The sequence below is a fragment of the Streptomyces cupreus genome (genome assembly GCF_014257025.1).
GTDB classification, from domain to species: domain Bacteria; phylum Actinomycetota; class Actinomycetes; order Streptomycetales; family Streptomycetaceae; genus Streptomyces; species Streptomyces cupreus.
Genome location: NZ_JACMSF010000005.1, coordinates 1 through 54,101, shown reverse-complemented (window position 1 = coordinate 54,101; position 54,101 = coordinate 1). Strand labels below are relative to the sequence as shown.

Sequence of the window (54,101 nt, the reverse complement as noted above, 5' to 3'; positions counted from 1 at the left end):
ACGCAGCTTGCGGTAGATGTCGAGCAGCGCGTCGTCCTGGCCCTGGGTGTGGTCCTTCTCCAGGGTGGCGCGCATCGACTCGTACTCGCCGAACTCCTCAAGAATCTGCTCGGTCGTCCAACCGAGAGCCTTGAGCAGGACGGTGACGGACTGCTTGCGCTTGCGGTCGATGCGGACACCGACCATGTCGCGCTTGTCGATCTCCATCTCCAGCCAGGCACCCCGGGACGGAATGATCTTGGCCGAGAAGATGTCCTTGTCGGACGTCTTGTCGATGGAGGAGTCGAAGTAGACACCGGGCGAGCGGACCAGCTGCGACACCACGACACGCTCGGTGCCGTTGATGACGAAGGTGCCCTTGTTCGTCATGAGCGGGAAGTCGCCCATGAAGACCGTCTGGGACTTGATCTCGCCGGTCTCGTTGTTGGTGAACTCAGCCGTCACGAAGAGCGGGGCGGCGTACGTGAAGTCGCGCTCCTTGCACTCGTCGATGCTGTTCTTCGGCGGCTCGAAGCGGTGGTCGCGGAAAGTCAGCGACATCGACCCGGAGAAGTCCTCGATCGGGGAGATCTCCTCGAAGATCTCCTCCAGACCGGACTTGGTGGGGACGTCCTGACCGGACTCCAGAGCCGCCTCGACCCGACTCTGCCAAGCGGTGTTCCCGAGCAGCCAGTCAAAGCTCTCGGTCTGCAGCGCGAGCAGGTTGGGAACCTCAAGGGGCTCCTTGATCTTTGCAAAGGAGATGCGCAGCGGGGCGGTGCTGGCGCCGTTGTTCGTATTCGCGGTCGAGGCAGTGCGCGAGGCGGCCAAGAGGGGGTCCTTCCGAGGGCTCGGACTCACTACGCGCGTACCGGCCCCTCTCCGGGGCGCAGAGACAGATTCCCCATTTTGGCTGTTTGGCCAGGTCAGGGGTGGTCCGGTCGTCTGTGCTCAAGTGAGGGCATGCCCCTGGTGACGGGCAGGGGACAGCTAACAGGCAGCGCAAAGGGTCAGTGTAGCCACTTGGCACACTGATGTCCAGTGCGGGTTTTTCGCGACCCTCGTTGTTCTCAACGCCCTCGGCATGCACGCCCTCGATGCACGTTGATACTGCCCTCTTCGTCGCCGATCCATGCCTCGGATTCGGACCGTTGTGACGACGCGTCCTGAGAATTGCGCGCTGCGTGCGGTTCGTCAAGGCCCCCTTGGCAGAACCGGGGGCTGCCGGAGACACGACGAAGATCACCATACCCCCCGTCACCTGAGGCGCAAGGCAACCGCGGCCGCCCCTCCGAGAACGCCGAAGAGCGACCACCCGGATGGATGATCGCTCTTCGGTGCGCTCGCGTTACAGCCCTACGGGGCGGCAATCAGCTCGCAGGCCGCATCGATATGCGCCTACCGGCGCGCGGCCGTGCGGACCCGTGAGGTGTTACTTGACCTCGACGGAGGCGCCGGCGCCCTTGAGGGACTCGGCGGCCTTCTCGGCGGCGTCCTTGGCAACCTTCTCGAGAACGGGCTTCGGGGCGCCGTCCACGAGGTCCTTGGCCTCCTTCAGACCCAGCGAGGTCAGCTCACGCACGACCTTGATGACCTGGATCTTCTTGTCGCCGGCGCCGGTGAGGATGACGTCGAACTCGTCCTTCTCCTCGGCAGCCTCGGCCGGGGCGGCCGGACCGGCCGGGCCGGCAACGGCGACCGCGGCGGCGGCGGTGACGTCGAACTTCTCCTCGAACGCCTTCACGAACTCGGAGAGCTGGATGAGGGTCATGCCCTCGAACTCGGCGAGCAGTTCGTCCTGGGTGAGAGCCACGATGGCTTTCCTTCCACTAATTCGGCTGGTGCCGGATGTACATGTCTGGCGGGCGTACGTTCGGCCCGCTGTGACCGTCGCCTCAGGCGGCGGTCAATGTGCGAGCCGAATTACTCGGCACCGCCCTGCTCGTCCTGCTTGGCACGAAGCGCGTCCACGGTGCGGACGAGCTTCGACGGGAGCGCCTGGAAGACCTGAGCAGCCTGGGTCTGCTTGCCCTTCAGAGCGCCCGCCAGCTTGGCGAGCAGAACCTCGCGGGACTCAAGGTCCGCAAGCTTCTTGATCTCATCGGCGGACAGCGCCTTGCCGTCAAGGACACCGCCCTTGATGATGAGATTCGGGTTGTCCTTGGCGAAGTCACGAAGACCCTTCGCCGACTCCACCGGGTCACCGGTGACGAAGGCGACGGCAGTCGGACCAGCGAAGAGCTGGTCGTCCAGCGTGATCCCGGCCTCGTTGGCCGCAATCTTGGTCAGCGTGTTCTTCACCACGGCGTACTGGGCGTTCTCACCGAGCGAACGACGCAGCGTCTTGAGCTGCGCCACGGTGAGACCGCGGTACTCGGTCAGCACGGCGGCGTTGGAGCTGCGGAACTTGTCCGTCAGCTCGGCAACCGCGGCAGCCTTGTCGGGCCTCGCCATAGAGCCTCGGCCTCCTTCCGGGTGATTCGGACCGCGCGGACCCGAAGGAGGACTGGGGAAAACGAAACGCCCCGGCGCAGGCGCACGGGGCGTAGCTCGACCGGATGGATTCCGTGTGAACGGAACCGGACCGGGAGCACTTCCACAGTCACCTGCGCGGGTCGTCCGCAGTTCAGCGGATCCTTCGGCCACCGCACCCTCGAACGAGCGCACGGCAACGACCAGCGGTCTTTGGCTTCTGGAAGAGAGTACGTGACCGGATCGCCGTCAAGCAAATCCGGTCATACGGCGCTCAGCTCTCGCCGAGTTCGCCCATCATCTCGGCCAGGTCGACGGTGTCCTCGGCGGGCGGGGCCTTCACGGTCACCGGCTTGTTGTAGTCGAGGAAGGTGACGGTCAGGTCGAGCGGGCCGCTCTCGGTGTCGCCCTTCATGCGGAACTGCTTGGTGTGGTCGTCGCCGTCGACCCACATGTCCATGGTGAGCTCGTCGACGCCCATCTTCTCGTACTGTTCGATGCTCTTCTCGCGCTTCTCGCGCGTGGCCTTGTCCTCGTCCTTGAAGGAGTCGCGGAGTGTGTCGAGGGTGACGGTGCCCTGGTAGTGGGTCGTCTCGACGCCGTCGACCTTCTCGGTGCCGATCTTCTTCACGTCCTTCGCTCCGGTGAGGAACGTGGACTCGGTCGCCGGGTTCTGCTCGGCCTGGCCGGCGGAGGTCCCCGCCCCGCCGAGCGCGTCCTCCCCGAGCGCGGACAGGTCGAACTTCATCCAGCTCTTGCCGTCCATCTCCTTGGCCATCTCGGCGTTCCCGCCGATGTACATGGCCTTGTCGACGAGCCGGATCTCGGCGGAGCCGTCCGCCCCCTGGTCGAGGGCCGTCATCTTCATGCTCATGGCCACGGTGGGCTTCATGCGCATGGAGGCCTCGGCCTTGATCCGCCCCTGCTCCGGGTACTCACCCGTCATCCGGTACCGCAGGGACGTGATGTCCTCGGTGTTCTTCGCCGCCTCGGCCACGGCCGCCGCGGGCGTCATCTTCGGGGACTCCTCGGCCTCCCCCTTGGAACAGCTCACCGCGCCGGCGGCGAGGGCCAAGGCGGCGAGCCCGGCGCCTATCGTCCGAGTGCGCGCGGAACGTCGTACAGAAAGCCCCATCGATTCCCCCCAAGGAACACATGAGCGATTCACAGCAGAGCCGCGAGCCTAACCGATCACCGTGCAAGCGGTCTCTTTGAATTCCGGGGGACTGTCCAAAACGCCGGCCGGGGGCACTGACAGCCGCCCGGAAATGGGAAACGGGCCCCGCACCTGGAAAGGTGCGGGGCCCGTAGCCGACTTCAGTGAGCCTCGATGGCTCAGACCGCGGCCGGGTCCTCCTCGACGAGGAGGTTGCGGGTGCGGTTCGGGTCGAGCTGGATGCCGGGGCCCATCGTGGTGCTGATGGCGGCCTTCTTGATGTAGCGACCCTTGGCGGCGGACGGCTTCAGACGGAGGATCTCCTCCAGGGCCGCGCCGTAGTTCTCCACCAGCTTGGTGTCGTCGAACGACGTCTTGCCGATGATGAAGTGCAGGTTCGAGTGCTTGTCGACGCGGAACTCGATCTTGCCGCCCTTGATGTCGTTGACAGCCTTGGCGACGTCCGGCGTGACGGTGCCGGTCTTCGGGTTCGGCATCAGACCACGCGGACCGAGCACGCGGCCGAGGCGGCCGACCTTGCCCATGAGGTCCGGGGTGGCGACGACGGCGTCGAAGTCCAGACGGCCCTTCGACACCTCGTCGATGAGTTCGTCGGCGCCGACGATGTCGGCGCCCGCGGCACGAGCGGCCTCGGCACGGTCACCGGTCGCGAAGACCAGGACCCGGGCGGTCTTACCGGTGCCGTGCGGGAGGTTCACGGTGCCACGGACCATCTGGTCGGCCTTGCGCGGGTCGACACCCAGACGGAAGGCGACCTCGACGGTGCCGTCGAACTTGGTCGTGGAGGTCTCCTTGGCGAGACGGACGGCCTCGAGCGGGGCGTAGAGCTTCTCCCGGTCGATCTTGGCGTCCGCAGCGCGGAGAGACTTGCTGCGCTTGCTCACTACTGCTCCTGGGGTTTCTTAGGAGTCGTGGTCCGGGCCGAGCAGGCCCTGCCACTACTGCTGGGAGGTTGGGGTTCAGCCCTCGACCGTGATGCCCATGGAACGGGCGGTGCCGGCGATGATCTTCGCGGCGGCGTCCAGGTCGTTGGCGTTGAGGTCGGGCATCTTGGTGGTGGCGATCTCGCGGACCTGCGCCTCGGTGATCTTGGCGACCTTGGTCTTGTGCGGCTCGCCGGAGCCCTTCTCCACGCCCGCGGCCTTGAGGATCATCTTGGCGGCCGGCGGAGTCTTGGTCACGAAGGTGAAGGAGCGGTCCTCGTAGACCGTGATCTCCACCGGGATGACCCAACCGCGCTGCGACTCGGTCGCGGCGTTGTAGGCCTTGCAGAACTCCATGATGTTGACGCCGTGCTGACCCAGCGCGGGGCCGACCGGCGGGGCCGGGTTGGCGGCACCGGCCTGGATCTGGAGCTTGATGAGCCCCGTGACCTTCTTCTTCTTGGGAGGCATAGCTCTCCGGGTCCTTTCGATTCGGGTCCTGCCCGCACCCGGGGACCACCCGAACGCAGGCATACCGCACAACGATAACGGGTATAGATGCGCGGTCAAAAACCGAGCAGGTCAGGCGGACGCTCGCACGCCCCGCCTGACCTGCTCGGAAGCAGTTGAGATCTAGTTCTTCTGGATCTGGTCGAAGGACAGCTCGACCGGCGTCTCCCGGCCGAAGATCTCGACGAGACCCTTGACCTTCTTGGAGTCGGGGTTGATCTCGTTGATCGTGGCCTGGAGGGTGGCGAAGGGACCGTCGGTGACGGTGACCGAGTCGCCGACCTCGAAGTCCAGCACCTGGACCTCGACCTTGCGCTGCGGCGCCGGCTTGCCCTCGGCCTCGGCGGCTTCGCGGGCGGCCTTCTCCTCGGCCTCCGGGGCGAGCATCTTGACGATCTCGTCCAGGGTCAGCGGGTACGGGTCGTAGGCGTTGCCCACGAAGCCGGTGACGCCGGGGGTGTTGCGGACGACGCCCCAGGACTCGTTCGTCAGGTCCATGCGCACCAGGACATAGCCGGGGAGCTTGTTCTGGCGGATGGTCTTGCGGTCGCCGTTCTTGATCTGGACGACCTCTTCCTGCGGCACCTCGGCCTGGAAGATGTAGTCCTCGACGTTGAGCGAGACGGCGCGCTGCTCCAGGTTGGTCTTCACGCGGTTCTCGTAACCGGCGTACGTGTGGATGACATACCACTCGCCGGGCAGGGTGCGCAGTTCCTCGCGCAGGGCGGCGACGGGGTCGACCGGCTCGGCCGGCTCTTCCTCGGCCTCTTCAGCCTCGTCCTCGACGTGTACGGCCGCTTCCTCCGCGGGCTCGCCCGCGTCGGCGTCGGCAGCCTCGACCTCGTCCAGGTCCTCGTCCGCGCCCTCGACGATGTCGAGCTCGTCTTCCACGGACACGGTCTCGTCCGGCTCGACGGCGTCGTTCAGGTTCTGGTCAGACACGGTGGCTGCTTCTTCCTGGTACATAGGGGTGGAACATGCGAAAAGGGGCGCCGGTAACCGCGGCGCCCTTCGCTCTTGGCTCAGCCGAAGACGTACTTGGCGGCGTGGTCGAGCCCATAGTCAATCACGGTCACCAGGCCGATCATGATGACGACGAAGACAATCACCACGGTCGTATAGGTCGTCAGCTGGCTGCGCGTCGGCCAGACGACCTTGCGGAGCTCGGCGACGATCTGGCGGTAGAAGAGGGCAAGACGCTTCAGCGGGCCTTTCTTGGCACGCTTGCCGCCCTTGCGGGTCTTCTTCTTGGAATCCGGCGCCTCGTCCTGGGCATCAGGCATGTCGATGGAGCCCACGGCGTCCGTCACTCGTCCTCACCTGATTCCGGGTCGTGGCCGTGCCGCGCCCGGTCTGAGCCGCACGGCGGTGCATTGCTGTACGTACATGCGCACACATCCTGGCGAAGGTGTGTGTAGCAGGGCCGGAGGGACTTGAACCCCCAACCGCTGGTTTTGGAGACCAGTGCTCTACCAATTGAGCTACGACCCTTTGTGTGTCCACCAACGTACCGCATCCGGACGGGTGCTCGGTGTGCACCGTACGAGTGCGGGCTGCTGAAGGCCAACGAGGTGAGAGTGTACGTGTTCCGAGGCGCCCCGTCGAACAGAAAGTGCCCGTAGGAGCGTTGGAGATGGAAGATCGCCCAGCGTGGCGGGCGAATCCGGACGGTTGTTCAGCTCTTGTTCAGTCTGTGAAACCCGCGTGCCGGGGGAGTTTCCGGTCTGAAACGATGGGCCCCATGAGCGCTGCAACCCCTCCCACCGAGCGCCGGGTCTCCGCCCGAGTCGGCGCGATCTCCGAGTCCGCCACCCTCGCCGTGGACGCCAAGGCCAAGGCCCTCAAGGCCGCCGGGCGTCCGGTGATCGGCTTCGGCGCCGGTGAGCCCGACTTCCCGACTCCGGACTACATCGTCGAGGCCGCGATCGAGGCCTGCAAGAACCCGAAGTACCACCGCTACACCCCGGCCGGCGGCCTGCCCGAGCTGAAGGCCGCGATCGCCGCGAAGACGCTGCGCGACTCCGGTTACGAGCCCGACGTCTCCCAGATCCTGGTCACCAACGGCGGCAAGCAGGCGATCTACGAGGCCTTCGCCGCGATCCTGGACCCGGGCGACGAGGTCATCGTCCCGGCCCCGTACTGGACGACGTACCCCGAGTCGATCCGGCTGGCGGGCGGCGTCCCGGTCGAGGTCGTCGCCGACGAGACGACCGGATACCGCGTGTCGGTCGAGCAGCTGGAGGCCGCCCGTACGGAGAAGACGAAGGTCGTCCTGTTCGTCTCCCCGTCGAACCCGACCGGCGCGGTCTACAGCGAGGCCGAGACCGAGGCGATCGGCCGCTGGGCCGTCGAGCACGGCCTGTGGGTGATGACGGACGAGATCTACGAGCACCTGGTCTACGGCGACGCGGTCTCCGTGTCGCTGCCCGCGCTCCTGCCGGAGCTGCGCGACAAGTGCGTCGTGGTCAACGGTGTCGCCAAGACGTACGCGATGACGGGCTGGCGGGTCGGCTGGATCATCGGCCCGAAGGACGTGGTGAAGGCCGCGACCAACCTCCAGTCGCATGCCACGTCGAACGTCTCGAACGTGGCCCAGGTGGCCGCGCTGGCCGCCGTCTCCGGTGACCTGGACGCCGTCGCGAAGATGCGCGAGGCCTTCGACCGCCGCCGCAAGACGATCGTGCGGATGCTCAACGAGATCGACGGCGTGGTCTGCCCGGAGCCCGAGGGCGCCTTCTACGCGTACCCGTCGGTGAAGGCCCTGCTGGGCAAGGAGATCCGCGGCAAGCGCCCGCAGAGCAGTGTGGAGCTGGCCGAGCTGATCCTGGAGGAGGCCGAGGTCGCGGTCGTCCCGGGCGAGGCCTTCGGCACGCCGGGCTATCTGCGGCTGTCGTACGCGCTCGGCGACGAGGACCTCGTCGAGGGCGTGAGCCGGATCCAGAAGCTGCTGGCCGAGGCGAAGTAGCCGAAGCTCCGGCCCAGGGCACCTAGGAATGTTCCTAGGTGCCCTGTTCCTTTGTGCGAGCAAGTGTGCGAGCAAGACCACTAACGGGGAAAGCGCTACCGGGACGGCGGGGACGTACGGCAGGATCCTGGGATGGAGCGTGTACGTGATGTCTCTGAGCTGCCGAAGGCCCATCTGCACCTGCACTTCACCGGGTCGATGCGCGCCGCCACCGTTCTGGAACTGGCCGACAAGTACGGCGTGCGCCTGCCCGAGGCGCTGACGGAAGCCCTGACGAGCGGGGAGCCGCCGAGACTGCGGGCGACGGACGAGCGGGGCTGGTTCCGCTTCCAGCGGTTGTACGACGCGGCGCGCTCGTGCCTGAGGGAGCCCGAGGACATCCAGCGGCTGGTGCGCGAGGCCGCCGAGGAGGATCTGAAGGACGGCTCGGGCTGGCTGGAGATCCAGGTGGACCCGACGTCGTACGCGCCTCGGCTGGGCGGTCTGATCCCGGCGCTGGAGGTCATCCTGGACGCGGTGGAGACGACGTCGCGGGAGACGGGCCTGGGGATGCGGGTCCTGGTGGCGGCGAACCGGATGAAGCACCCCTTGGACGCGCGGACGCTGGCGCGGCTTGCGGTGCGGTACGCGGACCGGGGTGTGGTCGGCTTCGGTCTGTCGAACGACGAGCGGCGGGGCATGGCGAGGGACTTCGACCGCGCGTTCGCCATCGCCCGCGACGGCGGCCTGCTCTCCGCTCCGCACGGCGGCGAACTGACCGGGCCGACCTCGGTCCGCGACTGCCTGGACGACCTGGACGCCAACCGGATCGGCCACGGGGTGCGCGCGGCGGAGGACCCGCGGCTGCTGAAACGCCTGGCCGACCGGGGCGTGACCTGCGAGGTGTGCCCGGCGTCGAACGTGGCCCTGGGCGTCTACGAGAAGCCGGCGGACGTTCCGCTGCGCACGCTGTTCGAGGCCGGGGTCCCGTTGGCGCTGGGCGCGGACGACCCACTGCTGTTCGGCTCCCGTCTGGCGGACCAGTACGACATCGCCCGCCAGCATCACGCCTTCACGGACGCGGAACTGGCGGAACTGGCACGGCAGTCGGTACGGGCGTCGGCGGCGCCGGAGGACGTCAGGGCGCGGCTGCTGGCCGGCGTGGACGACTGGCTGACTCGCCCGGCCGTCTGAAGTGGGCGTACGGCGGATAGGGCTTGAAGCAGATCAGGACCTCGAAGGGGTGCCCCCCGCTGGGCGGCTGGACCAGCGGCAGCCCTGTCATCAGCGCCGAGCGGCCTTGGGCGACGCCCTTCTGGCGGGGCCCGAAGCCTGCCGCGTGGGCGAAGCCGGTGGCGGTGTCGGCGAACACGTCCCGGCTGCCGAACAGGAAGAGCGTGCGGGCGTGGGTGGTGTGCCGTAGCTCGTCGCGATCCCGCCGCGCCTGCCAGGTCCTCGCGTCCCGTGCGGTGCGCGCCTCGTCGGTGCGGGCGGTCAGCGGGGTGCCCGCGCGCAGCTTGCGGCGCAGTTCGGGCCACTGGCCGGGGCGCAGGCCGAGGCTGTGGTGGGCCAGCACGAGGTCGACCCGTTCGCCCCAGCCCTCGTCGGGCGGGACGCCGTCGCGCAGGGGGACGTGGACGACCGTGTGCCGGGAGTAGGCGGCGAAGGAGAACAGGCCCGCCAGCCGGTTCAGGCCGTCATGGTCACCGAGGAGCAGGCCGATGGGGTCGGGGGCCGTGAGCGAGGTGTCGCGCAGAGGGGTGCGGGGCTGGACCACCCGGTGTTCGTACGGCCCTGTCCGGGGCCTGAACTCGTTCAGCCTCAGCCGCATGTGCGTTCCCTCATGGCCTCAGGGTCGGGGGTGCCCGCTGTCCCGCGCAACGGAGATTCCGCCCAGCAAGGTGTGGACGAGCCGGGCGGCGAAGGCGTCCGCGGGCGGGCGGGCGCCGCTCTCGGTGGCGTCGTAGGCGAAGGCGCGGTGGGCGCAGGCGCCGAGGAGGAGGGAGGCGGCCGCGAAGGTGTCGGCGTCGGCGCGGACGCGGCCCGCGCTCTGCTCGGCGCGCAGGTAGCCGTCGAGGGCCTCGATCGGCAGGTGCGGACCGGCACCGATCTTGCGCAGCGCGTCGTCGTGCCGCCGCTTGAGCTGTGCCTCGGCGTACAGGGAGGCGGCGATCGGGAAGCTCTGCTCGAAGAAGAGGGCCGCCTCGTGGGCGATCCGGGTCAGGTTGCCCTCCAGGGTGCCCACCCCCGGCTCGGCCGTGAGGCTGCCGAGCAGCGGGGTGAGTCGGGGCAGCCGCTCGGCGAGAACGCGGACGAACAGCTCTTCCTTGCTGTCGAAGTACTTGTAGAGCGCGGCCTCGGAGCAGCCTGCCGCCTTGGCGATCTCCTTGGTGGTGGCGCGGGCCAGACCGACGGTGAGCATCAGTTCATGGGCGGCGTCGAGGATGCGGACGCGGGCGGGCTTCTGCACGGATTCCACGAGGGCGGACCTTACCGGTCTTGACGGGTGGGTGAATACTCACCCACTCTAGGACGCAGAGGGGTGAGTGAACACTCACCCACCCACCCGGACGGGAGAGTGGCCATGAACATCACGGTTTTCGGTGCCACCGGAGGCATCGGTCAGGAGATCGTCCGGCAGGCGCTGACCGCCGGGCACCGGGTGACGGCGGTCGTACGGGATCCCGCGCGGCTGCCGGTGACGGGCGCGGGCCTGGAGGTGTTCCGCGCGGACGTGACCGACCCGGAGGCGGTCCGCCCCGCGGTGACCGGCCGGGACGCGGTGCTCTCGGGCCTCGGCGCCCGCAGCCGTAAGGACGCCGGTGTCGCCGCCCGCCTGACCCGTACGGTGCTGCGGGCCATGGAGGCGGAGGGCACGCGCCGGCTGCTCGTGGTGAGCGCGGCGCCGCTCGGGCCGGCCCCGGCGAACGACGGCGCCCTCGACCGGACCGTGCGCGGTCTGGTCTCGGCGATCCTCAAGGACGTCTACGACGACCTCAGGGAGATGGAGGCGGAGCTCGCCCGCAGCGCGGTCGACTGGACCTCGGTACGACCGCCCCGGCTCCAGGACAAGCCGCTGACCGGCGTGTACCGCACGGTCGTCGGCGGCACTCCGGCCAAGGGCCGCTTCATCGGCCGCGCGGACGTGGCCCACGCGATGCTGGCGATGACGGACGACCCCGGGACGGTGAAGCAGGGGGTGGGTGTCGCCTACTGACGCCCACTGACTAATCGTTCAGAGGCTGACGCCGACTGTCACCGGCTCGTTGACCAGCGTGATCCCGAAGGCCTCGCGGACGCCGGAGACGACCTCGCGGGCGAGCGCGAGGAGGTCCTCGGTGGTCGCCGCGCCGCGGTTGGTGAGCGCGAGGGTGTGCTTGGTGGAGATGCGCGCGGGCCCGTTGCCGTAGCCCTTGGTGAAGCCCGCCTTGTCGATCAGCCAGGCGGCGGAGGTCTTGGTGTGCCCCGCTCCCGCCGGGTAGGCCGGGGGCTCCGCGCCGTCGCCGAGCCGGTCGCGTACGCGCGCGTGGAAGGCCGCGAACTGTTCGTCGGTGAGGATCGGGTTGGTGAAGAAGGATCCGGCGGACCAGGTGTCGTGGTCCTCGGGGTCGAGGACCATGCCCTTCCCGGCACGCAGCTTCAGGACGGTCTCGCGGGCGTCGGCGAGCGGCACGCGGTCGCCGGGCTCGACGCCGAGGGCGCGGGCGGTCTCGGCGTACTTGATGGGCCCGGACAGCCCGTCCGCGTCCTGCAGTTCGAAGCGGACGCGCAGGACGACATACCGCTCGGGGTGGGCCTTGAAGCGGCTGTGGCGGTAGGAGAAGGCGCACTCCTCGTTCGCCAGCGTGACGGTCTCGCCGTTCTCACGGTCGTAGGCGATGACCTCGGTGATCGTGGCGGAGACCTCCTGGCCGTACGCGCCGACGTTCTGGATCGGGGTGGCGCCCGCCGAGCCGGGGATTCCGGCCAGGCATTCGACGCCGGCGAGTCCGGCCTCGACGGTGCGGGCGACGGCGTCGGTCCAGACCTCGCCGGCGGCGAGTTCCAGGCGGGTGCCGTCGAGCTCGAAGCCCTTGGTGGCGATGACGAGGGCGGTGCCCGCGAAGCCCTTGTCGCCGATGACCAGGTTGGAGCCACCGCCGATGATCAGCAGGGGCGTGCCGGTGACGTCGGCCTCGCGGACGGCGGCGATCACCTCGGCGTCGGTGGTGGCGGTGACCAGCCGGGTGGCCGGTCCGCCCAGGCGGAAGGTGGTCAGCGGGGCGAGCGGCGCGTCGTGGAGTTCCTGCACGCGCTCAAGGGTACGAGAACGGCCCCACGGGTCCGGGCGGGGCCGCTCTGGTACGTCGTCCATGGCTCAGGTGAGGCGGCGGACGGCCTCGGACCAGTCGAGCGGGAGTTCGTCGCTCTTCGCCGTCCAGGTGACGAATTTCGCGTCCCGCATCAGGGGGGCCAGGCCCCGGGAGGTCGGTGCGTGCGTGCCGGAGCGGGCGAAGGTCTTGAGCGCCTGGGGGGACTCCCAGGCCGACAGGGTCCAGAAGGTCCGCCGCAGTGGCTGCGCCTTGAGGGTGGCCCCGTAGGCGCCGGGTGCGCGGCTGACCTGGCGCCACACGCCCGGGGTCCTGAGGAAGAACTTCAGCGCGCCCCAGAGGGTGCGGGTCTCGAAGCGGGATGCGAAGACATGGACCTCGATGCCCTGCGCGGGGGTGTTCGGGACGGTCCAGGGAAGGGTGGGCATGACGTCCTCCTCAGCGGCCGGCGGTCTCAAGTACGGGGGCGGGGGTCTGCGGGGTGTCGGTGGGCTCGGTGTGCCGTCGGCCCGGGATGCACAGGGCCGCGACTCCGGCGAGGGCCACCAGCGCGGCGCCGGTCACCAGGGCGGGCTTCAGCCCGTCGACGAAGGTCTGTCCGGTCTCGTAGCCGCCCTGGGCCGCGAAGATCGACGACATGATGGCGATGCCGAGCGCGCCGCCGACCTCGCGCAGGGCGTTGTTGGCGCCGGAGGCGATGCCCTGCTCGGTGGCCCGGACGCTGGACATCACCAAAGCGGAGGCCGACGCGAAGAACAGGGCCATGCCGATACCGCTGATGATCAGGCCGGGCAGCTGGACGCCGTAGGAGGCGTCCGCGGTGATGACGTAGGCCAGGTAGCCGAGGCCCGCGGCCTGGAAGAAGAGGCCGGTGGCGACGACCGGGCGGCCGCCGATCCGGTCGGAGAGGAGGCCGGCGATCGGCGCGACCAGCATCGGCATACCGGTCCAGGGCAGCATCCGCAGGCCTGCCTCGGTGGGCGAGTAGCCGAGCACGCCCTGCATGTACTGGCTGAGCAGGAAGATCGAGCCGAACATGCCGAGGAACATCAGCATGCTGGCGGCGTTGATCCCGGAGAAGGCGCGGGAGCGGAACAGCCGCATCGGGAGCATGGGGTTCTTGGCGCGGGTGCTGTAGAGGACGAACCCGGCGAGCAGCGCGCCTCCGGCGAACAGGCCGGTCAGCACCAGGGGGGCGGTCCAGCCGTCGGCGGGGCCGCGGACCAGGCCGTAGACGATGCCGAAGAGGCCGCCGCTGGCGAGGAGGGTGCCGGGGAGGTCGAGGGGGGCGCCGGTGCCGTGGGACTCGGCGAGGCGGAGACGGGCGAGCGGCAGCAGGATCAGGCCCAGTGGAACGTTCAGCCAGAAGATCCACTGCCAGGAGATGTGTTCGGTGAGGGTGCCGCCGATGAGCGGCCCGGAGGCCACGGCGAGCCCGTTGACGGCGCCCCAGATCCCGAACGCCATCCCGCGCTTGGCGGCCGGCACGGCGGCCGTCAGCAGGGTCAGCGTCAGCGGCATCATGATCGCCGCGCCGACGCCCTGCACCGCGCGGGCGGCGATCAGGGAGTCGATGCCGGGGGCCATGGCCGCGGCGGCGGAGGCGCCGGTGAAGATCGTGATCCCGACGAGGAAGAGCCGGCGGCGCCCGAAGCGGTCGCCGAGCGCCGCGCCGAACATCAGCAGGACGGCGAAGGTGAGCGTGTACGCGCTCACCGTCCACTCCAGGTCGTGCAGCGCCCCGCCGAGGTCCTCGCGGATGGAGGGCAGGGCGGTGGTGACGACGAGGTTGTCGAGGGCCGCCATGAATCCGGCGACGCTGGTGATGACGAGGGCCCAGACGGGTCCTCCACGAGGTGCGGTCTGCTGTGACATCTCTCCCCCAGAGGGTGATCACGTGGACTCGGTTAGTTATTGATGACTAACTTTTGCGATCATGAAAAGGCGCCGGACAGGCCTTTCCGCTTTCAGTGTTCGAGTCGCCCCTTGATACGGGCTGACGGGTAGAGCCCTTCCCACACCCGGTGTTCGGGCGGAAATCCCATGGCGATCAGACAGTTGATGAGCATTCCGTACGCCATGAAGGTCGTCGTCTCGCCGATGTCGGCCCCGAGCGGCAGATGAACGGTGTCCCACAGTCGCATCCAGCCGTCGCGGACGGCGGCGCCGAACTCGCGGTCGCCCTCCTCCTCGGCGGCCGCCACGGCGGCGTACATCTGCATCTGCATGAGCAGCCGCTCCGGGTGCTCCGCGATGACCTTGGTGTACGCGTCCGCCATGGCATGCAGGGCTTCTTCGCCCTCCAGCCCCTCGGAAGCCTGCTCGAAGGTGCGGATGGAATCCTCAAGGCACCGCTCTGCCGCCGCCAGGAAGATCGCCTTCTTGCCAGGGAAGAGCCGGAAGAGATACGGCTGCGAGACACCGACCCGCTTGGCGATCACCTCGGTCGACGTGCCGTGATAGCCACCACGGGCGAACTCGCTCATCGCCGCACGGACGACACTCTCGCGCCGCTCCTCTGCGCTCATCCTGACCATGCGAGTAAGTTAGTACTCAATCACTAACTACGTCAAGGGGTTGCCAAGTGTGGCGCCTGGCCGTGGAACTCGCCCACCGCGGCCTCCCACGGAACTCCGCTCCACCCCCGACCCGTTGGGGCCGGTAGGGGGCCTCAACGCCGTAAGGGGCGCCCCACCATGGAGAACGCCCCTTACGCCCCTACGTCTCAGGCCAGCCGCACGACTGCCCGCGACATCCCCAGCACTTTCTGGCCGGCACTGGTCGCCGTCAGGTCGACGCGGACCGTGTTGTCGTCGAGCTTGGCCGCGACCTTGCCGCTGACCTCGATCGTGGCGCCCTGGTCGTCGTTCGGGACGACGACGGGCTTGGTGAAGCGGACGCCGTACTCGACGACCGCGCCCGGGTCGCCGGTCCAGTCGGTCACCACGCGGATCGCCTCGGCCATGGTGAACATGCCGTGCGCGATGACGTCCGGCAGTCCGACCTCCTTGGCGAACTTCTCGTTCCAGTGGATCGGGTTGAAGTCGCCCGAGGCGCCCGCGTACTGCACGAGCGTGGCACGGGTCACGGGGAACGTCTGCGCGGGCAGCTCGGTGCCGACCTCGACGTCGGCGTACGAAATCTTCGCCGTCATGGGGTTGCTCACGCCTCCTCGGCCGCACGGGCGACCAGCTTCGTCCAGGCGGTCACGACATGCTCCCCCGCCTCGTCGTAGACCTCACCGCGGATGTCCAGGATGTCGTTGCCCGCGAGGGACTTGATCGCCTCGATGGTCGAGGTGACCGTGAGCCGGTCGCCGGCGCGCACCGGGCGGGTGTACGCGAACTTCTGGTCGCCGTGTACCACTCGGCTGTAGTCGAGGCCGAGCTGGGGGTCGGCGACGACCTCTCCGGCCGCCTTGAAGGTGATCGCGAACACAAAGGTCGGCGGAGCGATCACATCGGGGTGACCGAGCGCCTTGGCGGCCTCCGGGTCCGTGTACGCCGGGTTGGCGTCCCCCACCGCCTCCGCGAACTCACGGATCTTCTCCCGGCCGACCTCGTAGGGGTCGGTGGGCGGATAGGTCCGCCCGACGAAGGACTGGTCGAGCGCCATGGGCTCGGCACCTCCTGGTGTCTGCGTGTGGTTTTCCCGGGCCGCCCGGCGATGTCCGCTGCGGTATCCCCGGCCACCCGGTGATGTCCACTGCGGTCTCCCGGAGCCGGCCGGCCATGCCGGCCGCGATATCCCGGGTCGGCCGGGGCGGCGATCTGCGAACCGGCCGGTAACCGGCCGACCGAAACGACGCGAGGCCGCCCCCTGACTGCGGGGGCGGCCTCGTGTACGAGCCTGATTTATCGCGTCTCGCGGTGCGCGGTGTGCGCGTTGCAACGCGGGCAGTGCTTCTTCATCTCAAGACGGTCCGGGTTGTTACGCCGGTTCTTCTTGGTGATGTAGTTCCGCTCCTTGCACTCCACGCAGGCCAGCGTGATCTTCGGGCGGACGTCGGTGGCAGCCACGTGAGTGCTCCTTGACGAACGGATAGGACATTTAACGCAAGAAAGAGTAGCCGATCGAAGGACCGACCCCGCAATCGGCTACTGTCAGTAGCGGTGACCGGACTTGAACCGGTGACACAGCGATTATGAGCCGCTTGCTCTACCGACTGAGCTACACCGCTGTGATGCGATCAGTTCCCGCCTTGCGACGGGAACCTCCCACACCAGAGCCCCAAAACGGAATCGAACCGTTGACCTTCTCCTTACCATGGAGACGCTCTGCCGACTGAGCTATTGGGGCGAGCGATGAAGACATTACACGCTCGGCCGCCGTTCACCCAAATCCGTTTCGAGGCACCCTCGGCACCCCGATCCGGCGGGCTTCCCAGGCTCCTCGGCCGCCACCTCAGTACGCCATCCACGCAGCTCCCGCACGGCGGACCACACCGGTACGACTATTGCGCTCCTCCCGGCCGCGAGCGGATCACCACCCTAGGCTCGACTCACTCTGCGTGATCTTGCGTTCCCGGCGCAGTCCCCGCGCAGCCTCCGAGCACCGAGCACCTGGAGCGCGATGCCCGACAGCCAGCCCCAGCCGCCCCGCTCGTCGTCCTCCCCAGGGGCGGCCGGGCCGTCCGACCCGGCCGCTCTGCTGTTGTGCGGAGCACGGCTGACCGACGGGCGCACGGTGGACGTCCGGCTGGGCGGCGGTCGCATCGAGGCGGTGGGCACGGCGGGGAGCCTGGCGAGCGGCACGCGCGCGTGCGGCGCGCGCGTGGACCTCACCGGCTATCTCCTCCTGCCGGCCCCCGCCGAGCCCCACGCCCACGGCGACACCGCCCTCTCCGCCGACGCCGACGGTCCGGTCTCGTACGACCCCCAGGACGTCCAGCGCCGGGCCACGGAGGCGGCTCTGCTCCAGCTCGGCCACGGGACGACCGCACTGCGGGCACACGTGCGCGTGGGCGATGTCCAGGGGCTCGGCGCGCTGGCCGCCGTGCTGCGCGCCCGGCGTTCGCTGGGCGGGCTCGCCGAGCTGACCGCGGTGGCGATGCCGCGGCTGCTGACCGGCGTGGCCGGGGCGGACGGGCTCGCGATGTTGCGGGACGCGCTGAAGATGGGCGCCTCGGTGGTGGGCGGCTGTCCGGATCTGGACCCCGATCCGACGGGATACGTGGAAGCGGTCCTGGACCTGGCCTCGGAGCACGGCTGCCCCGTCGACCTGCACACCGACGCCGACGACCCGGCCCGGCTGTCCCGGCTGGCGGCCATGGCGGGCGGGTTGCGCCCCGGCGTGACGCTGGGCCCGTGCGGCGGCCTGGGGCGGCTCCCGGCCGACGCGGCGTCCCGGACGGCGGACCAACTCGCCGCGGCCGGCGTGACGGTGGTGTGCCTGCCGCAGGGCGGCTGCGGGGGCGTGGAGCGGCGAGGGACGGCGCCGGTACGACTGCTGCGCGCGGCCGGGGTGCGGGTGGCCGCGGGGAGCGGGGCGTTGCGGGACGTGTCCAACCCGGTGGGCCGCGGTGACCCCTTGGAGGCGGCGTATCTGCTGGCCTCCCGCTGTGGGCTGGGCCCCGAGGACGCCTACGACACGGTGAGTTCGGCGGCGCGAACGGTACTGGGCCTGCCCGAGGTCCGCGTCGAAGCGGGCTTTCCGGCGGACCTGTTGGCGGTGCGGGGAGACCGGCTGGCGGGGGCGTTGTCGCTGGCGTACAGCCGGATCGTGGTGCACCGGGGGCGTGTGGTTGCGCGGACGAGCGCGGTACGGGAGTACTGCAACTCCGCGGCGGCGGTGGAGTTGGGGTTGCCTCAGCAGGGGCGGGGCGAGGTGTCTTGAGGGGCGCGGGGCGCGGGGTGCGGGCCGGGCGCGAGGTGCGGCGTGTGCGCTGTCGAGGGCACCGTCGGTAAGGCCTCGGGCCGTGGGACGGGCCGTGGGAACTCGTGCGGCGGATGCGGCCGTCCGGGCGTACGGTCGAAGACATGCGCATTGTCATCGCTGGAGGTCATGGTCAGATCGCGCTGCGGCTGGAGCGGCTGCTCTCCGCGCGCGGGGACGAGGTAGCGGGGATCATCCGCCGCGCCGAACAGGGCGACGATCTGCGGGAGGCGGGTGCCGAACCGGTGCTGCTGGACCTGGAGTCGGCGTCGGTGGAGGAGGTCGCGGCGCATCTGCAGGGGGCGGACGCGGCGGTCTTCGCGGCGGGCGCCGGGCCGGGCAGCGGGGCGGCCCGCAAGGAGACGGTGGACAAGGACGCGGCGATCCTGTTCGCGGACGCGGCGGTGCGGGCGGGCGTACGCCGGTACGTGATCGTGTCGTCGATGGGCGCGAACCACAGGCACGAGGGCAGTGAGGTCTTCGACGTGTACCTGCGGGCGAAGGGCGAGGCGGACGAATACGTGCGCGGCCTGGCCGCCCTGGACTGGACGGTCCTGCGCCCCGGCATGCTGACGAACGACGCCGGCACGGGCCTGGTCCGCCTGGAGGCCCACACCGGCCGCGGCCCGATCCCACGCGACGACGTGGCCGCGGTGCTGGCAGAGCTGATCGACACTCCGGCCACGACAGGACTGACCCTGGAGCTGGTCAGCGGTTCGGCGCCGGTGACGGTCGCGGTGAAGTCGGTGGCGGGAAACTGAGGATGCCGGCCGAAGGGGCACCTCAGAACAGCGGCAACTGACCAGGAAACTCAGGCACGACGTACCCGTCCAACGAGGGCTGCGCGGCCCCGAGTTCTGCCGGCCGCCGCGACCCGGCACACGAGACGAGTTCCCCGCTCCCCCGAGCACCGGGCGGATCGTGCCGCGCGAACCGCCCGGCAACCACGGCGATCTCCCGACGACACTCGGGGCAGCTTCTGCGTCGAGTGGTCATGGGGTCAGTGTGCCCGGGAGACGGCCGTACACGAAGAGACCCCCTCAGCTCTGTGTTTCCACAGTGCTGAGGGGGTCTTCCCCGAAGTGGCGGCGCCAGGATTCGAACCTGGGAAGGCTGAGCCGGCAGATTTACAGTCTGCTCCCTTTGGCCGCTCGGGCACACCGCCGGGTTTGTTGTCCTTCGAACGGCCTCTCGGCTGCGTTCCCCGGCAACGACGTAAACAATACCTGATGCCGGGGGGTGCTTCGCCACACGATTGATCTCCGCCCCGGGGACCTGGGATGGCTAGGCTTATCCGGATGCGGCCCGGGACCTACGCCGGGCTCGGCGGTCGCCCCCACGTACGCCGATACGCACCCGACAGGACCCCGATACAAGGAGCCACAGCACATGGCCGACTCCAGTTTCGACATCGTCTCGAAGGTCGAGCGGCAGGAGGTCGACAACGCCCTCAACCAGACCGCCAAGGAGATCTCGCAGCGCTACGACTTCAAGGGCGTGGGCGCCTCGATCTCGTGGTCCGGTGACAAGATCCTCATGGAGGCGAACTCCGAGGACCGGGTGAACGCTGTCCTCGACGTCTTCCAGTCCAAGCTGATCAAGCGCGGCATCTCGCTGAAGGCGCTGGACGCGGGCGAGCCGCAGCTCTCCGGCAAGGAGTACAAGATCTTCGCTTCGATCCAGGAGGGCATCTCCCAGGAGAACGCCAAGAAGGTCGCGAAGATCATCCGTGACGAGGGCCCGAAGGGCGTGAAGGCCCAGGTCCAGGGCGACGAGCTCCGCGTCAGCTCCAAGAGCCGCGACGACCTGCAGGCCATCATCGCCCTGCTGAAGGGCAAGGACTTCGACTTCGCGCTGCAGTTCGTCAACTACCGGTGATCACCCCTCCGCGAGAAAGGGCGGGCACCTGGCGGGTGTCCGCCCTTCCCGCCTGCTGGCTGCGGTTCGGGGGATGTGCTCAGTCGCGCGAGTTGCCGAACAGGATGCGGTAGGCGACCAAGAGGACCAGTGAGCCGCCTATCGCGGCCGCCCAGGTGGCGCCCTCGTAGAAGTCCTTGGTGATGGGGTGGTCCAGCCAGCGGGCCGAGATCCAGCCGCCGATGAACGCGCCCGTTATGCCGATCACGGTCGTGCCGATGAAGCCGCCCGGGTCCCGGCCCGGCAGCAGGAGCTTGGCGATGGCTCCGGCCAACAGCCCCAGGATGATCCAGCTGATGATACCCATGCCGTGAACCTGCCCTTCCGTGTTGTGCCCGCACTGTCCGGACGCTGTGATCTTCGTCCCGACAGGGTGTGCTCGTCGGTCGTGCGCTGTGCGCACTCACGCTCGTGCCCGAGGTCGCCCTCTCGTTCGCCGTCTGTTGAGGACGAGGACGTCACCGCTGCACTCGGCGGTTCCTACGACGCCCGCGTCGTCCGTATGCGGAAGTCGGTCCACGGGGCCATGTCCATGTCGTCGTTGGTCTCCTCGTACCAGCCGGTGCCCTCGACCCAGGTGCGCAGCCAGTGTTCGAGGCTGGGCGCGTCCACGTACCAGGCGTGGTCGCTGGTGTCGGCGTTCGGCTCGAAGAGCAGGACGGTGGCCTCGGGGTCGTGGCAGTCCACGCACGCGTACATCGCGCAGCCCCAGTGGGATATCGGCAGGACGCCCTCGGGCCAGGGCCAGTCAGGGTCCTTGCGGCCGCTCTCACGATTGGCGAGGTACTGCACGACGGCCGCGGGTTCGCCGGACGGAGGACTGTCGAGCAGGGGCAACAGGCCGTACTCCGGGCCGAATCCGCCGTCTCCTATGCGCAGGTAGAGCTCGGCGAGCAGCGGGGGCAGAGGGAAGCCCAGCGCGGCCTCGGCGCGGGCCGGGGCGGCCGCGTCCACGGGCTCGGGGAGGGAAGTCCAGCCCCACGGGCGGGTGTTGTGGGCCTTGGCCGCCACCCTTGCCAGCAACTGCTCGATCTCGGTCATGCGTTCATGATGCAAGCCGGCACTGACAATCGAGCGGGGCCTGTGGACAACCTCCGGGTTGTGGACAACCCGCCGGCTACCAGCGCGTCGATGCGAACGCCTGGTCCGTCCGTACGATTTCGCGTCCCAGCGGCAGCAGTGACACCGGGATCAGCTTGAAGTTGGCGAGGCCGAGCGGGATGCCGATGATCGTGACGCACAGCAGGAGGCCAGTGACGACATGGCCGAGCGCCAGCCACCAGCCCGCCAGGATCAGCCACAGGACGTTGCCGATGCAGGACGGCGCGCCCGCGTCACGGCGTTCGACCGTGGTGTACCCGAAGGGCCACAGGGCATAGACGCCGATGCGGAACGCGGCGATACCGAACGGGATGCCGATGATCGTGATGCAGAGCAGCACGCCCGCGACCAGGTAGGCGAGGAACAGCCAGAAGCCGCTGAGGACGAGCCAGATGACGTTCAGGATTGTCTTCACTGGTGGGGACCTGCCATCTTCTGAAGTCGCGCGATCCGCTCGGCCATCGGCGGGTGTGTGGAGAACATCTTGGACAAGCCCTGTCCCGGCCGGAAGGGGTTCGCAATCATCATGTGGCTCGCCGTCTCGATACGGGGCTCCGGAGGCAGCGGAAGCTGCTTGGTGCCCGCTTCGAGTTTGCGCAGGGCGCTGGCGAGGGCGAGCGGGTCGCCGGTGAGCTGGGCGCCGGAGGCATCCGCCTCGTACTCCCTGGAGCGGCTGATGGCGAGTTGGATGAGGCCGGCGGCGAGCGGGCCCAGGATCATGATCAGCAGCATGCCGAGCAGGCCGGGGCCGTCATCGTCGTCCGAGCGGCCGATCGGGATCAGCCAGGCGAAGTTGACCAGGAACATGATCACGGAGGCGAGGGCGCCGGCGACCGACGAGATCAAGATGTCTCGGTTGTAGACATGGCTGAGCTCGTGGCCGATGACTCCGCGCAGTTCCCGCTCGTCGAGGAGGCGCAGGATGCCCTCGGTGCAGCACACGGCGGCGTTGCGCGGGTTGCGGCCGGTCGCGAAAGCGTTCGGTGCCTCCGTCGGGGAGATGTACAGGCGTGGCATGGGCTGGCGGGCCTGGTTGGAGAGCTCGCGGACCATGCGGTACAGCGCCGGGGCCTCGAACTCGCTGACCGGGCGGGCGCGCATCGCGCGTAGCGCGAGTTTGTCGCTGTTCCAGTACGCGTATGCGTTCGTGCCCAGCGCGATGACGACAGCCACGACGAGCCCCATGCGGCCGAAGAAGCTGCCGATGACGATGATGAGTGCGGACAGTCCCCCGAGGAGTACTGCGGTCCTGAGCCCGTTGTGCCGGCGGTGCACGGTACGCCCTCCAAGTGGTGCGGCAGGGGAACCCTTTGCTTGGTCGATCTCCGATGCCACTGGTGCCGTGGTGACACGTCCAGTGGACCCTCCCGTACTGGTCAACGCCAGGCGAGGGTCTGGGGTTCCCTTGTGCGCGCGGCCCCGCCGATGGGCCGTACGAGTGAGGCCGCCGTTGCCTAGAAGAGGCCGGTGTCGGCGAAGCGCAGGACCAGCTGGGGGGCTCCGGACAGGACGACGGCCAGGACGGCGGTGAGGGAGAGGGCGGCCGTGACGGGGACGGGGACGATGTGCCGGACGGGCTCGCCCTCGGGGGCGCGGAACAGCAGGGCCGTCCACTGGAGGTAGTAGAACAGCGCGATCACGACGTTGACGGCCATGACCACGGCCAGCCAGCCCAGGCCCGCGTCGACGGCCGCCGAGAACACGGTGACCTTGGCGAAGAGGCCGATGATGCCCGGCGGCAGTCCGGCAAGGCAGAGCAGGAAGAAGGCCAGGACCAGGGCGGAGATCGGGTTCCGCGCGTACAGGCCGCGGTAGTCGGTGAGGCGGTTGAGGGATCGCGTACGGCCCACCAGGGCGGCCACCGCGAAAGCGCCGAGGTTCACGGCGCCGTACATGAGGGCGTAGGCGACTGTGGAGCCGATGGAGCGCTCGGCGTCGTCGGAGTACGCGGCGGCGGCGATCGGTACGAGAAGGTAGCCGGCCTGGCCGACCGACGACCAGGCGAGCAGGCGTACCGCGCTGTACGCGCGCGTGGCCTGCTGGCGCAGGGCGCCGACGTTGCCGACGGTCATGGTGAGGGCGGCCAGGGCGGCGAGCGCCGGGCCCCAGACGTCGGCGTACGAGGGAAGCGCGATGACGGTAATGAGGATCAGGCCGGAGAAGCCGACGGCCTTGCCGACGACCGAGAGGTAGGCGGCGACGGGGAGCGGGGCTCCCACGTAGGTGTCCGGGACCCAGAAGTGGAAGGGGACGGCTGCCGTCTTGAAGGCGAAGCCGACCAGGGTGAGGACGACTCCGGTCTGGGCGAGGGTGTGGAGCTGGCCGTCGACGTTCTGGATCCGGTCGGCGATCTGGGTGAGGTAGAGGGTGCCCGTGGTGGCGTACACGAAGCTGATGCCCATGAGGCTGACCGCGGTCGCGGTGACCGAGGACAGGAAGAACTTCAGGGCGGCTTCGGAGGACTTGCGGTCGCCGTGGCGCAGGCCGACGAGCGCGAAGGCGGGCAGGGAGGCGACTTCCAGGGCGACGATGAGCGTCGCGAGGTCGCGGGAGGCGGGCAGGAGGGCGGCGCCCGCGGCGGAGGAGAGCAGCAGGAACCAGAACTCCCCTTCGGGGAGTTGTTTGGCGTCGTCCTTCAGCGCGGTGACCGACAGCAGCGCGGCCAGCAGGGCGCCGCCGAGGACCAGGAGCTGCAGGACGAGCGTGAAGCGGTCGGCGGTGTAGCTGCATGTGTCGGGGGCGCCGGTCAGGCAGAAGGTGGAGCGGTCGCCGTCCACCAGGGGCAGCAGCATCAGTGTCGAGGCGGCGAGGCCCGCGACCGACGCCCAGCCGAGGAGCGCCTTCCGGTCCTGCCCGACGAAGAGGTCGGCGACGAGGACGACGAGTCCGACGACGGCGGCGATGGTGGGCGGCGCGATGGCGAGCCAGTCGACGTCCTGGACGAGGGACGCGGCCAGCGGCTGGGCCGGGGAGCTCATCGGGTGCCTCCTGCGAGAAGCTGCTGGACGGCCGGGTCGGTCAGGCCGAGGAGGGTTTTCGGCCACAGGCCGGCGACGACGGTGAGGGCGACGAGCGGGGTCCAGGCCGCGAATTCGTACGTCCGTACGTCCGCGAGCTTCGGGGCCTGTTGCGGTACGGCGCCCATGCAGACCCGGCGGACCACGATCAGCAGGTAGGCAGCGGTGAGCAGGGTGCCGAACGCGCCGATGGTCATGAAGGTGAGGAAGGCCGGGCGGCTGAGCTGGTCGGCGGGTTCGAAGGCCCCGAACAGGGCGAGCATCTCGCCCCAGAATCCGGCGAGGCCGGGCAGGCCGAGCGAGGCGACCGCGGCGAAGGCGAGCAGGCCGCCGAGGCGTGGGGCCTTGCCGTACAACGCCGCTCCGGTCTCCTTGGCGAGGCTGTCGAGGTCGGTGGTGCCGGTGCGGTCCTTCAGCGCGCCGACCAGGAAGAAGAGCAGGCCGGTGATGAGGCCGTGGGCGATGTTGGCGAACAGGGCGCCGTTCACGCCGGTCGGGGTCATCGTCGCGATGCCGAGCAGGACGAAGCCCATGTGGCCGACGGAGGAGTAGGCGATGAGGCGCTTGAGGTCGCCCTTCGCGCCCTGCTTGGCCAGGGCCAGACAGGCCAGGGATCCGTAGATGATGCCGACCACGGCGAAGGCGGCGAGGTAGGGCGCGAAGTCGGCGAAGCCGTCGGGCGTGATCGGCAGGAGGATCCGGACGAACCCGTACGTACCCATCTTCAGCAGGACGCCGGCCAGCAGGACCGAGCCGACCGTCGGCGCGGCGGTGTGGGCGTCGGGCAGCCAGCTGTGCAGCGGCCACATAGGCGTCTTGACCGCGAGCCCGAGACCGATCGCCAAAACGGCGATGACCTGCACGGATGTGGTGAGTGACCGGCCGTTGTCAGTGGCGAGTGCCACCATGTCGAATGTGCCCGCCTTGATCCCGATCAGGAGCAGGCCCAGCAGCATGACGACCGAACCGAGCAGCGTGTAGAGGATGAACTTCCAGGCGGCCTGGGTCCGCCCCTCGCCGCCCCAGCGGGCGATGAGGAAGTACATCGGGATCAGGACCATCTCGAAAGCGAGGAAGAACAGCAGCAGGTCGAGGACGGCGAAGGTGGCGAGGGTGCCGGACTCCAGGACGAGCAGCAGTGCGACGAACGCCTTCGGGGTCGGGCCCGGGGGCATCTGGAAGTACGAGTAGAGCGCGCACAGGAAGGTCAGCAGCGCGGTCAGGACCAGAAGGGGGAGGGAGATGCCGTCGATGCCGAGGTGGATGCGCACATCGAGTGCGGGGATCCAGCTGATGTCGGTCGTGGCCTGCATCTTCGACGGCTGGTCGTGGTCGAAGCCGAGCGCGAGGACGATCGCGGCGATGAGGACCGCGCCGGCGACCGTCACGCCGTGCCGGAGCACGGCCTGCTCGGGGGACTTCCCCTTCAGCCCGGGCGGGGCCGGCAGGAGAGCGGCGGCGGCGCCGAGGAGCGGGCCGACGACGACGAACGCCAGAAGGAACTGCATCACGGACTCGTTGATATCGATCACGCCTGCTCACGCTCCCGTGGCGACGAGGACGGCGGCGACCGCCAGGACGACGGTTCCGGCGAGCAGCGCGCTCACATAGGTCTGCACATTGCCGGTCTGGGCGCGCCGTACGGCGATGCCGAGCCAGCGAGGCAGCGCGCCCGCGCCGCGTACGTAGGTGTCGACGACCTCGCGGTCGAGGAACCGGACGAGACTCGCGCCGGCCTGGACCGGGCGGACGAAGAGGGCCCCGTACACGGCGTCCAGGTGGAAGCCGACGGCCGCGTGACGGTGCAGCGGGCCGAGCAGGAGACGGCCCGGGTCCGCCGGATCTGGCGCCGAGGCCACGTCTCCGTACGCGGGCGCGTGGCTGGCGATGGCCTCTGCCTCGACCAGACCGGCGTCGCCCTCGGGGTGGGCCGCGACCGCACCCAGCGGGACGCGGACCGCGAGGGCGGTGGTGTGCCGCCAGGCCGCGTAGGTGACGATGCCGCCGACCAGGGCCACGCCGGTGCCGAGGACCGAGGTGGTCAGCGTCGGGGCGAGGTCACGGCCGTCGAACCAGTCGGGCAGCGTGCCGTAGGCGAACCCGCCGAAGGCGAGCGACGGCACGGCCAGCACCCACAGCACCACGGTCATGGTGAGGGGCTGCCGTCCGTGGTCGGGGGCCTCGATTCCGTGGCCGCGGAAGGCGAGCAGCCACAGGCGCGTCGCGTAGGCGGCGGTGAGCAGGGCCGTGAGCAGGGCGGCGACCAGGACGATCCAGCCCGCCGCACCGGGGGCGTGCTCGGTGTGGCCCGTGGAGACGTGCTCGGCGGCGCCGAGGACGGACTCCTTGGAGAAGAAACCGCTGAACGGCGGGATCGCGGCGAGCGCGAGGAGCGCCACGCTCATCGTCCAGTAGGCGTCCGGGACACGGTCACGCAGGTTCCGCATGCGGGACATGCCGGCCAGCGAGTTGGTGCCGGCGGCGTGGATGATCACGCCGGCCGCGAGGAACAGCAGCGCCTTGAAGGCGCCGTGCGACAGGAGGTGGAAGACGGCGGCACCGCGGTCGCCGACGGCGAGGGCACCGGTCATGTAGCCGAGCTGGCCGATCGTCGAGTAGGCGAGGACGCGCTTGATGTCGTCCTGGGCGAGGGCGGCGAGACCCGAGCCGATCATCGTGACGGCCGCCATGGCGGCGAGGACCACCATCGCGGCCTGGGAGGCCTCGAAGACCGGGAGGAGACGGGCGACGAAGTAGACACCGGCGGCGACCATCGTCGCGGCGTGGATCAGCGCGGAGACGGGGGTCGGGCCCGCCATCGCGTCGGGGAGCCAGGTGTGCAGCGGGAACTGCGCCGACTTGCCGGCCACGCCCGCGAGGAGCAGCAGGGCGATCAGCGTGGGGTGGTCGAGGCCGCCGCTCGCGACGGTGCCGAGGATCTTCGTGATCCGGAAGGACCCGGCGTCGGTGGCCAGCGCGAACAGACCGATGAGGAAGGGGACGTCACCGAGCTTGGTCACCAGGAAGGCCTTGAGGGAGGCGGCGCGGGCCTCCGGGGTCTCCCAGTAGTGGCCGACCAGGAAGTACGAGCAGATGCCCATGATCTCCCAGCCGACCAGCAGCACGATCAGGTCGCCGGAGTAGACGACGAGCAGCATCGCGGAGGTGAACAGGGAGACGAGCGCGGCGTACGAGGGGTAGCGCGGGTCGTCGCGCAGGTAGCCGGTCGAGTAGATCTGCACGCAGGAGGCGACGAGGCCGACCAGGACGGCGACGAGGGCGGCGAAGCCGTCGATGTGCAGGGCGAGTTCGATGGGGACCGAGCCGGTGGGTGTGAGCTCGGTGGCGGCGTTCACGGCCTGGTCGCCGCCCTGGTCGACGGCGACCAGTACGGCGAGGACGAGGGAGGTGAGCGTCGGCAGGACGGCGAGCGGGCGGACGTAGCCGGGGGCCGTGCGGCCCAGGAGCAGGCCGGCGGCGGCGCCCAGGAACGGAAGGAGGGGGACGAGGACGGCGAGGGTGGTCGTGGTCACGCGGTGGCCTCAGCCTTCTCGTCAGCCTTCTCATCGACGGGCGCCTCGCTGTCGGGGGTGTCGCTCTCGTGGCCCTCGGCGGTGTCGCGGAGCTTGTCGATGTCCGAGGTGCCGCGGTTGCGGTACACGGAGAGGACGATCGCCAGACCGATGCCGATCTCGGCGGCGGCGATGGCGATGGTGAACAGGGTCAGGGCCTGGCCGGAGTGCAGGGTCTCCTCGGCGGCCCGGCTGAGCCAGACGTCGAAGGCCACCAGGTTGAGGTTGACGGCGTTGAGCATCAGCTCGACGGACATCAGGACCAGGATCGCGTTGCGGCGGGCGAGGACGCCGTACAGGCCCGTGCAGAACAGGAGGGCGGAGAGCACGGCGGGATAGGCGAGGTGCATCAGCGGGCGCCTTCCTTGTCGGCCTTGGCGGCTCCCCCGCCGTCCGGTCCGGCGGCTCCCCCGTCGGCCGCGGGCGTTGCGTCGGCCTTCGCCTTGCGGGACAGGACGATCGCGCCGACCAGGGCGGCGAGGAGGAGGACGGAGAGGGCCTCGAAGGGGAGGACCCAGTTCTGGAAGAGGGCCTTGCCGGTGACCTCGGTGGAGCCGGCGGGGGCGCCGTCGAGGTCGATCCAGGTGGTGCGGAAGGCGTCGACGACGACCCAGATGAGGGCGGCCGCGGCGATGACGGCCACCGTGAGGGCGGCCCAGCGGTTGCCTGAGTCGGCGTCCGGGGAGCGGCCGATGGGGGCGCGGGTGAGCATCAAACCGAACAGCAGGAGGACGACCACGGAACCGACGTAGATGAGGACCTGCACCCAGGCGATGAACTCGGCGGTGAGCAGGAGGTACTCGACGGCGAGGCCGCCGAGGGTGACCACGAGCCACAGGGCGGCGTGCACCAGTTGCCGGGTGGTGACGGTGACCAGGGCCGCGCCGAAGGTGACCAGGCCGACGAGGAAGAAGGCGATCTCGACGCCGGTCGGGGAGAGGAAGCCGTGGGTGTCCGCGGCGAGCATCACGACTGTCCCTCCTCGGGTTCGGCCTGGGCGGCGGCTAGCTTCTCCGCGGTCTTGCGGGCCGCGGCGATCTCCTTGGGCAGCTCCGCGCCGGGGTCGAGGGCGGGCGGGGCCGGCACGGTCCACATCCACTCGCGGAGCTTGTCGCGCTCGTGGGTGAGGTCGCGGATGTCGGTCTCGGCGTACTCGAACTCCGGGGACCAGAACAGGGCGTCGAAAGGACAGGCCTCGATGCAGATACCGCAGTACATGCACAGGGAGAAGTCGATGGCGAAGCGGTCGAGGACGTTGCGGCTGCGTTCGCGGCCGCCGGGGGTCGCCGCCGGGATCGTCTCCTTGTGGGAGTCGATGTAGATGCACCAGTCGGGGCACTCACGGGCGCACAGCATGCAGACCGTGCAGTTCTCCTCGAACAGGCCGATCACTCCGCGGGTGCGGGGCGGGAGGTGGGGCTGGGCGTCCGGGTACTGCGCGGTGACGGACTTCTTCGTCATCGTGCGGAGGGTGACGGCCAGGCCCTTGGCGAGGCCGGAGCCGGGGATGGGGGCCATTACTCGATCACCACCTTGACGATGCCGGTGAGGGCGATCTGGGCGAGGGCGAGGGGGACGAGGAGGGTCCAGGAGAGCTTCTGGAGCTGGTCCTCGCGCAGTCGGGGGTAGGTGACGCGCAGCCAGATCACGACGAAGGCGAGGAGGGCGGTCTTCAGCAGGGTCCAGACCCAGCCGAGCCCGTCGGCACCCCAGGGGCCGTGCCAGCCGCCCAGGAAGAGGACGGTGGTCAGACCGCACAGGACGACGATTCCGGCGTACTCGGCGAGGAGGAACAGGGCGAAACGCAGGCCCGTGTACTCGGTGTACGCGCCGAAGATGATCTCCGAGTCGGCGACCGGCATGTCGAAGGGCGGGCGCTGGAGTTCGGCGAGGCCCGCCACGAAGAAGACGATCGCGCCGACGATCTGCCAGGGCAGCCACCACCACTCGAAGGCGTCGAGGATGCCGGGCAGGGAGACCGTGCCGGCCGCCATGGCGACGGAGGCGGCGGCGAGAAGCATCGGGAGTTCGTAGGCGAGGAGCTGGGCGGCGGTGCGCAGGCCGCCGAGGAGGGAGAACTTGTTGGCGGAGGCCCAGCCGGCCATCAGCGCGCCGAGCACGCCCACGCCCATCACAGCCAGCACGAAGAAGACACCCGCGTCGATGACCTCACCGACGGCGCCCTCGCCGGGGCCGATCGGGATGGCGAGGAGGACGAGGAGGTACGGCAGGAGGGCCACGGCGGGGGCGAGCTGGAAGATACGGCGGTCCGCGCCGGTCGGGACCACGTCCTCCTTCTGCGCGAACTTCACGCCGTCGGCGACGAGTTGGGCCCAGCCGTGGAAGCCGCCGGCGTACATGGGGCCGAGGCGGCCCTGCATGTGGGCCATCACCTTGTGCTCGGTCTGGCCGATGAGCAGGGGGAAGGTGAGGAAGACGACGAAGACGACGAGGAGTCGCAGGGTGACGTCGAGCGCGTCGTTCACTGCGGGCCTCCTGAGGGGTTGTTCGGGGGTTCGGTGGGGTCTTCGGGCGGGGCTTCGGTCGACTCTTCGCGGGGTCCGGCTGTGTCCTCGGGGGCGTCCTCAGGGGCTGCGGGGGTCGGGGTCTCCTCGAGTGCGGGCGCCGGCTCGCCCTTCGGCGTCGGCTCCTTCGCTGCCGGTCCTTCGAAGGCCGGGCGGGCGTGGTGCCAGGGGGCGTCCGCGCTGCGGGGGGTCCGGGACGGCTCGGACGGTGTGTCCTCGGCCGCCGGAGGCTGGGTGCGCTGGGAGGCGGAGCCCTCGCTCACGCTGCGGGAGCGGCGGGGGGCCGGGGCACCGGCGGGAGGGGTCGTACCGGTGCCGTCGCCGGCACCCGTACCGCCCGTTGCCGCCGTACCGCTCGCCGCCGTACCCGCCTGCCGGCTCGCGGAGCCCTCGCTCGCGCTGCGCGTTCGGCGCGGCGGGGTCGCTGCGGGGGCGCCCTCCGCCGGAGGCGCCGCCGCACCGGCCGCCGTGGCCTGGCTCGCCGAGCCTTCCGAGGCCGACCGGGCACGGCGTACGGGACGTTCTCCCGCAGCCGCAGCCGCAGCCGCAGCCGCACCCGCGGCTCGCGCCGGACGTTCACCCGCCGCGCGGCCCGCACCGCGCGCCGGACGTGCCGGGGCGGGCGGAAGCTGGCCCTTTAGCGGGCCCCACTCGTTCGGGTCGGGGACGCCGGGCGGAAGCATCTGGCGGCGCTTGGGGCCGCCGTGCTCGGACTCGCCCGGTTCCTTCGCGCCGGGCCAGGCCTTGGCGACACGGGCGGCCAGGACGAAGTCCTTGCGCAGGGGGTGGCCCTCGAAGGTCTCCGGGAGGAGGAGGTGGTCCAGCGCCGGGTGGCCCTCGAAGGTGACGCCGAACATCTCGTGGGTCTCGCGTTCGTGCCAGGCCGCGCCCGCGTAGACCGTGACCGCGGACTCCAGTGCCGGGGCCTCGTGCGGCACCGTGGTGCGGAGGAGCAGCCGGCGGACCGGGGCCAGTGCGGCCACATGGGCGGCGACCCGGAAGCCCGTGCCGGGCTCGTCGACCGCGCTCAGCCAGTCGAAGTACGTGCAGCCCAGCTCGTCACGTGCCGTACGAAGCGCCGAGATCCAGGATGCCGACGGGACGTCGACGGTCAGGAGCTCGTACGACTCCTCGGCGGTGGCCTCCGTGCCGAAGAGCTCCTCGACGGGGGCGGGCAGCCAGCCGACGGTGCTCATCTCTCCTCCCCAGCGTCGGAAGCCGAACCGGTAGCCGTACCCGAACCGGAACCGATGGCCGAACCGGAGCCGGTAGCCGACCCGTTGGCCGATCCAGCACCCGATCCAGCACCCGATCCAGAATCTTCCGCCGATCGGGAACCAGAGCCCCCAGCCGATCCGTTGACCGATTCAGAACCAGCCGCAGACCCATTCGCCGCAGCCGAAGCCACACCCGAAGCCGCAGTCGAACCCGCGCCCGACCCGCTCCCCGACTCCGGCCCCTTGACCAACCCACTCTGCAAAGCCGCCGCCGAAGGACGTGCCACCCCGTACCGCTCCCCCAGCGACTCCCGGGCGATCTTCTCCTGGAGTTTCAGGATGCCCTGGAGCAGCGCCTCGGGGCGGGGCGGGCAGCCCGGTACGTAGACATCGACCGGGATGATCTGGTCGACGCCCTTGGTCACCGAGTACGAGTCCCAGTAGGGGCCCCCGCAGTTGCTGCACGCGCCGAAGGAGATGACGTATTTCGGCTCGGGCATCTGCTCGTACAGGCGCTTCACCGCGGGAGCCATCTTGTCGGTGACCGTGCCGGAGACGACCATCAGGTCGGCCTGGCGCGGGCCCGGTGCGAAGGGGATCACGCCGAGGCGGATGAAGTCGTGGCGTGCCATCGACGCCGCGATGAACTCGATCGCGCAGCAGGCGAGGCCGAAGTTGAAGACCCAGAGCGAGTAGCGGCGGCCCCAGTTCAGGACCACCTTCATCGGCTCGGGCGCGAGGCGGGCGAGCGCGCCCAGCCGCTTCGGCTCCGGCAGCAGCACGGGCTCGGAAGAGGAGGGGGTCACGTCCATGCCAGGACGCCCTTCTTGTATGCGTACAGCAGACCCACGGCCAGGAAGCCGAGGAAGATGAACATCTCGACGAGGGTGGTGGCCCCGTAGCCGGGAGCCGCGAAGATCGTCGCCCAGGGGAACAGGAAGATCGAGTCGACAGCGAAGATCACGTACAGAAAGGCATAGACGTAGTAACGGACCTGGGTGTGGGCCCAGCCCTCGCCGACGGGGTCGACGCCGCACTCGTACGTCAGCAGTTTCTCGGGCGTCGGCACCACGGGCCGCAGCAGGCGCCCGGCGCCGAAGGCGACCGCGACGAACAGCACGCCGACCGCGGCGAGCAGTCCGACGACCGAGTAGGACTGGAAGTACTCCGCCGAGACGACGACACCCTTGTCCGCCGCGACGACGACGGTCGTTTCCGGCACGTCCGTCCCTCGCTCCCTGACCTCAGTGAACACAGCCGTTCGACGATCTCGTTCGACGATCTATACGCACGGGAGTCTAGGCCCTGCTAAAGCGAGCGTAAGCGGCCTGTCACGGCTTCGGGGGCGCAGGTGGGGTTTTCCCCAGGGGAGGGCGGCGGTCCGCCTCATGGCGCGAGCGCCGCTCGACCGGCACGCTAGCCCATATGACCGAACGCCACCCGTCCCCGAACCGCGCCAGCAGAGCCGAAGCGGCCGACGGCGACCGGCTGCCGCCGGCCCGTTTCGCCTACGACCGGCACACCTGGAAGGAGATCGCGCACCTTCTGGCGAACCTCCCGACGTCGCTGTTCGGATTCGTCTATGTCGCGACGCTGTTGTTCACCGGGGCCGGGCTGACGGTCACGGTGGTCGGCTTCCCGCTGCTGGCGGCGGGGCTGATGGGCGCGCGGCAGCTGGGCAAACTGGAGCGGGCGCGGGCCCGGGCGCTGCTCGGGGTGAAGGTGGACGAGCCGAGCCCGCTCAGGCTGCGCGGCAGTCGGAACGGTTTCTTCGCGCAGCTGTGGCTGATGCTGAAGGACCCGGTGGGCTGGCGGACGGTGCTGTACGACTTCATCCGGCTGCCCTGGGGCATCCTCACCTTCACCATCACGCTGACCTCGCTGTTCGTGCTGTGGCCTGTGCTGCCGTTCATCGCGCGGGGCCTGGCGAACGCGGACCGGGCGATGGTGCGGGGGCTGCTGTCGCCCTCGGACGAGCTGGAGCGTCGTATCGCCGAACTGGAGTCCGACCGGGGGGTGGTGGTCGACACGGCCGCCGCCGATCTGCGGCGTATCGAGCGCGATCTGCACGACGGCGCGCAGGCCCGGCTGGTCAATCTGGCGATGGGGCTCGGTCTGGCCAAGGAGAAGCTTCTGGAGGACCCGGACTACGCCGCCGCGATGGTCGCGGAGGCGCACGGTGAGGTGAAGCTCGCGCTCCAGGAGCTGCGGGATCTGGCGCGCGGGATCCATCCGGCGGTCCTGACCGACCGCGGTCTTGACGCGGCGCTGTCGTCGGTGGCCTCGCGGTGCACGGTTCCGGTGAAGGTGACGGTCGATCTGGACGCGCGGCCGGCCGCGGCGATCGAGGGCATCGCCTACTTCACCGTCTCGGAGCTGCTCCAGAACATCAGCAAGCACAGCGCGGCCCGGACCGCCTCGGTCGAGGTGTGGCGGTCGGACGAGCGGCTGCTGCTCCAGGTGTGGGACGACGGGCGCGGGGGCGCGCGGCTGGACGGCGGTACGGGGATGCGGGGGCTCGCCGACCGGCTCGGCGCCGTGGACGGGCTGTTCGTCATCGACTCCCCGCAGGGCGGACCCACCACCGTCACCGCGGAGCTGCCCTGGCGCGACCGGGTGCCGGAGCAGGGGTAGGGAAAACCCCCCGTCCAAGACGCCGACGGACTCCATGGCTCGCCGACCTGCGCCCCAGGAGGGTGGAGGTATCGCAGACACGCAGCCGCACGAGCAGAAACGGACGACGCCGATGGCCACGGATTACGGACAGGGTTACGGGCTCGGTTTCCCCGAGAGTGAGCGCGCACACCGGCTGCCCGCCGGGCTGCGGGCGCCGTTCGAGGCGCGGCACTGGCGTGAACTCGGCTATGTCCTGCTGAGCCTGCCGATCAGCATCCTGTTCTTCACGTACGCGGTCACCATGGTGTCGCTCGGCGCGGGACTGCTGGTGACGTTCCTCGGGATCCCGGTGCTGGCGGCGGGCCTGGCCGGCTGCCGGGGGTTCGGGGCGATGGAGCGGGCACGCGCGCGTGGGCTGCTGGATCTGGAGGTCGCGGACCCGGAGCCGCTGCGGATGCGCAAGCAGGGCTTCATGGCCTGGATGGGCGCCGTCCTGAAGAGCGGCACCTCCTGGCGCTCACTGCTGTACGCGGTGCTGCATCTGCCGTGGGCGACGTTCTCCTTCGTCGTCGCGGTGAACTTCTGGGCCCTCGGCTGGGGCCTGCTGGCCTACCCCCTGTGGTTCTGGGTCTTCCCCCTGTACGGCGGCCAGGACGGTATCCAGCTCTACGGCGACGAGACGCACCGGGTCTATCTCGACAACCCGTTCGAGATCGCCGTGACGGCACTGGTGGGACTGCTCTTCACGCTGGCCACGCCCTGGATCGTGCGGGCGCTGACGATGGTGGACCGGCTGATGGTGCACGGGCTGCTCGGGCCGTCGCGGCTGGCCACGCGCGTGGTGGAGCTGGAGTCGGACCGTGGGGTCGTGGTCGACACGGCCGCCGCCGACCTGCGCCGTATCGAGCGCGATCTGCACGACGGCGCGCAGGCCCGTCTGGTGGCCCTGGCCATGGATCTGGGTCTGGCGAAGGAGAAGCTGGCGGAGGATCCGCAGGTCGCGGCCCGCATGGTGGACGAAGCCCACGGCGAGGTGAAGACGGCGCTCCAGGAGCTGCGCGACCTGGCCCGCGGCATCCACCCGGCCGTACTGACCGACCGGGGCCTGGACGCCGCGCTCTCCGCGGTCGCCTCCCGCTGCACCGTCCCGGTCGAGGTCCAGGTCGATCTGACCGAGCGGCCCGTGCCGGCGATCGAGGGCATCGCCTACTTCACCGTCTCGGAGCTGCTCCAGAACATCAGCAAGCACTCGCGGGCCACCTGGGCGGGCGTGGACGTCTGGCGGGTGGAGAACCGGCTGATGCTCCAGGTCGTCGACAACGGCGTAGGCGGCGCGGACACCTCCGCCGGGTCGGGGCTCGCGGGGCTCGCCGAACGCCTGGACGCGGTGGACGGGATCCTGGTGGTGGACTCCCCGGTGGGCGGACCCACCCGGATCACGGCGGAGCTGCCCTGGCGGGCTGTGTAGAACCCGCGTCCTCTACGTCCGTCTCCGAGGCCCCGCGCCTCGGAGACGGACGTCCGCATGTGCACGCGGCCGGAAGTCGCCCCTGTTCGGCCGCGGGATCGGAGAACAGCGGGCCGGGTTATCCACAGGCCCGGTGAGGACCGGCCGATCGCGGGATACTGAGGAGCCGTGGGACCGGGCCGGAGACAGCCGGCCGGACGCAACAGGCTCGGGGGGCCGGACGTCGTGGAGGACAGGGTGCGGGTGGTCATCGCCGAGGATTCAGTGCTGCTCAGGGAGGGCCTGACCCGGCTGCTGACCGACCGCGGGCACGAGGTCGTCGCCGGCGTCGGCGACGGAGAAGCACTGATCAAGACCATCACGGAGCTCGACGGGCAGGGGGCGCTGCCGGACGTGGTGGTGGCGGACGTACGGATGCCGCCGACCCATACCGACGAAGGCGTGCGGGCCGCCGTAAAGCTGCGCAAGGCGCATCCGGGACTCGGTGTGCTCGTGCTGTCACAGTATGTGGAGGAGCGCTACGCCACCGAACTGCTGGCCGGTTCCAGTCGTGGGGTCGGGTACCTGCTCAAGGACCGGGTGGCCGAGGTGCGGGAGTTCGTGGACGCCGTGGTGCGGGTGGCCGAGGGGGGCACGGCCCTCGACCCGGAGGTGGTCGCGCAGCTGCTCGGACGCAGCCGGAAGCAGGACGTGCTCGCGGGCCTCACCCCGCGGGAGCGGGAGGTTCTGGGCCTGATGGCCGAGGGGCGGACCAACTCCGCCATCGCCCGGCAACTGGTCGTGAGCGACGGGGCCGTGGAGAAGCACGTCAGCAATATCTTCCTGAAGCTGGGGCTGTCCCAGAGTGACGGGGATCACCGGCGTGTTCTCGCGGTCCTCACCTATCTGAACTCATGACGACCTGACACCGTGCCAGCCAGACCCGGCGGCCGTCGCCGGGCGGGAGAACCACAGGGCGAGCGGGGAGCGTCTTCACAGGAAGCGCCGGGGGGCGTGTAAATCATGACAAGTCAGGGTGGCGGAGCGTCTCAAAACCGTGTCCATCATGCGAATGACCCGGGGGAGGCGACCTTCACGGACGTAGGGTTGATCCTGTGGGAGGGCCTTCGGGAAGGCCTCTCCCCGACAGCCGCCTCGAAGGAGGTCCAGTTCAGTGACCAGCCAGGTCAGTAGCCCAGCGGAGCAGGCCGACGAAGCAGTAGTGGGAGAGCAGCGCAAACCGGCGACGGCGAAGGACGTCCGCCGGCTGGACCGAGTGATCATTCGGTTCGCAGGGGACTCGGGTGACGGTATGCAGCTCACCGGTGACCGCTTCACCTCGGAAACGGCGTCCTTCGGCAACGACCTGTCGACGCTGCCGAACTTCCCTGCCGAAATTCGCGCCCCCGCCGGAACCCTCCCCGGTGTCTCCTCCTTCCAGCTGCACTTCGCCGACCACGACATCCTCACGCCGGGCGACGCACCGAATGTGCTGGTCGCGATGAACCCCGCGGCGCTGAAGGCGAACGTGCAGGATCTGCCGCGCGGCGCGGAGATCATCGTCAACACGGACGAGTTCACCAAACGGGCCATGCAGAAGGTGGGCTACGACAGCTCTCCCCTGGAGGACGGCTCGCTGGACGGCTACCACCTGCATCCGGTGCCGCTGACGACGCTGACGGTGGAAGCCCTCAAGGAATTCGACCTCAGCCGCAAAGAGGCCGAGCGCAGCAAGAACATGTTCGCGCTCGGCCTCTTGTCGTGGATGTACCACCGGCCCACCGAGGGCACGGAGAAGTTCCTGAAGTCGAAGTTCGCGAAGAAGCCGGACATCGCGGCGGCGAACATCACGGCGTTCCAAGCGGGGTGGAACTTCGGCGAGACGACCGAGGACTTCGCGGTCTCCTACGAGGTCGCCCCGGCCGCCAAGGCCTTCCCCGTCGGCACCTACCGGAACATCTCCGGGAACCTGGCCCTGTCGTACGGCCTGGTGGCGGCCTCCCGGCAGGCGGATCTGCCGCTCTTCCTGGGCTCGTACCCGATCACTCCCGCGTCCGACATCCTGCATGAGCTCAGCAAGCACAAGAACTTCGGTGTGCGGACCTTCCAGGCCGAGGACGAGATCGCCGGGATCGGGGCGGCGCTGGGCGCGGCCTTCGGCGGCTCGCTCGCGGTGACGACGACCTCCGGGCCCGGTGTGGCGCTGAAGAGCGAGACGATCGGGCTCGCCGTCTCGCTGGAGCTGCCGCTGCTGGTGGTGGACATCCAGCGCGGCGGGCCCTCGACCGGTCTGCCGACCAAGACCGAGCAGGCGGATCTGCTGCAGGCCATGTTCGGGCGCAACGGCGAGGCGCCGGTGCCCGTCATCGCGCCGTGCACGCCGGCGGACTGCTTCGACGCGGCACTGGAGGCGGCGCGGATCGCGCTGACGTATCGCACACCGGTGTTCCTGCTCTCCGATGGCTACCTGGCCAACGGCAGCGAGCCGTGGCGGATCCCGGAGCTGGACGAACTCCCGGATCTGCAGGTGCAGTTCGCCCAGGGCCCGAACCACACCCTGGAGGACGGTTCGGAGGTCTTCTGGCCGTACAAGAGGGATCCGCAGACCCTCGCCCGTCCGTGGGCCGTCCCCGGCACCCCGGGTCTTGAGCACCGCATCGGCGGCATCGAGAAGGAAGACGGCACGGGCAACATCTCCTACGCCCCCGCCAACCACGACTTCATGGTCCGCATCCGGCAGGCGAAGATCGACGGTATCGATGTGCCGGACCTCGAGGTCGACGATCCGCACGAGGCCAGGACCCTGGTGCTGGGCTGGGGTTCGACCTACGGCCCGATCACCGCGGCCGTGCGCCGGCTGCGTACCGCCGGACACCAGATCGCGCAGGCGCATCTGCGGCATCTCAACCCCTTCCCGAGCAACCTCGGTGACGTGCTCAAGCGGTACGACCGCGTCGTCGTCCCCGAGATGAACCTCGGTCAGCTCGCCACGCTGATCCGGGCGAAGTTCCTGGTGGACGCCCACTCGTACAACCAGGTCAACGGCATGCCGTTCAAGGCCGAACAGCTCGCAACGGCTCTCAAGGAGGCCATCGATGGCTGAGACGTCCAGGGAAGGCACGGGCACGATCGAGGCGCTTTCGCTCGTTCCCAAGGCCGAGGCCAGGCAGTCCATGAAGGACTTCAAGTCCGATCAGGAGGTGCGCTGGTGCCCCGGTTGCGGTGACTACGCGATCCTGGCCGCGGTGCAGGGCTTCATGCCCGAACTCGGCCTGGCGCGGGAGAACATCGTGTTCGTCTCGGGGATCGGCTGTTCCTCGCGCTTCCCGTACTACATGAACACGTACGGAATGCACTCCATCCACGGCCGCGCGCCCGCCATCGCGACGGGTCTGGCGACCAGCCGGCGGGACCTGAGCGTGTGGGTGGTGACCGGTGACGGCGACGCCCTGTCGATCGGCGGCAACCACCTGATCCATGCCCTGCGCCGCAATGTGAACCTCAAGATCCTGCTGTTCAACAACCGGATCTACGGACTGACCAAGGGCCAGTACAGCCCGACTTCCGAGGTCGGGAAGATCACGAAGTCGACCCCGATGGGCTCACTGGACGCGCCCTTCAACCCGGTGTCGCTGGCGATCGGCGCCGAGGCGTCCTTCGTCGCGCGGACGGTCGACTCGGACCGCAAGCACCTGACCGAGGTGCTGCGCCAGGCATCCGCCCACCCCGGGACCGCGCTGGTGGAGATCTACCAGAACTGCAATATCTTCAACGACGGCGCCTTCGACGTCGTGAAGGACAAGCAGCAGGCCCAGGAGGCGGTCATCCGCCTGGAACACGGCGAGCCGATCCGCTTCGGCACCGACGGCGCGCGGGGCGTGGTCCGGGACCGGGTGACGGGTGACCTGAAGGTCGTGACGGTGACGCCGGAGAACGAAGCGGAGATCCTGGTCCATGACGCCCACAGCGCGTCGCCGACCACGGCCTTCGCCCTCTCCCGCCTCGCCGACCCCGACACCCTGCACCACACACCGATCGGCGTCTTCCGCAGCGTCGAACGGCCGGTCTACGACACGCAGATGGCGGACCAGCTGGACACGGCCATCGAGCAGAACGGCAAGGGCGACCTGGCCGCGCTGCTCGCGGGCGGCGACACCTGGACGGTCGTCGGCTGAGCACCGACCACGGCGAAGGGCCCGGGCACCGCTTGATGCCCGGGCCCTTTACGCAAGGCCCCTCTTATGCGTCAAGGCCCCTCTTATGCGTCGGGGATGTCCTTCTTCGCTCTGATCAAGGTCTCCCGGCTGATCACGACGATCCGTTCATAGTCGGCTCTCGCGGCATCCGCGGGCAGATGAGGATCGAGTTCGGCGGTGGCCTCCGTGCCGATCACCGCGAAGTTGCCGTCGCTCAGCTCGAAGAGGTCGGGGCAGGTCTCGTTGGTGTGGCTGCCCCTCATCCGAGGGGGGTCTCCGAGGCGGCGGACGACGGTGACGGCACGGTATTCGCTGGACACTCGGAGGCCTCTTCATGATCAGGACGTAAGGTCGCCCGGTTAAGAGTAGAAGCCCCGGCGATGGGATTGGCCGTATTCACAACTCCCTCCCGACGGAGCAATTTTCACACCCGTTGGAGTGGGTCGGGACGGTCGGCGTTGACGCGGTCCGTCACCCGGGCGGCTCACCCTCAGGGGGTCCGACGATCCACCACTCCTCCGGATCCTCCGCCAGCTCCTCCAGGATGGCGTCGACACCCTTGCCCACCTGCCGTTCCAGGGAGTCCGTGGGCAGGCTCAGCCGGTGTTCGGCCGTTCGGTCCCAGTACTCGGCGAAGAGACCGTTGCGGCACAGGACCCTGAGGTGACCGAGGAGTTCGCCCCAGTCGAGGGATCCTATGCGGTAGGCCAGCAGGAGCGATCCGTACTGCCGGTTGGCGAAGATCATCTGCCGTCGCTTGGCCTCGGAGACGCCCGCCAGGGTGGACCGGGCGTCGGCGAGGGAGGGGTCGTCGATCGTGCGGTCCATCAGGTCCATGGCGATGCGGTGTTCCTGGATCAGGTTCGCCCGGTGGATCTCCTCCGTCATGCGCGCGAGCTGCCGTAGAAGCTCCGTCAGGAGCTCTTCCTGGCGCCGACGGCGACCGCCGCGGGCGAACGGCCCTCGCAGCAGGCCGAGGCCGGTCGCTAACGCGGAACCGAGACCGCGCGCGGCCAAATTCCGTGTGGCCATGTCAAGGCATCTTCCTGGATCCGGTGACCGTGCGCCGATCGGTGACGGGGCGGGCCGGGGCACGGCGGGCGTGGGCACTCCCCTGTCAAGCGTGCCCGCCGACTCAAGTCCGCGCGGGAGGCGTCCGGGGGGCGCACGGAAGCGACGCACCTCGCAAGTCGCCCGGAATCCTGAGGCATGTGTGCCCTTCGAGCGCCGCGCGCCCCGGACCTGAGCTCAGCCCCGCCCCTTCTCCGCGTCGTACCGCTCCCGGGCCTCCCGCACCTGCCCCATCCGCCGCGCCGTCCACTCCGCCAGCCCCCGCACCTGCTCCGCCGCCTCCCGGCCGAGGTCGGTCAGGGAGTAGTCGACGCGCGGGGGGATCACCGGCTTGGCGTCGCGGTGGATCATGCCGTCGCGTTCCAGGGTCTGGAGGGTCTGGGTCAGCATCTTCTCGCTGACCGGGCGGACGTCGCTGATCGCGCGGCGCAGTTCGCTGAAGCGGTACGGGCGGTCCATGAGGCTGATCAGGACCAGCACGCCCCAGCGGCTCGTGACGTGCTCCAGTACCAGGCGGTACGGGCACATCGTCTCGCCGTCGGGCCGCCATTCCTGCTCAGTCATGCTTACTGCCATGCCAGTACCTTACTTCAAAGTGGGTACTTTCCAATAGTTAGCGCCTCCCCTAGGGTCGATCGCAGATCACCCCACGAGGAGTTTCCACATGAGCATCGTCGTCACCGGAGCAACCGGACACCTGGGCCGCCACGTCGTCGAGCAGCTGCTGGAGAAGGTTCCGGCCGACCAGGTCACCGCCGTCGTCCGCACCCCCGAGAAGGCGGACGACCTCGCCGAGCGCGGCGTGAGGATCGCGGTCGCCGACTACAACGCGCCCGAGACCTTCGACGGCCTGTTCGCGGCCGGCGACAAGGTGCTGCTGGTCTCCGGCAACGAGTTCGACAAGGGCCGGGTCGGCCAGCACAAGGTCGTCATCGAGGCCGCGAAGGCCGCCGGCGTCGCCCTGCTCGCCTACACCAGCGCCCCGGGCAGCCTGAGCGCCGCGCTCGCCGACGACCACCGTGGCACCGAGGAGGCACTCACCGGCTCCGGCGTGCCCTACGTCCTGCTGCGCAACGGCTGGTACCACGAGAACTACACCGAGAACCTCGCCCCCGTGCTGGAGCACAGCGCCGTCGTGGCCGCCGCCGGTGAGGGCCGCGTCTCCTCCGCCTCGCGCGCCGACTACGCCGCTGCCGCCGTCGCCGTACTGACCGGTGAGGGGCACGAGAACCAGACGTACGAGCTGGGTGGCGACGAGGCGTGGAGCTTCGCCGAGTACGCGGCCGAGCTCAGCCGGCAGACCGGCAAGGAGATCGCCTACAGCGCCGTCTCCGGCGAGGTCATGAAGGGCATCCTCGGCGGCGCCGGGATGCCGGAGCCGTTCGCCGACATCCTCGTCGGCGTGGACGCCTCCATGGCCAAGGGCGAGCTGGTCGTCTCCTCCGGCGACCTGTCCCGTCTCGCCGGGCGTCCCACCACGCCGCTCTCCGAGGCCATCGCCGCCGCGCTCAAGGGCTGACACCCCCGGCGATCAGCACCCCCGGCTGTCATGACCGTATGGCGATACGGGCATGACAGCCGGGGGTGATCGGCGCTACCTTCTTCCAGGCGAGTACGACCAGAGGGAGGGCCCGTGAGCGGGAAGCCGAGGGGCGAGCGGCACATAGGTTTGCTGAACGGCTTCGCGGCTTATGGGATGTGGGGGCTGTTCCCCCTGTACTTCCCGCTGCTGAAGCCCGCCGAGCCCTTCGAGGTGCTGGCCCACCGGATGGTGTGGTCCCTCGCCGTGGTCGCCGTGGCCCTGCTGGTCATACGGCGCTGGAAGTGGGCCGGTGAGCTGCTGCGCCGGCCGCGCCGGCTCGCGCTCATCGCCGTCGCCTCGACCGTCATCGCCGTGAACTGGGGCGTCTACATCTGGGCCGTGAACAACGACCGGGTCGTCGAGGCCTCGCTCGGCTACTTCATCAACCCGCTGGTCACCATCGCGATGGGCGTGCTGCTCCTGAAGGAACGGCTGCGTCCCGTGCAGTGGGCTGCGGTCGGGATCGGCTTCGCCGCGGTCCTGGTCCTCACCATCGGCTACGGCCGGCCACCGTGGATCTCGCTCGTCCTCGCCTTCTCCTTCGCCACCTACGGCCTGGTGAAGAAAAAGGTGGGCCTCGGCGGCCTGGAGTCGCTGGCCGCCGAGACCGCCATCCAGTTCCTGCCGGCCCTGGCCTATCTGCTGTGGCTGACGGCCGACGGCGGCTCCACCTTCACCACCGAGGGCCCCGGTCACGCGGCGCTCCTCGCCACCCTCGGCCTCGTCACCGCGCTGCCGCTGATCTGCTTCGGAGCGGCGGCCATCCGCGTGCCGCTGTCCACGCTGGGCCTGCTGCAGTACCTGGCGCCCGTCTTCCAGTTCCTGCTCGGCATCCTCTACTTCCGCGAGGCCATGCCCGCCGAGCGCTGGGCCGGGTTCGCGCTGGTCTGGCTGGCTCTGACGCTGCTGACCGCCGACGCCTGGCGCTCCGCGCGCCGCTCCGCCCGCGCGCTGAGGGCCGAGACCAGCAGGCCGAGCGCCACCATCACGACCGGCACCACCAGCGCCGTACGGAACGCGGACAGCGTCTCCTCGGGCCCGGATCCGGTGGACGCGAGGCCGTAGACGGCCGTGACCGCGGAAATCCCGATCGCGGAGCCGAACTGGGTCGCGGTGGTCAGCAGCCCGCTCGCCAGGCCCTGCTCCTCCTCGGCGACCCCTTCCGTCGCCGCGATCGTCAGCGGACCGTAGGCCAGCGCGAACGCGGTGCCCGCGACGAACAGCGCCGGCAGCATGACGAGATACGGCCAGTCCATGCCGACCGGCAGGAACAGCGCGTAGGCGACGACGGCCAGCGCGAAGCCGCCGACGATCACGCGGGTGTTGCCGTAGCGGGCGACCAGCTTCGGGGTGAGGGTCGGGGCCAGGACCGTGTCGCAGCCCATGATCACCAGCGCGAGCGCGGTCTGGAGAGAGGACCAGCCGCGCAGTTCCTGAAGGTAGAGCGTCACGACGAACTGGAAGCCGAAGAAGGCGCCGACGAAGAGCAGCGCCCCGAGGTCGGCCCGGACGACCGGCCCCACGCGCAGGATGCCCAGCCGGACCAGCGGATCGGCGGCCCGGCGCTCGACGGCCACGAAGACGCCGGCCAGCAGCACCGCGACGAGGGCCGCGGCCGCGGTGAGCGGCCAGTCGTCCAGGCCGTGTTCCAGGCGTACGACGGTGTAGGCGGCCAGCAGCATGGCGCCGGCGGCAATGATCGCGCCGGGCAGGTCGAAGCCCCGTCCGCGCTCGCGCGGACCGTCCTGCCGGGGAACCAGGCGCACGGCCGCGATGAGCAGCGCGGCGGCCAGCAGGACCGGTGCGAAGAAGACCCACCGCCAACCGAGTTCGGTGAGCAGTCCGCCGGCCACCAGGCCGAAGGAGAATCCGCCGGCGGCCGTACCGGCGAAGATCAGCAGGGCCTTGTTGCGCCGAGGGCCCTCCTCGTACGACGTCGTGATCAGCGACAGGGCGGCCGGGGTCATGAAGGCGGACGCGACGCCGGTGACGAAGCGGGCGAGGATCAGCATCCAGCCCTCGGTGGCGAAACCGCCGAGGCCGGAGAAGCCCAGGAAGACGGTGAGCCAGAGCAGGAACATCCGGCGTCTGCCCAGCAGGTCGGCGGCCCGGCCGCCCAGCAGGGTGAAACCGGCGTAACCGAGGACGTAGGCGCTCATGACCCAGGCCGCGGTGCCGGTCGTGAGCCCCAGATCGGCTCTGATCGACGGGATCGCGACGGCCATCATGGCGACGTCGATGCCCTCCAGGAAAATCGTTCCGCAGAGGACGAACAGCAGCGCCCAGGCGCGGGTGCCCATGTCAACACTCCATGAGTAGGGGGCGGTTACGCGACTGAGGGTCGGTTCCCTCTTGTAACCACCCCCACCCTGCGGCAGCATCGGCAGACATGGAAGAAGGCACTTCGAAGTCACCGAGTAACTGCGCGAGCACCGTGGACTACGGCGACGCCGACCCCTTCCAGTGGGACACCCGGGAAGACTGCCAGGTACGGCAGATCCTGGACAGGGTGGCCGACAAGTGGTCGCTGCTCGTGATCGCCCTGCTGGACAACCGGAGGCTGCGCTTCACCGAACTGCGGCGCGAGATCGACGGGGTCAGCCAGCGGATGCTGACCGTGACGCTGCGCCAGTTGGAGCGGGACGGGCTGGTGAAGCGGACCGTGCACCCGGTGGTGCCGCCGCGGGTGGAGTACGAACTGACGCCGCTGGGCGGGACCTTGCACGCGACGATCCAGTCGCTGGTGACCTGGACGGAGCAGCACCAGCAGGAGATCGCTCAGGCTCGGGAGGCGTACGACAAGCGGGAGGCGGAGCCGGTTTAGGCGCGTTGTTCGAGGTCAGCGGCTTTTGTCAGTGTCAGCCGATATAAGTGACCTCATGACGCAGACCCCTGATCCCGCATCAGCACCCGCGCCGCTGCACTGGAAACTCGTCATCGACTGCGCCCACCCGCAGTCGCAGGCGGACTTCTGGGCCGCCGCGCTGCACTACGAGGTCGAGGACAACAACGCGCTCATCGAGCGGCTGCTGGAGCTCGGCGCGCTGCCGCGCGAGGCGACCGTCGAGTTCCACGCCCGTCTGGCCTTCCGGGACCTGGTCGCCGTACGGCATCCCGGCGACCCGTACGACCAGGACAGCGGGACCGGGCTCGGGCGGCGGCTGCTGTTCCAGCGGGTGCCGGAGGAGAAGACCGTCAAGAACCGGCTCCATCTCGACCTGCACGCACCCGAGGGACAGCGGGAGGCGGAGGTCGAGCGGCTGAGAAAGCTCGGCGCGAGTGTGCTGCGGGAGGTCAAGGAGCCGTCAGGACAGTGGGTCGTGATGGCGGATCCGGAGGGGAACGAGTTCTGCGTGCAGTGAGCCGACGGATGGCGCCCGGTATACGAACATGCTGTCCAGATAGCGCTCTTGACGGAGCGTCAGCCACAGCTTCACCATCCAGGCACCCCATTCGCTGTGGAATCCCTGTGATTCCCAAGGAATTCGGAGCCCCCCACCATGAAGCTCTCGGTTCCCGGGCGTGTCACGGCCACCGCCGTCGTCGCGTCCGTCACTCTCCTGCTCGGCGGATCCATAGCCGGGGCGGCCCCCGCCCCGGAGTCCGCGGTGGCCGCCGCCCCCGACATCCCCGTGGCCGACGTCAAGGCCCATCTGGCCCAGCTTCAGTCCATCGCCACCGCCAACGGCGGCAACCGCGCGCACGGCCGCGCCGGTTACAGAGCCTCCCTCGACTTCGTGAAGGCCAAGCTCGACGCCGCCGGATTCACCACCACCGTCCAGCAGTTCACCGCCTCCGGACGCGTCGGCTACAACCTGATCGCCGACTGGCCCGGCGGCGACCCCGACCAGGTCCTCATGGCTGGCTCGCACCTCGACAGCGTGAGCTCCGGCGCCGGGATCAACGACAACGGCTCCGGCTCGGCGGCCGTACTGGAGACCGCCCTCGCCGTGTCCCGCGCGAGCCTTCAGCCCACCAAGCATCTGCGGTTCGCCTGGTGGGGCGCGGAGGAGCTGGGGCTCGTCGGCTCCCGGTACTACGTCAACAACCTGTCCTCGGCGAACCGCGCGAGGATCAGCGGCTATCTGAACTTCGACATGATCGGCTCGCCCAACCCCGGCTACTTCGTCTACGACGACGATCCGGCGATCGAGAAGACCTTCAAGGACTACTTCACCGGCATCGGTGTCCCGACGGAGATCGAGACCGAGGGCGACGGACGGTCCGACCACGCGCCCTTCAAGAGCGCGGGCGTACCGGTCGGCGGGCTGTTCACCGGCGCCGGCCGCACCAAGTCCTCGGCGCAGGCGGCCAAGTGGGGCGGCACGGCCGGGCAGGCCTTCGACCGCTGCTACCACTCGTCCTGCGACACGACGTCCAACATCAACGACACGGCACTGAACCGGAACAGCGACGCGCTCGCCTACGCGGTGTGGGAGCTGTCCTCCTAGGGCTGCCCACGGACACGCTCTAAGGCTGCCTTCGGACGCGCTCCGTGAGCCGGCCCATGCGGGTCCTGGCCGACTCCAGCTTCTCGGCGTCCTCGGCGGCCGGGCCGTCCTGCGCGGTGAGGGCGGCCCACAGGGCGATCAGGTCGTGGCCAAGACGCAGGCCCTGCTCGGGGTCGCGTACGGCACGCCAGGCGGTGGCCGCGCTCAGGACGTTGCCGTAGGCGGCCTCGGCGTCCTGGGCGCGGTGGTGTATCCGGGCCAGGTCAAGGGAGAGGGCGAAGGCGTGCGCCGGATCGCCTGCCAAGTAGGCGATGTAGGCGGTCAGTTCACGGAGCTGGAGCACCTCGGGGTGCTCGGGGCCCAGTGACTGCGAGGCCTGCGCCACGGTCCGCCGCGCGAGCTCCGCCGCCTCCTGAGTGCGCCCGGCCCGGACGGCCTCGTTGATCCTGGTCACCGGTTCCGCGAGGAAGGTGGCGGTGGGGGGCTCGTCGCCGAGTACGGCTTCGGCGACGGCATCGAAGCCTCGGGGTGGGGTCGGGGGTTTGGGGGTCGGGTCCAGGGCGGGGTCGAGGGCTGGGTCGAAGGCCGGGTCCGGGGTTGCCTTCCGGGGCGGTTGCGCAGCGGCTGGAGCCGGGCGCGCGTCAGCGGGAATCGACTGCGCATCGGCGGGCGTCGGCCGCACATCGATCGGATTCGGCGGCGCATCGATCGGATTCGGCGGCGCATCGACCGGAGTCGGCGGCGCGTCCATCACCGGTGGCGGGCCGAACTCACCCACCGGCGGAGCGACCGTGCCGGGCGCGGGGTCCTGGACGGCCCGTAGGGGGAACGTCGGGGCGGGGTCGGTGACCGGGCGCAGGAGATGAGTGGGCCTGTCCCGGGTCGGCCGCGGCTCCTCCTCCGGAAGGGCAGCTCGCGGCGCTGTGTCCACCGGCTCCCCCGTCAGCGCACTCGACCCGTCCAGATTCACCTGGAGCGGCACGGCGTACCCGATCCGGTCGTCCTGGATCGTCGCCCGTACGGGGTTTCCGGTCGCGAGAGCGATGCGGTGGAGGTGGTTCAGGACGGTCTGCTGGATCTCCTCGCCCGGGACCGCCGAGACCGGGACCCCACCGACCGACGCGCCGCCCGCGCCGGTCGCCGGAACGCGGACCTCGATCGGCGCCGCCGTAGAAGCCGTCGGATCCACCGCCCGCTCCTCCCCCTGTTCCCGCTTCTTCGCGCGGCTGAGTCGAGACATCGGTTCCTCACTCCCTGGCAACACCTACCGTCGAGTCTCTCCGCAGGTCCCCGGTGCACACGTCACCGGGTCGTCACAGCCTCGTTCCAGGAACTGACCCCCCGTCACACCGACACCCCGGCCACCCCGAAGATCGTTGGCGTGAAAGGGAGGAACGCGGGCATGCGGACTGACGTGCAGCAAGGACCGGAAATCTGGATCCGCGGGCCGGTGGCCGTACCGGAAGAGCCCGCACCACCCGCCGGGGTGACCCCCCGGCGCTACTCCTGGGTCGGCACCCACGGCGGCGCCGGTGTCACCACGCTGGCCTCCGTCTACGGCGGCCACGACTGCGGGCGCGAGTGGCCGGGGCCCGGTGACCCGCAGTCCGTCCTGCTGGTCGGCCGTACGCACGCCGCCGGCCTCGACGCCGTGCTGCGGGCGCTGGAGGCCTTCCGATACGGACAGGTGCCGCCCGGGGTCGACCTGGACGCGGTCGTGCTCGTCGCCGATGCGCCGGGGCGGCTGCCGCGTCCGCTCGCCCAGCGGGTGAAGGCGATCGAGGAGGTCATCGACGTGTACCGCGTGCCCTGGGTCCAGGCCTGGCGGCTCGGCGAGACCGACGGGCGGCCGCCCCGGGAGGCCGCGGCGCTGGCCCGCCTCACAGGAACCGGGCGACGGTAGCGGGCGGACTCCGGAAATCCCCCTCGCCAGATTATTGCGTACGCATATAATGCAGATGCAGTTTGTTCGCACACGCCGACCATTCGCATCCTGGGGGACCCATGACCCGCCGTTTCCTGTTCGTCCTCGGCAGCAGCCGCGACGACGGCAACACCGAGACGCTCGCCCGCCGTGCCGCCGAACAGTTGCCCGAGGACGTCGAGCAGCAGTGGATCGATCTCGCCGCGCATCCGCTGCCGGACTTCGTGGATCTGCGCCACGACAGCGACCGTGTCCGCCCGACGGAGGGCAATGTCGCGCTGCTGCTCGACGCCACCCTCGCGGCGACGGACATCGTGATCGTCTCCCCGCTGTACTGGTACTCGGTGTCCGCCCACACCAAGCGCTACCTCGACTACTGGGCCGGCTGGCTGCGCACCCCCGGCCTCGACTTCAAGCCGACGATGGCCGGGCGCACCCTGTGGGGAGTCACCGTGCTCGCCGAGCACGAGCCGGCGGTCGCCGACCCGCTGATCGGCACGCTCAACAACTCGGCCGCGTACATGGGGATGCGTTTCGGCGGGGTGCTGCTCGGCAACGGCAGCAAGCCCGGTGACGTACTCAATGACGCCGAGGCGCTGACCCGCGCGAAGGCGTTCTTCCAGGGGGAGACTCCGCTCGCGCGGTTCCCCCACGAAAGCTAAGCGGTGATGTCCTTCGCCGTGAACCGCGCCCAGGCCGCCGAGCCGAACACCCCGGCGTACAGGGCCTGGAGGCCGAGGTTCTTGACCAGGTCGTCCCAGTAGATCGGGTCGCGCATCAGGTCCGCGAAGGACAGCCAGTAGTGCGAGAAGAAGTACGGCTGGAGCGCGTCCAGCTGGGGGATCTGGTCGAGGATCTGGATCGTGATCAGCAGGCCCACGGTCGTCGCCATCGCCGCGATGCCGCTGTTGGTCAGGGTGGAGACGAACAGGCCGAGCGCCGCGACGCCGGTCAGTGAGGCGGCGACGATCAGCGCGATGAGCAGCGCGCGGCCGAGTCCCTCGGTGAAGCTGATCTGTGTGCCGGAGATCGTCGTCAGGTCTCCCAGCGGGAAGAGCAGCGCGCCGACCGTCAGCGCCGAGACCGCGACCACGAGCGTGGCCAGCAGACAGAAGGCCATCGTGGTCGCGTACTTGGTGAGCAGCAGCCGGGTGCGGCCGGCGGGGGCGACCAGGAGGTAGCGCAGGGTGCCCGCGTTGGCCTCGCCGGCGATGGCGTCGCCCGCGACGACGCCGATGGCCATCGGCAGGAAGAACGGCAGCGTCGCGGCGAGCGCGGTGAACACCAGGAACAGGCCGTTGTTGGTGATCTGCGAGATGAACGCGGGTCCCTCGCCACCGCCGCCACCGACCGAACCGCCGTCCCCGGTCTCGATCTTCACGGCGACCCCGACCAGGACCGGCACGGCCGCGAGGACGCCCAGCAGGGCGAGGGTGCGCCAGCGGCGGAGTGTCGTACGCAACTCGTTGCGCAGGAGCCCGAAGGTCCACAACACACTCGCCGGGCGGGTGAGTTCAGCCTGCGACATCGAAGCCCTCCCCCGTCAGTGCCACGAACGCGTCCTCCAGGGAGGGCCGTTCGACGCCGAAGCCGCGGACGCGGACGCCCGCCGTCACCAGAGCGGCGTTGAGATCCGCGAGATCGCGATCGGGCGGTTCGGCCGTCACCTGGTCCTCGGTGACCACGACATCACCCGCGCCCTGTTCCTTCAGCACCCGGGCGGCGTCCGCGGTGTCGGGGGTGGTGACCACGAGCCTGCCGCGCATCCCGGCCGCGAGGTCGCCGACCGCGCCCTGGGTGATGAGCCGGCCCTGGGCCATCACGGCCGCGTGGGTGCACACCTGCTCGATCTCGTCGAGGAGGTGGGAGGAGAGGAAGACGGTCGTGCCGTCGGAGGCCAGCTCCCGTATCAACGAGCGGATCTCGCGCATGCCCTGCGGGTCGAGACCGTTGGTCGGCTCGTCCAGCACCAGGAGCCGGCGTGGCTGGAGCAGGGCCGCCGCGAGGCCGAGCCGCTGTTTCATGCCGAGCGAGTACGCCCTGGCCTTCTTGCCCGCGGCGGCCGTCAGGCCCACCCGGTCCAGCGCCGCCGCGATGCGCTGACGCCGGGTGCGCGGGTCGGCGGTCGGGTCCCCGGCGTCGTAGCGCAGGAGGTTGTCGCGACCCGAGAGGAAGCCGTACAGGGCGGGGCCCTCGATGAGGGCTCCTACCTGCGGGAGGACTGTGCGGGTGGCGCGGGGCATGGGACGGCCGAGGACTCGGGCCGTGCCGGAGGTGGGTTCGATCAGGCCCATCAGCATCCGGATGGTGGTGGTCTTGCCGGAGCCGTTGGGGCCGAGGAAGCCGAAGACGCTGCCCGCCGGGACGGTCAGATCGAGACCGTCCACGGCGAGTTGTCCGCCGCGGTAGCGCTTGGTGAGCGCGCGGGTGACGATCACGCTGTCACCCGCGTCGGGCTGCTCCGGTCCTGGCTCCGCGGCGGACATGTCAGTCATGGGTGCCTTATTACCCGGCGTTGGCGGCCTTGACCAGCGCGTCCTTGGTGACCGCGCCGACGTAGACCTTGCCGTCGTCGGTGATCAGGGCGTTGACCAGGCGGGTCTTGAAGACTGTGCCCTCGCCGAACCTGCCCTTCACCTTGTCGCCGAGGGAGTCCATGAAGCCGCCGAGGTCGCCGCCGACCTCGGAGCCGGAGGGAATGCCCTCGCCGCCGGTGTCGAGGACGGCGACGGAGTTCCAGCCCTCGCCGATGACCTGCGGTTCGCCCTCGGGTTTCGCCGGCTCGTGGGTGTGCTCCTCCTCCGGTGCGACCTCGCCCTCCTCGGTGACCTTCGCGCCCTTCGGCGGGGTGAACTCGAAGGTGGACGCGGCCGGCTTGGCAAAGCTGACCTGGGTGAAGCCCGCGTCCACCACGGCGGCGCCGCCGCTCGACGGGGTGAGCGTGAACTTCAGCGGCATGCCGGTCTTGGCGTCCACGGCCACGGTGATGGCGCCGACCGTGGTGCCGGACTGCTTGGGCTTGATGAGCAGCCGATAGGCGTCCCGGCCCGCGACCTGGGCGGTGCCGTCGACGGTGACGGACGTGGTGTCGTCGACCGACTTCAGGGCCTCCTCGGTGAGGTCCTTGGGCGTGGCCGGGACCTCCTTCTGCTGCTCGGCGCTCTCTTCGGCGGTGCCGTGGAAGACCTCGTTGGAGGCGCTGTCGTAGCCCCAGACGTCCTTGCCGTTGTGGATGAGGCTGTACTCGGCGGCGTTCTCCAGCAGGGAGAGCTTCTGCCGGTCCGGGCCGTCGGCGGCGACGCGCAGGGTGTGCGTGCCGGACACCAGCTCGGTGAGCTTGGCCGACGGATCGGCGGACGAACCGTCCCCGGACTCCATCGCCCCGGACGCCAGCGAGCTCTCAAGCCCGCCGAGGTCGGGCAGGCCCAGATCGGTGCTGATCCTCACCGTCCCGGACAGCTGCTGTACGTCGGACTCGGCGATCTTCTCGATGAGTTGCTGTGCGCTGATCTCCGGCAGGTCGGGGTCGCCGGAGTCGGCGATGGCGGGGACGAGACCGATGGTCGCCGCCGCCACGCCCACCACCACGACCGGGACGACGTACCGCGCGGCTTTGCGCCGCCCCGCGCGCAGGTCGTCGGTCTCGTCCGCGGTTGTGCTGTCGTCGGATTCGTACGGTGCCATGTGTGCCTTACCTCCGTCGTCGGCGGCGGCCTGCCAACTCCCGTGCGTCCAGCCCGTAGCCGCCATTCTCACCCGAATCGGTGAGGAGTGGTGTTTTCCGTTGTCACCATCTGACCAAATCGGCCGACGGGAAGCGTCAGACCGCGGGCTCAACTCCGTGTACACCTGCGGTATGACATGAGAGGGCGGCGCCTCCCCCGACCCGTAGGGGTCGTGCGGGAGAACGCCGCCGCTCTGCTGCTCGATCAGCCCTGGATGAACACGTAGTCCGCCTTGTACGGGACGCCCACGATGGTGCCCGGAGTGCAGGAGCCGGCCGGGGCGACGCCGCCGACGGTGTTCAGGCGGAGGATCTCCGCGGTGTGCGCGAGCAGGCCCCGGTGCTTGCCGGACTGAGTGGCCTTCAGATCCAGCTCGGGGATGTTCCCGTCCCCGTTGGGCGTCCGGCTGAGGACGGATCCGGTGACCGCGCTGCGGTCGGGCGCGATCCACTGCGGGATACCGGAGTTGGGCTTGACGAAGGAGTGCGCGATCGGTCCGGCGAGCAGGGCGCTGACGTCCCGCTGGGCGAAGGCGTGGCCGCCGCCCTCGGCCGGCTTGCACTCGTAGATCTGCTCGCCCTTGATGACGGACGCCTGGAAGTTGTGAAGCGCGTGGCGGAAGTCGAAGTCGGTGGTCACCTTGTGGAGCTGGCCGCGGACGGCGCCGCCCGGGAACTCGGCGGTGTGCAGGTTGGCGTAGAACGAACCGGGGTCGGACTTCAGCGAGTCGAGCAGAGCCTGGTCGGTGACCTTGACGGTGCCGGTGACGGTCTTGCCCTTGCCGCCGGCGAGCAGCTCGGTGAAGTCGACCTTGACGCGGCCGTTGGTGCCCTTGGCGCCCTGGTGGAGGTGGAGCGCGGTGGGCTTGTCGACGCCGCGCCACTTGACGGCGACGGAGACCTTGTCGCCCTTGACCTGGATGAACTGGAGCGCGGTGCCGTCCTTGTCCCCGACGGCGGGGCCGCCCGCGACAGGCACCTCGTTCGCGCCGCGGAGTCCGGCGGCGAGGATGGTCCCGTGGTCGCCGGTGTCGCTGGTGGCCGAGGCCGAGGTGGGAACAGCGGCGGCGGCCAACGCCACGGCGGCGACGATCAGGCTCTTGCGCATGAACTTTTCTCCCCGTTTGTCCGCCGACGCCCCCTGCGTCGGCTTCTGGGCATGAATACGGGGAGGATCTGGTTTTGGACTCAGTCCAGGAATGTGGCGTGCGTCACACCAGGGGCATTGCATTCAGGGCGGTCAACCCGCCCGATGCACCACCGCGTCGCACAGCTCCATGAGCGCGGCCTTCGCGTCACACTCCGGCAAGGGCGCCAGCGAAGCCCGCGCGTCCTCCGCATAGCGCACGGTGTCCCGTCGCGCCTGCTCCAGCGCCGGATGCACCCGCAGCGCGGTCAGCGCCTCCGCGTGCCGTACATCGTCGGTCAGGTCGGAGTCGAGCAGCTCGCAGAGCGCGATGTCCTCGGCCAGCCCCAGCCGCTGCGCCCGCTCACGCAGCCGCAGCACCGGCAGCGTAGGAATCCCCTCGCGCAGATCCGTACCCGGCGTCTT

Annotated in this window: 58 protein-coding genes, 4 tRNA genes and 2 pseudogenes (1 of these 64 running past the window's edge); 18 read left to right on the top strand and 46 right to left on the bottom strand. The window is 69.7% G+C overall.

Going from position 1 to position 54,101, the window contains the following annotated elements; genetic code table 11:
• The 9 genes from rpoB to H4N64_RS06325 form a co-directional block, all read right to left on the bottom strand.
• On the bottom strand, positions 1-810 hold the start of the coding sequence (gene rpoB, locus H4N64_RS06365; RefSeq protein ID WP_186281128.1) for a DNA-directed RNA polymerase subunit beta. 2,676 nt of this gene lie to the left of the window's left edge; 810 of the gene's 3,486 nt are visible here — the first part of the coding sequence; the start codon lies at positions 808-810; its stop codon lies beyond the left edge, outside the window.
• A gap of 601 nt (positions 811-1,411) precedes the next feature.
• Positions 1,412-1,795 carry a 50S ribosomal protein L7/L12 gene (gene rplL / locus H4N64_RS06360; protein ID WP_186281297.1) on the bottom strand — a complete coding sequence of 128 codons (384 nt, stop codon included), beginning with the start codon at positions 1,793-1,795 and terminating at the stop codon, positions 1,412-1,414.
• A 107-nt stretch (positions 1,796-1,902) separates the two neighbouring features.
• Positions 1,903-2,433, bottom strand: a complete 531-nt coding sequence (gene rplJ, locus H4N64_RS06355) for a 50S ribosomal protein L10 (RefSeq protein ID WP_186281127.1) — start codon at positions 2,431-2,433, stop codon at positions 1,903-1,905.
• A gap of 292 nt (positions 2,434-2,725) precedes the next feature.
• Positions 2,726-3,586 (bottom strand): SCO4651 family lipoprotein, encoded by an 861-nt coding sequence (locus H4N64_RS06350; protein ID WP_186281126.1) that lies wholly within the window; start codon positions 3,584-3,586, stop codon positions 2,726-2,728.
• A gap of 200 nt (positions 3,587-3,786) precedes the next feature.
• Complete coding sequence (rplA, locus tag H4N64_RS06345; protein ID WP_186281125.1) at positions 3,787-4,512, bottom strand: 50S ribosomal protein L1; 726 nt, start codon at positions 4,510-4,512, stop codon at positions 3,787-3,789.
• Positions 4,513-4,587: 75 nt separating this feature from the next.
• Complete coding sequence (gene rplK, locus H4N64_RS06340) at positions 4,588-5,022, bottom strand: 50S ribosomal protein L11 (RefSeq protein ID WP_186281124.1); 435 nt, start codon at positions 5,020-5,022, stop codon at positions 4,588-4,590.
• A gap of 162 nt (positions 5,023-5,184) precedes the next feature.
• Positions 5,185-6,003 (bottom strand): transcription termination/antitermination protein NusG, encoded by an 819-nt coding sequence (gene nusG / locus H4N64_RS06335; RefSeq protein ID WP_186281123.1) that lies wholly within the window; start codon positions 6,001-6,003, stop codon positions 5,185-5,187.
• Between the two features lie 80 nt (positions 6,004-6,083).
• Complete coding sequence (gene secE / locus H4N64_RS06330; protein ID WP_015658485.1) at positions 6,084-6,371, bottom strand: preprotein translocase subunit SecE; 288 nt, start codon at positions 6,369-6,371, stop codon at positions 6,084-6,086.
• Positions 6,372-6,479: 108 nt separating this feature from the next.
• Positions 6,480-6,552, bottom strand: a tRNA-Trp gene (locus tag H4N64_RS06325).
• Positions 6,553-6,802: 250 nt separating this feature from the next.
• Here H4N64_RS06325 and H4N64_RS06320 point away from each other — a divergent pair.
• Complete coding sequence (locus tag H4N64_RS06320) at positions 6,803-8,026, top strand: pyridoxal phosphate-dependent aminotransferase (protein ID WP_186281122.1); 1,224 nt, start codon at positions 6,803-6,805, stop codon at positions 8,024-8,026.
• 132 nt (positions 8,027-8,158) lie between these two features.
• Positions 8,159-9,199 carry an adenosine deaminase gene (locus tag H4N64_RS06315; protein ID WP_186281121.1) on the top strand — a complete coding sequence of 347 codons (1,041 nt, stop codon included), beginning with the start codon at positions 8,159-8,161 and terminating at the stop codon, positions 9,197-9,199.
• Here the strand turns inward: H4N64_RS06315 and H4N64_RS06310 are convergent.
• Together H4N64_RS06310 and H4N64_RS06305 are read right to left on the bottom strand one after the other, a co-directional pair.
• On the bottom strand, positions 9,144-9,836 hold the full coding sequence (locus H4N64_RS06310; RefSeq protein ID WP_186281120.1) for a hypothetical protein: 693 nt from the start codon (positions 9,834-9,836) through the stop codon (positions 9,144-9,146). The two genes, H4N64_RS06315 and H4N64_RS06310, sit on opposite strands and share 56 nt — an antisense overlap.
• 18 nt (positions 9,837-9,854) lie before the next feature.
• Positions 9,855-10,484, bottom strand: a complete 630-nt coding sequence (locus H4N64_RS06305) for a TetR family transcriptional regulator (RefSeq protein ID WP_186281119.1) — start codon at positions 10,482-10,484, stop codon at positions 9,855-9,857.
• Positions 10,485-10,589: 105 nt separating this feature from the next.
• Between H4N64_RS06305 and H4N64_RS06300 the strand changes: the two genes are divergently transcribed.
• Positions 10,590-11,222 carry an NAD(P)-dependent oxidoreductase gene (locus tag H4N64_RS06300; protein WP_186281118.1) on the top strand — a complete coding sequence of 211 codons (633 nt, stop codon included), beginning with the start codon at positions 10,590-10,592 and terminating at the stop codon, positions 11,220-11,222.
• 18 nt (positions 11,223-11,240) lie between these two features.
• Here the strand turns inward: H4N64_RS06300 and H4N64_RS06295 are convergent, their stop codons facing one another.
• From H4N64_RS06295 to H4N64_RS06255, 9 genes are all read right to left on the bottom strand, one after another.
• Positions 11,241-12,296 (bottom strand): UDP-N-acetylmuramate dehydrogenase, encoded by a 1,056-nt coding sequence (locus tag H4N64_RS06295; protein ID WP_186281117.1) that lies wholly within the window; start codon positions 12,294-12,296, stop codon positions 11,241-11,243.
• A 66-nt stretch (positions 12,297-12,362) separates the two neighbouring features.
• Positions 12,363-12,743: a DUF3291 domain-containing protein gene (locus H4N64_RS06290; RefSeq protein WP_186281116.1), complete on the bottom strand. Its 381-nt coding sequence runs from the start codon at positions 12,741-12,743 to the stop codon at positions 12,363-12,365.
• A 10-nt stretch (positions 12,744-12,753) separates the two neighbouring features.
• A complete protein-coding gene (locus H4N64_RS06285) occupies positions 12,754-14,190 on the bottom strand; it encodes an MFS transporter (protein WP_186281115.1) in 1,437 nt (478 codons plus the stop codon).
• A gap of 92 nt (positions 14,191-14,282) precedes the next feature.
• A complete protein-coding gene (locus tag H4N64_RS06280) occupies positions 14,283-14,852 on the bottom strand; it encodes a TetR/AcrR family transcriptional regulator (protein ID WP_186281114.1) in 570 nt (189 codons plus the stop codon).
• Positions 14,853-15,040: 188 nt separating this feature from the next.
• Complete coding sequence (locus H4N64_RS06275; protein WP_186281113.1) at positions 15,041-15,469, bottom strand: MaoC family dehydratase; 429 nt, start codon at positions 15,467-15,469, stop codon at positions 15,041-15,043.
• A gap of 8 nt (positions 15,470-15,477) precedes the next feature.
• Positions 15,478-15,930, bottom strand: coding sequence for a MaoC family dehydratase N-terminal domain-containing protein (locus tag H4N64_RS06270; protein ID WP_186281112.1), 453 nt, complete (start codon positions 15,928-15,930; stop codon positions 15,478-15,480).
• A 239-nt stretch (positions 15,931-16,169) separates the two neighbouring features.
• On the bottom strand, positions 16,170-16,334 hold the full coding sequence (rpmG, locus tag H4N64_RS06265) for a 50S ribosomal protein L33 (protein WP_003948671.1): 165 nt from the start codon (positions 16,332-16,334) through the stop codon (positions 16,170-16,172).
• A gap of 88 nt (positions 16,335-16,422) precedes the next feature.
• Positions 16,423-16,495 (bottom strand) — tRNA-Met (locus tag H4N64_RS06260).
• 46 nt (positions 16,496-16,541) lie between these two features.
• A tRNA-Thr gene (locus tag H4N64_RS06255) sits at positions 16,542-16,614 on the bottom strand.
• A gap of 273 nt (positions 16,615-16,887) precedes the next feature.
• On the opposite strand from H4N64_RS06255, the gene H4N64_RS06250 reads away from it, so the two are divergent.
• Positions 16,888-18,150, top strand: coding sequence for an amidohydrolase family protein (locus H4N64_RS06250; protein ID WP_186281111.1), 1,263 nt, complete (start codon positions 16,888-16,890; stop codon positions 18,148-18,150).
• A gap of 143 nt (positions 18,151-18,293) precedes the next feature.
• Positions 18,294-18,950: an SDR family oxidoreductase gene (locus H4N64_RS06245; protein WP_186281110.1), complete on the top strand. Its 657-nt coding sequence runs from the start codon at positions 18,294-18,296 to the stop codon at positions 18,948-18,950.
• A 22-nt stretch (positions 18,951-18,972) separates the two neighbouring features.
• Here the strand turns inward: H4N64_RS06245 and H4N64_RS44865 are convergent, their stop codons facing one another.
• The gene (locus H4N64_RS44865; protein ID WP_260859575.1) at positions 18,973-19,185 is read right to left on the bottom strand and encodes a hypothetical protein; all 213 of its coding nucleotides are present in this window, start codon (positions 19,183-19,185) and stop codon (positions 18,973-18,975) included.
• An 87-nt stretch (positions 19,186-19,272) separates the two neighbouring features.
• Positions 19,273-19,354, bottom strand: a tRNA-Tyr gene (locus tag H4N64_RS06240).
• A gap of 224 nt (positions 19,355-19,578) precedes the next feature.
• Here H4N64_RS06240 and H4N64_RS06235 point away from each other — a divergent pair.
• Complete coding sequence (locus H4N64_RS06235) at positions 19,579-20,067, top strand: YajQ family cyclic di-GMP-binding protein (protein ID WP_186281109.1); 489 nt, start codon at positions 19,579-19,581, stop codon at positions 20,065-20,067.
• Positions 20,068-20,146: 79 nt separating this feature from the next.
• Here H4N64_RS06235 and H4N64_RS06230 read toward each other — a convergent pair whose 3' ends face one another.
• The 14 genes from H4N64_RS06230 to H4N64_RS06165 form a co-directional block, all read right to left on the bottom strand.
• Positions 20,147-20,413: a GlsB/YeaQ/YmgE family stress response membrane protein gene (locus tag H4N64_RS06230; protein ID WP_186281108.1), complete on the bottom strand. Its 267-nt coding sequence runs from the start codon at positions 20,411-20,413 to the stop codon at positions 20,147-20,149.
• Positions 20,414-20,586: 173 nt separating this feature from the next.
• Complete coding sequence (locus tag H4N64_RS06225; RefSeq protein WP_186281107.1) at positions 20,587-21,147, bottom strand: SMI1/KNR4 family protein; 561 nt, start codon at positions 21,145-21,147, stop codon at positions 20,587-20,589.
• Positions 21,148-21,223: 76 nt separating this feature from the next.
• Positions 21,224-21,622 carry a YccF domain-containing protein gene (locus H4N64_RS06220; protein WP_186281106.1) on the bottom strand — a complete coding sequence of 133 codons (399 nt, stop codon included), beginning with the start codon at positions 21,620-21,622 and terminating at the stop codon, positions 21,224-21,226.
• Positions 21,619-22,482, bottom strand: coding sequence for a zinc metalloprotease HtpX (gene htpX / locus H4N64_RS06215; protein ID WP_186281105.1), 864 nt, complete (start codon positions 22,480-22,482; stop codon positions 21,619-21,621). The genes H4N64_RS06220 and htpX overlap by 4 nt, the downstream gene beginning before the upstream one ends.
• Before the next feature lie 179 nt (positions 22,483-22,661).
• Positions 22,662-24,185 carry an NADH-quinone oxidoreductase subunit N gene (locus H4N64_RS06210; RefSeq protein ID WP_186281104.1) on the bottom strand — a complete coding sequence of 508 codons (1,524 nt, stop codon included), beginning with the start codon at positions 24,183-24,185 and terminating at the stop codon, positions 22,662-22,664.
• On the bottom strand, positions 24,182-25,756 hold the full coding sequence (locus tag H4N64_RS06205; RefSeq protein ID WP_186281103.1) for an NADH-quinone oxidoreductase subunit M: 1,575 nt from the start codon (positions 25,754-25,756) through the stop codon (positions 24,182-24,184). Before H4N64_RS06205 ends, H4N64_RS06210 begins: the two co-directional genes overlap by 4 nt.
• 6 nt (positions 25,757-25,762) lie before the next feature.
• Complete coding sequence (locus H4N64_RS06200; RefSeq protein ID WP_186281102.1) at positions 25,763-27,757, bottom strand: NADH-quinone oxidoreductase subunit L; 1,995 nt, start codon at positions 27,755-27,757, stop codon at positions 25,763-25,765.
• Positions 27,754-28,146, bottom strand: coding sequence for an NADH-quinone oxidoreductase subunit NuoK (gene nuoK, locus H4N64_RS06195; protein ID WP_186281101.1), 393 nt, complete (start codon positions 28,144-28,146; stop codon positions 27,754-27,756). The genes H4N64_RS06200 and nuoK overlap by 4 nt, the downstream gene beginning before the upstream one ends.
• On the bottom strand, positions 28,146-28,763 hold the full coding sequence (locus H4N64_RS06190) for an NADH-quinone oxidoreductase subunit J family protein (RefSeq protein ID WP_186281296.1): 618 nt from the start codon (positions 28,761-28,763) through the stop codon (positions 28,146-28,148). Before H4N64_RS06190 ends, nuoK begins: the two co-directional genes overlap by 1 nt.
• On the bottom strand, positions 28,763-29,314 hold the full coding sequence (locus tag H4N64_RS06185) for a NuoI/complex I 23 kDa subunit family protein (protein ID WP_186281100.1): 552 nt from the start codon (positions 29,312-29,314) through the stop codon (positions 28,763-28,765). Before H4N64_RS06185 ends, H4N64_RS06190 begins: the two co-directional genes overlap by 1 nt.
• Positions 29,314-30,282 (bottom strand): NADH-quinone oxidoreductase subunit H, encoded by a 969-nt coding sequence (locus H4N64_RS06180; RefSeq protein WP_186281099.1) that lies wholly within the window; start codon positions 30,280-30,282, stop codon positions 29,314-29,316. The genes H4N64_RS06185 and H4N64_RS06180 overlap by 1 nt, the downstream gene beginning before the upstream one ends.
• On the bottom strand, positions 30,279-31,517 hold the full coding sequence (locus tag H4N64_RS06175) for an NADH-quinone oxidoreductase subunit C (protein ID WP_186281098.1): 1,239 nt from the start codon (positions 31,515-31,517) through the stop codon (positions 30,279-30,281). The genes H4N64_RS06180 and H4N64_RS06175 overlap by 4 nt, the downstream gene beginning before the upstream one ends.
• Positions 31,514-32,350, bottom strand: coding sequence for an NADH-quinone oxidoreductase subunit B (locus H4N64_RS46190; protein ID WP_186281097.1), 837 nt, complete (start codon positions 32,348-32,350; stop codon positions 31,514-31,516). The genes H4N64_RS06175 and H4N64_RS46190 overlap by 4 nt, the downstream gene beginning before the upstream one ends.
• Complete coding sequence (locus H4N64_RS06165) at positions 32,341-32,760, bottom strand: NADH-quinone oxidoreductase subunit A (protein WP_186281096.1); 420 nt, start codon at positions 32,758-32,760, stop codon at positions 32,341-32,343. The genes H4N64_RS46190 and H4N64_RS06165 overlap by 10 nt, the downstream gene beginning before the upstream one ends.
• A 203-nt stretch (positions 32,761-32,963) precedes the next feature.
• On the opposite strand from H4N64_RS06165, the gene H4N64_RS06160 reads away from it, so the two are divergent.
• The 5 genes from H4N64_RS06160 (at position 32,964) to H4N64_RS06140 (ending at position 39,776) form a co-directional block, all read left to right on the top strand.
• Positions 32,964-34,172: a sensor histidine kinase gene (locus H4N64_RS06160; protein WP_186281095.1), complete on the top strand. Its 1,209-nt coding sequence runs from the start codon at positions 32,964-32,966 to the stop codon at positions 34,170-34,172.
• Between the two features lie 112 nt (positions 34,173-34,284).
• A complete protein-coding gene (locus tag H4N64_RS06155) occupies positions 34,285-35,622 on the top strand; it encodes a sensor histidine kinase (RefSeq protein WP_186281094.1) in 1,338 nt (445 codons plus the stop codon).
• 237 nt (positions 35,623-35,859) lie between these two features.
• Complete coding sequence (locus tag H4N64_RS06150; protein ID WP_336246654.1) at positions 35,860-36,519, top strand: response regulator transcription factor; 660 nt, start codon at positions 35,860-35,862, stop codon at positions 36,517-36,519.
• A 256-nt stretch (positions 36,520-36,775) separates the two neighbouring features.
• On the top strand, positions 36,776-38,704 hold the full coding sequence (locus H4N64_RS06145; RefSeq protein WP_186281092.1) for a 2-oxoacid:acceptor oxidoreductase subunit alpha: 1,929 nt from the start codon (positions 36,776-36,778) through the stop codon (positions 38,702-38,704).
• A complete protein-coding gene (locus H4N64_RS06140; protein WP_186281091.1) occupies positions 38,697-39,776 on the top strand; it encodes a 2-oxoacid:ferredoxin oxidoreductase subunit beta in 1,080 nt (359 codons plus the stop codon). Before H4N64_RS06145 ends, H4N64_RS06140 begins: the two co-directional genes overlap by 8 nt.
• An 83-nt stretch (positions 39,777-39,859) precedes the next feature.
• Here H4N64_RS06140 and H4N64_RS06135 read toward each other — a convergent pair whose 3' ends face one another.
• From H4N64_RS06135 to H4N64_RS06125, 3 genes are all read right to left on the bottom strand, one after another.
• Positions 39,860-40,060 carry a hypothetical protein gene (locus H4N64_RS06135; RefSeq protein ID WP_186281295.1) on the bottom strand — a complete coding sequence of 67 codons (201 nt, stop codon included), beginning with the start codon at positions 40,058-40,060 and terminating at the stop codon, positions 39,860-39,862.
• 208 nt (positions 40,061-40,268) lie between these two features.
• Positions 40,269-40,829: a DUF6082 family protein gene (locus H4N64_RS06130; protein WP_186281090.1), complete on the bottom strand. Its 561-nt coding sequence runs from the start codon at positions 40,827-40,829 to the stop codon at positions 40,269-40,271.
• Positions 40,830-41,045: 216 nt separating this feature from the next.
• On the bottom strand, positions 41,046-41,444 hold the full coding sequence (locus H4N64_RS06125) for a winged helix-turn-helix transcriptional regulator (RefSeq protein ID WP_186281089.1): 399 nt from the start codon (positions 41,442-41,444) through the stop codon (positions 41,046-41,048).
• An 88-nt stretch (positions 41,445-41,532) separates the two neighbouring features.
• On the opposite strand from H4N64_RS06125, the gene H4N64_RS06120 reads away from it, so the two are divergent.
• Complete coding sequence (locus H4N64_RS06120; protein WP_186281088.1) at positions 41,533-42,387, top strand: SDR family oxidoreductase; 855 nt, start codon at positions 41,533-41,535, stop codon at positions 42,385-42,387.
• A gap of 177 nt (positions 42,388-42,564) precedes the next feature.
• On the top strand, positions 42,565-43,515 hold the full coding sequence (rarD, locus tag H4N64_RS44365) for an EamA family transporter RarD (RefSeq protein ID WP_418896247.1): 951 nt from the start codon (positions 42,565-42,567) through the stop codon (positions 43,513-43,515).
• A gap of 80 nt (positions 43,516-43,595) precedes the next feature.
• Here rarD and H4N64_RS06115 read toward each other — a convergent pair.
• A pseudogene (locus tag H4N64_RS06115) lies at positions 43,596-44,675 on the bottom strand (MFS transporter); the annotation flags it as partial.
• Between the two features lie 164 nt (positions 44,676-44,839).
• On the opposite strand from H4N64_RS06115, the gene H4N64_RS06110 reads away from it, so the two are divergent.
• The 3 genes from H4N64_RS06110 to H4N64_RS06100 all read left to right on the top strand — a co-directional run bounded on the left by H4N64_RS06110 (position 44,840) and on the right by H4N64_RS06100 (position 46,901).
• Positions 44,840-45,274: a winged helix-turn-helix transcriptional regulator gene (locus H4N64_RS06110; RefSeq protein ID WP_186281086.1), complete on the top strand. Its 435-nt coding sequence runs from the start codon at positions 44,840-44,842 to the stop codon at positions 45,272-45,274.
• 55 nt (positions 45,275-45,329) lie between these two features.
• Positions 45,330-45,812, top strand: coding sequence for a VOC family protein (locus H4N64_RS06105; protein WP_186281085.1), 483 nt, complete (start codon positions 45,330-45,332; stop codon positions 45,810-45,812).
• A gap of 138 nt (positions 45,813-45,950) precedes the next feature.
• A complete protein-coding gene (locus H4N64_RS06100) occupies positions 45,951-46,901 on the top strand; it encodes a M28 family metallopeptidase (RefSeq protein ID WP_186281084.1) in 951 nt (316 codons plus the stop codon).
• Positions 46,902-46,920: 19 nt separating this feature from the next.
• Here the strand turns inward: H4N64_RS06100 and H4N64_RS06095 are convergent, their stop codons facing one another.
• Positions 46,921-48,141, bottom strand: coding sequence for a tetratricopeptide repeat protein (locus H4N64_RS06095; RefSeq protein ID WP_186281083.1), 1,221 nt, complete (start codon positions 48,139-48,141; stop codon positions 46,921-46,923).
• A gap of 162 nt (positions 48,142-48,303) precedes the next feature.
• Between H4N64_RS06095 and H4N64_RS06090 the strand changes: the two genes are divergently transcribed.
• Together H4N64_RS06090 and H4N64_RS06085 are read left to right on the top strand one after the other, a co-directional pair.
• Positions 48,304-48,804, top strand: coding sequence for a DUF6668 family protein (locus H4N64_RS06090; protein WP_186281082.1), 501 nt, complete (start codon positions 48,304-48,306; stop codon positions 48,802-48,804).
• 101 nt (positions 48,805-48,905) lie between these two features.
• Positions 48,906-49,487: a flavodoxin family protein gene (locus H4N64_RS06085; protein WP_186281081.1), complete on the top strand. Its 582-nt coding sequence runs from the start codon at positions 48,906-48,908 to the stop codon at positions 49,485-49,487.
• Here H4N64_RS06085 and H4N64_RS06080 read toward each other — a convergent pair.
• The 5 genes and pseudogenes from H4N64_RS06080 to H4N64_RS06060 all read right to left on the bottom strand — a co-directional run.
• Complete coding sequence (locus H4N64_RS06080; RefSeq protein ID WP_186281080.1) at positions 49,484-50,353, bottom strand: ABC transporter permease; 870 nt, start codon at positions 50,351-50,353, stop codon at positions 49,484-49,486. The two genes, H4N64_RS06085 and H4N64_RS06080, sit on opposite strands and share 4 nt — an antisense overlap.
• Positions 50,340-51,320, bottom strand: coding sequence for an ABC transporter ATP-binding protein (locus tag H4N64_RS06075; RefSeq protein WP_186281079.1), 981 nt, complete (start codon positions 51,318-51,320; stop codon positions 50,340-50,342). The genes H4N64_RS06080 and H4N64_RS06075 overlap by 14 nt, the downstream gene beginning before the upstream one ends.
• Before the next feature lie 10 nt (positions 51,321-51,330).
• Positions 51,331-52,509, bottom strand: a complete 1,179-nt coding sequence (locus H4N64_RS06070) for a LolA family protein (protein WP_186281078.1) — start codon at positions 52,507-52,509, stop codon at positions 51,331-51,333.
• Positions 52,510-52,754: 245 nt separating this feature from the next.
• Positions 52,755-53,657 (bottom strand): CHRD domain-containing protein, encoded by a 903-nt coding sequence (locus H4N64_RS06065; RefSeq protein ID WP_186281077.1) that lies wholly within the window; start codon positions 53,655-53,657, stop codon positions 52,755-52,757.
• 132 nt (positions 53,658-53,789) lie between these two features.
• Positions 53,790-54,101 (bottom strand): annotated as a pseudogene (locus H4N64_RS06060) (polyprenyl synthetase family protein); the annotation flags it as partial.

Excerpts from the sequence above, each read along its gene's own strand:
- rplJ (WP_186281127.1), bottom strand. The coding sequence starts at position 2,433 with ATGGCGAGGCCCGACAAGGCTGCCGCGGTTGCCGAGCTGACGGACAAG.
- H4N64_RS06350 (WP_186281126.1), bottom strand. The coding sequence starts at position 3,586 with ATGGGGCTTTCTGTACGACGTTCCGCGCGCACTCGGACGATAGGCGCC.
- rplK (WP_186281124.1), bottom strand. The coding sequence starts at position 5,022 with ATGCCTCCCAAGAAGAAGAAGGTCACGGGGCTCATCAAGCTCCAGATC.
- H4N64_RS06320 (WP_186281122.1), top strand. The coding sequence starts at position 6,803 with ATGAGCGCTGCAACCCCTCCCACCGAGCGCCGGGTCTCCGCCCGAGTC.
- H4N64_RS06315 (WP_186281121.1), top strand. The coding sequence starts at position 8,159 with ATGGAGCGTGTACGTGATGTCTCTGAGCTGCCGAAGGCCCATCTGCAC.
- H4N64_RS06310 (WP_186281120.1), bottom strand. The coding sequence starts at position 9,836 with ATGCGGCTGAGGCTGAACGAGTTCAGGCCCCGGACAGGGCCGTACGAA.
- H4N64_RS06300 (WP_186281118.1), top strand. The coding sequence starts at position 10,590 with ATGAACATCACGGTTTTCGGTGCCACCGGAGGCATCGGTCAGGAGATC.
- H4N64_RS06290 (WP_186281116.1), bottom strand. The coding sequence starts at position 12,743 with ATGCCCACCCTTCCCTGGACCGTCCCGAACACCCCCGCGCAGGGCATC.
- H4N64_RS06285 (WP_186281115.1), bottom strand. The coding sequence starts at position 14,190 with ATGTCACAGCAGACCGCACCTCGTGGAGGACCCGTCTGGGCCCTCGTC.
- H4N64_RS06280 (WP_186281114.1), bottom strand. The coding sequence starts at position 14,852 with ATGGTCAGGATGAGCGCAGAGGAGCGGCGCGAGAGTGTCGTCCGTGCG.
- H4N64_RS06275 (WP_186281113.1), bottom strand. The coding sequence starts at position 15,469 with ATGACGGCGAAGATTTCGTACGCCGACGTCGAGGTCGGCACCGAGCTG.
- H4N64_RS06270 (WP_186281112.1), bottom strand. The coding sequence starts at position 15,930 with ATGGCGCTCGACCAGTCCTTCGTCGGGCGGACCTATCCGCCCACCGAC.
- H4N64_RS06250 (WP_186281111.1), top strand. The coding sequence starts at position 16,888 with ATGCCCGACAGCCAGCCCCAGCCGCCCCGCTCGTCGTCCTCCCCAGGG.
- H4N64_RS06245 (WP_186281110.1), top strand. The coding sequence starts at position 18,294 with ATGCGCATTGTCATCGCTGGAGGTCATGGTCAGATCGCGCTGCGGCTG.
- H4N64_RS44865 (WP_260859575.1), bottom strand. The coding sequence starts at position 19,185 with ATGACCACTCGACGCAGAAGCTGCCCCGAGTGTCGTCGGGAGATCGCC.
- H4N64_RS06235 (WP_186281109.1), top strand. The coding sequence starts at position 19,579 with ATGGCCGACTCCAGTTTCGACATCGTCTCGAAGGTCGAGCGGCAGGAG.
- H4N64_RS06230 (WP_186281108.1), bottom strand. The coding sequence starts at position 20,413 with ATGGGTATCATCAGCTGGATCATCCTGGGGCTGTTGGCCGGAGCCATC.
- H4N64_RS06225 (WP_186281107.1), bottom strand. The coding sequence starts at position 21,147 with ATGACCGAGATCGAGCAGTTGCTGGCAAGGGTGGCGGCCAAGGCCCAC.
- H4N64_RS06210 (WP_186281104.1), bottom strand. The coding sequence starts at position 24,185 with ATGAGCTCCCCGGCCCAGCCGCTGGCCGCGTCCCTCGTCCAGGACGTC.
- nuoK (WP_186281101.1), bottom strand. The coding sequence starts at position 28,146 with ATGCACCTCGCCTATCCCGCCGTGCTCTCCGCCCTCCTGTTCTGCACG.
- H4N64_RS06190 (WP_186281296.1), bottom strand. The coding sequence starts at position 28,763 with ATGCTCGCCGCGGACACCCACGGCTTCCTCTCCCCGACCGGCGTCGAG.
- H4N64_RS06185 (WP_186281100.1), bottom strand. The coding sequence starts at position 29,314 with ATGGCCCCCATCCCCGGCTCCGGCCTCGCCAAGGGCCTGGCCGTCACC.
- H4N64_RS06175 (WP_186281098.1), bottom strand. The coding sequence starts at position 31,517 with ATGAGCACCGTCGGCTGGCTGCCCGCCCCCGTCGAGGAGCTCTTCGGC.
- H4N64_RS46190 (WP_186281097.1), bottom strand. The coding sequence starts at position 32,350 with ATGGACGTGACCCCCTCCTCTTCCGAGCCCGTGCTGCTGCCGGAGCCG.
- H4N64_RS06160 (WP_186281095.1), top strand. The coding sequence starts at position 32,964 with ATGACCGAACGCCACCCGTCCCCGAACCGCGCCAGCAGAGCCGAAGCG.
- H4N64_RS06155 (WP_186281094.1), top strand. The coding sequence starts at position 34,285 with ATGGCCACGGATTACGGACAGGGTTACGGGCTCGGTTTCCCCGAGAGT.
- H4N64_RS06140 (WP_186281091.1), top strand. The coding sequence starts at position 38,697 with ATGGCTGAGACGTCCAGGGAAGGCACGGGCACGATCGAGGCGCTTTCG.
- H4N64_RS06135 (WP_186281295.1), bottom strand. The coding sequence starts at position 40,060 with ATGAGGGGCAGCCACACCAACGAGACCTGCCCCGACCTCTTCGAGCTG.
- H4N64_RS06130 (WP_186281090.1), bottom strand. The coding sequence starts at position 40,829 with ATGGCCACACGGAATTTGGCCGCGCGCGGTCTCGGTTCCGCGTTAGCG.
- H4N64_RS06125 (WP_186281089.1), bottom strand. The coding sequence starts at position 41,444 with ATGGCAGTAAGCATGACTGAGCAGGAATGGCGGCCCGACGGCGAGACG.
- H4N64_RS06120 (WP_186281088.1), top strand. The coding sequence starts at position 41,533 with ATGAGCATCGTCGTCACCGGAGCAACCGGACACCTGGGCCGCCACGTC.
- rarD (WP_418896247.1), top strand. The coding sequence starts at position 42,565 with ATGTGGGGGCTGTTCCCCCTGTACTTCCCGCTGCTGAAGCCCGCCGAG.
- H4N64_RS06110 (WP_186281086.1), top strand. The coding sequence starts at position 44,840 with ATGGAAGAAGGCACTTCGAAGTCACCGAGTAACTGCGCGAGCACCGTG.
- H4N64_RS06105 (WP_186281085.1), top strand. The coding sequence starts at position 45,330 with ATGACGCAGACCCCTGATCCCGCATCAGCACCCGCGCCGCTGCACTGG.
- H4N64_RS06100 (WP_186281084.1), top strand. The coding sequence starts at position 45,951 with ATGAAGCTCTCGGTTCCCGGGCGTGTCACGGCCACCGCCGTCGTCGCG.
- H4N64_RS06095 (WP_186281083.1), bottom strand. The coding sequence starts at position 48,141 with ATGTCTCGACTCAGCCGCGCGAAGAAGCGGGAACAGGGGGAGGAGCGG.
- H4N64_RS06090 (WP_186281082.1), top strand. The coding sequence starts at position 48,304 with ATGCGGACTGACGTGCAGCAAGGACCGGAAATCTGGATCCGCGGGCCG.
- H4N64_RS06085 (WP_186281081.1), top strand. The coding sequence starts at position 48,906 with ATGACCCGCCGTTTCCTGTTCGTCCTCGGCAGCAGCCGCGACGACGGC.
- H4N64_RS06080 (WP_186281080.1), bottom strand. The coding sequence starts at position 50,353 with ATGTCGCAGGCTGAACTCACCCGCCCGGCGAGTGTGTTGTGGACCTTC.
- H4N64_RS06075 (WP_186281079.1), bottom strand. The coding sequence starts at position 51,320 with ATGACTGACATGTCCGCCGCGGAGCCAGGACCGGAGCAGCCCGACGCG.
- H4N64_RS06070 (WP_186281078.1), bottom strand. The coding sequence starts at position 52,509 with ATGGCACCGTACGAATCCGACGACAGCACAACCGCGGACGAGACCGAC.
- H4N64_RS06065 (WP_186281077.1), bottom strand. The coding sequence starts at position 53,657 with ATGCGCAAGAGCCTGATCGTCGCCGCCGTGGCGTTGGCCGCCGCCGCT.